Source organism: Povalibacter sp., assembly GCF_036735925.1.
Lineage (GTDB): Bacteria > Pseudomonadota > Gammaproteobacteria > Steroidobacterales > Steroidobacteraceae > Steroidobacter.
This window is the reverse complement of the sequence record NZ_DAINNK010000029.1, coordinates 1-54,524: the sequence shown is the minus strand read 5'-3', so window position 1 is coordinate 54,524 and position 54,524 is coordinate 1. Positions and strand designations below refer to the sequence as shown.

The following is a 54,524-nucleotide window of genomic DNA, read 5'->3' as shown; positions in this document are numbered from 1 at the left end:
GGCCGGCTGAAGCCGGCCCCACAGCAAGAGGCCCCCACCCTAACCCTCCCCCGCTGCGCGGAGGAGGGGATCAGAAGGAGTCAGTGGTGCTTGCGATTCTCCGGAATGTCGACGAAGCGGCTCGCCGGCGGATCGCTCGCCGGGAAGGTGTCCTCCAGCGCTTCGTCGATGGCGGCATCGCTGCGCGCCTTCGGATGCTTCCCCCGCCAGCGATAGGCGATGCCCTTCAATGCCGGCGATAGGATCAGGCCGAGCGCCCCGACCAGTGCGAGGGTTTCGAGCGCATCGAACGCGGAGCGGCGGCGGCGGGACATGAGGAAACTCCAGTTCAGATCTTCGGCGGAACGATCGGGTGCGACGTCGACAGGCCGCCGTCCACCGGAAACGCCTGACCGTTGACATAGGACGCATCGTCCGAGGCCAGGAACAGCGCCATCTGCGCGATCTCCGCGGGAGCGCCGGCCCGGCGCAGGGGATTCAACTGCCCGATCCTGTGATCGGTTCCCCGGGCGCGCGCCTGTTCGAAGATCGGACGAGTCATACCGGTTTCGATGAGGCCGGGACAGATGGCATTGATGCGTACGCCGCTGCCGTGCAGCTGCCACGCCGTGGTCTGCACCAGGCTGATCACGCCGGCCTTGCTGGCGCTGTAGGGCGAGCCGCCCGCGCCTGAGCGCAGTGCCGCCACCGAGGCGGTGCAGATGATCGAACCGCTGCGACGTGGCGCCATGACGCGGGCTGCATGCTTCACTGCGAGGAAGGTGCCGATGAGATTGATCTTCAGGATCTCGGCCCAGTGCTCGGGCGTCTGTTCCTGCAACGGCACGATGCCGCCGCTCACGCCGGCATTCGCAAAGCACACATCGAGCGCACCGAACTCCTTCACCGCCGTATCGATGGCCGATGCCACATTGGTTTCATCCGATGAGTCCTTCACCAGCGCGATGACCTTGCCGCCGGCGTCGCGCACCAGCGCCGCGGTTTCTTCGACGGCGGGCGCACGATCGAGGATGACCAGATTCGCGCCTTCATTCGCAAACAGCAGGGCGCTGGCGCGTCCGATGCCGCTGGCGGCGCCGCTGATCAATGCGGTCTTGCCTTCGAGTCTGTTCATCGCGGTCCTCGCTGTCGTGAAGTTCAGCCGGTGACGTTCGGGTCGGCGCGTTTCGCGATGGCGACGATCGCGTCGACGATCTGATCCTGATATTGCGGCGGCAGGTCGTGACCCATGCCGGGAATGATGCGCAGTTCGGCGCCGGGAATGTTTTCCGCGGTGTCGCGACCGCCGGCCGCGGGCACGAGCGGATCGTCGGTGCCGTGGATCACCATGGTCGGTGTGCGGATGCGACGCAGCTTCTCGCGGCGATCGCCGTTCGCCGTGACCGCTGCAAGCTGGCGGCCGAAACCGGCCGGGTTGTAGTTGCGCTTCACTTCCGTCGTGAGCCGCTCGCGCGCGGCCGCTTCATCGAACGGCGCGCCGGGGCTGCCGATGACGCGCAGGGTGTTGAGACTGTGCTGCAGGTAGGCATCGAGATCGCTCGGATTCGGCGCGCGCGCCATCAACACGGCAGAGGCCGCCGGTGTCGGCGGCGGCAGTGCGGGATTGCCGGTGGTCGACATGATCGACGTCAGCGACAGCACATGCGATGCATGATCCGCTGCGACGAGCTGCGCGATCATGCCGCCCATCGACGCGCCGACGATGTGCGCCTTCTCGATCTGCAATGCGTCCATCAGCCCGACCGTGTCGGCGGCCATGTCGTCCAGCGTGTACGGCACCCGCACCGGCAGTCCTGCCATGCGGGCAGCAACGATCGTCGCGAGTTCCGGCACCGGTGCGCCATCCATCTTGGCCGACAGGCCGATGTCGCGATTGTCGAAGCGGATGACGCGGAAGCCGCGCTCGACCAGCTTGTTGCAGAAGGGCAGCGGCCAGCGCACCAGCTGCGCCCCCAGTCCCATGATGAGCACCACGGCTGGCCGGGACGCGGAGCCGAACGATTCGTACTCGAACGCGAGACCGTTGACGCTGATCTGGGGCACTGGAACGGTTTCCGGGCTGAAGCCGGCGGCGAGTTTGCAGGCGCCACCGTACTGCTGCAACAAAACAAATCTTCAGCGGTTCGCATCCTGTCGCCGGGTTCCGGGCGCGCAGGCGCTGTGGCATTGTGCGCCGTCCCAACAACGCCGTCCGACGATGACACCCGAATCGCTAATCGCCCAGGATTTCGGCCTGATTGCCGATCTGATCCACGCCCACGCAGTACAGCGGCCGCAGCATCCCGCGCTGGTTCGCGACGATACGGTGCTGCGCTACGGCGAACTCGATGCGCTGATGGACCGCATCGCCGCAGCATTGCAGCGCGACGGCGTGCGAGCCGGCGAGTCGATCGCCATTTGCGCAACGGCCAGTGTCGAATACGGCGTCGTGTTCCTCGGTGCGTTGCGCGCAGGCGTGGTGGTCGCGCCCCTGGCGCCGTCGTCCACGCCTGAAAGCCTCGGCATCATGCTGCGGGACTGCGGTGCGAAATCCGTGTTCCTCGATCAGTCCACTGCGGCCGCGATCGATGCGGCGCAGGTGCCCGTTCCCAGGATCAGCCTCGACGGTTCGCCGGCGGGTCAGCCGCTGAGTGCATGGCTCGCGCCGCCCGATGCGAAACCGCAGCCGGTGACGATCGATCCGGCGGCGCCGTTCAACATCATCTATTCATCCGGCACGACCGGCGCGCCGAAAGGCATCGTGCAGGCGCATCGCATGCGCTGGGCGCACGTGCGTCGTGCCGCGGGATCGGGTTACGACACGCAGGCCGTCACGCTCTGTTCGACGCCGCTGTACTCGAACACGACGCTGGTCAGTTTCTTTCCCGCACTCGCCGGCGGCGGCACCGTCGTGCTCATGCCGAAGTTCGATGCGACGAAGTTCCTGCAGCTCGCCCAGAAACATCGCGCGACGCACGCGATGCTCGTACCCGTGCAATACCAGCGCCTCATGGACCTGCCGGACTTCGACCGCTACGACCTGGGCAGCTTCCGCATGAAGTTCTGTACCAGCGCGCCGTTCTCCGCCGCGCTCAAGCGCGACATCCTGCGTCGCTGGCCGGGCGGACTGACCGAGTACTACGGCATGACCGAAGGCGGCGGCACCTGCATTCTCGCCGCACATGAATTTCCCTCGAAGCTGCACACGGTCGGACGTCCGGCGGAAGGTCACGACATCCGCCTGATCGACGAACAGGGCAATGAAGTCGCGGCGGGAGACATCGGCGAAGTCGTCGGCCGCTCGCCGGCGGCCATGATGAATGGCTACTTCAATCAGCCGCAGAAAACGTCCGAGGCCGAGTGGTACGACCGCGACGGCAATCGTTTCATCCGCACCGGCGACGTCGGCCGCTTCGACGCCGAAGGATTTCTGACGCTGATGGACCGCAAGAAGGACATGATCATTTCCGGCGGCTTCAACATCTACCCGTCGGATCTCGAAGCCGTGCTGTTCCAGCACGACGCCGTCAAGGACGCCGCCGTCGTCGGTGTGCCATCGCGGGAATGGGGCGAAACGCCGGTCGCGTTCGTCGAGTTGCAAGCGGGTCGCAGCGATGCACCCGAAGCCATCCGCCAGTGGGTCAATCAGCGCGTCGGCAAGACCCAGCGCCTCAGCGCGTTGGAGATAGTGTCATCGCTGCCGCGCAGCGCCATCGGCAAGGTGCTGAAGCGCGAACTGCGGGATGGGTACGTGGCTTCTTAGAAGAAGAATTTCACACGGAGATCCTCTTCTTCCTGTGGGGCCGGCTTCAGCCGGCCTCCTGTACTCGAAGAGGCCGGCTGAAGCCGGCCCCACAGAAGATCTCCGTGTGAAATTCCTGCTCTTATCCGTACTCCTCCTCCCGCAGCGTGCGCATCGCGCGGTAGTAGTGGAAGGTCGACCACAGGAAGACGAAGACGATGAAGGAAAGGGCGTAGCGCAGGCCGTCGGCCGTCGCCTGGGCTTCGGTGGCGCCGAGGTCGATGAAGTATCCCCTGAAGCTTTCGCTGACGAGGCCCGTGAGCGTCGGACCGATGCCCATGCCGATGAAGTTGAGCACCAGGAACAGCAGGGCGCTGGCGAGGGCGCGTTCGCGCGGGCCGACCAGCTTGTAGGTGCCGGAGATCGACGGCGCGAGATACATGGTGCCGAAGCACACGTAGATGAACAGGCAGATCAGCACCAGCGTGGTGTTGCCCATCATGAAGGCGGCCGCAGCGAAGGGCAGTGCGATCAGGTTGGAGACCGCCGGCACCTTCAGCAGGTAACGCGAATCGTTGTGCTTCTGCGAGAGCTTGTCTGCCCACGTGCCGCCGAAATAGGTGCCGGACAATCCGCCGATGCCGACGATGAAGGCCAGCCAGATGCCCGCTTCGGCGACGGTGAAGCCATGCGAGCGGATCAGGTACGAGTTGTAGAAGGCGCTGACGCCGTAGCTCACGAAGGCGTGCAGGCCCGAAGCCACCGACAGATGCTTGAACGTACGCTTGCCCCACAGCGTCCTGAGCACGGTGAGCATCGGCGGCGGTTCCCTGACCGCGTGCACGCCGCCTTCGGAGAACCCGCGCGGCGGTTCGCGCAGCGTGAGTTTCATGATGACGGCGAGCAGCAGGCCAGGCAGTCCCACCAGCAGGAACGCCGTACGCCAGCCGTATTCCTGCGCGACCACGCCGCCCACGAGCAGGCCGAGAAAGCTGCCGCCGTACACGCCCATCGAATAGATCGACAGCGCCGTGGCGCGGCGTTTGGGTTCGAAGTAATCGCTGATCAGCGAATGCGCGGGCGGACTGCAGCCGGCCTCGCCGATGCCGACGACGATGCGGCACAGGAACAGATGCATGAAATTTTTTGCCAGCGCCGTGGCGGCCGTCGCGGCGCTCCAGATCAGCAGCGATGCGGCGATGATGTTCACGCGATTGCTCTTGTCGGCGAGTCGCGCAATCGGAATGCCGACCGTGGTGTAGAAGGCGGCGAAGGCGAGGCCGCTGAGCAGGCCGAGCTGGGTGTCGGTCAGCGCGAAATCCCGCTTGATGAGTTCCATCAGCGTCGCGAGGATCTGCCGGTCGACGAAGTTGAAGACGTAGACGACGAACAGGAACCAGACGACGTACCGGCGATAGGCTTCGGAGCACTGGAATTCCTGCTCGCCCGCGGCTGCGCGCGTCGCTACGCCATTCGCTTCTGCCGACATTCCCGCTGCCCCTGATTGCAATGACGCAACGCCGCGCAGTTCCAGTGACCGGAACATGGTGTCGTTGCGCGGGCGGGGCATTGTGGCATCGGAGGTCTCGATTGCAATTGCGATCCAGAAATCCTTGCAGTTCGCGAGCGCTGCGCGGCAGGCGGGAAACGTGCGCAAATGCAGTCTGCGACGATCGGCGCAGCGGCGAGCGCTGCGTCTCGTTTGACAATTCTTTACTGTATGAGGTCCGTTGCTAGAATGCCGCGCATGAACGCAAATGCAGTGAATCCCGGTGCCGGCACGGCCGAACTCGCACCGCTCATGAATTCGATCGGCCACGCCGCCGCCGACGCCGCGCGAGAGCTTGCGAATTCATCGACGCAGCAGCGAAACGCTGCATTGCTGGCGACAGCAGCGGCGATCCGCGCGAACCGCACGTCGATTCTCGACGCCAACGCCCAGGATCTGCAGGGTGCGCGCGAACGCAACCTGTCCGCGGCGCTGCTCGACCGGCTGCTGCTCGACGACAAGCGCATCGAGAGCATGGCGCGCGGCGTCGAAGCCATTGCAGCCTTGCCGGATCCGCTCGGCGTCGTGACCGCCGACTGGACGCGTCCCAACGGCATGCGCATCCAGCGCGTGCGCGTGCCGCTCGGCGTCATCGGCATCGTGTACGAGAGTCGTCCCAACGTGACGGCCGATGCCGGCGCCCTGTGTCTCAAGTCGGGCAATGCGGTGATCCTGCGCGGCGGCACCGAAAGCACGCACTCGAATCGCGCCATCCATGCCTGTCTCGTGGCCGGATTGCGCGCCGCCTCGCTTCCCGATGCCGCCGTGCAGCTCGTGCCGACCGCAGATCGCGCCGCCGTCGGCTACATGCTGGGTTCGATGACGGAATTCATCGACGTCATCGTGCCGCGCGGCGGCAAGAGCCTCGTACAGCGTGTGCAGCAGGAAGCGCGCGTGCCGGTGATCGGACATCTCGAAGGGGTGTGCCACGTCTATGTCGATCGCGATGCGGATCCCGGCATGGCGCGGTCCGTCGTCCTGAATGCGAAGTTGCTGCGCACCGGCGTGTGCGGCGCGGCGGAAACGCTGCTGATCGATCGGGCGGCGAGCGGCACGCTGCTCGCGCCGCTCGTCACTGCATTGCTCGATGCGGGTTGCGAAGTGCGCGGCGATGAGACGGTTCGCGCCAGCGACCGCCGGGTCGTCGCGGCGACCGAGGAAGACTGGTACGCCGAATACCTCGACAGCATCATCGCGGCCCGGGTGGTCGACGGCGTCGATGCCGCCGTCGCACACATTGCGAAATACGGTTCGGGGCACACCGAATCGATCATCACCGGCAACGCTGCCACGGCGGAACGCTTCCTCACTCGCGTCGACAGCGCCATCGTGCTTCACAACGCCTCCACGCAGTTCGCCGACGGCGGCGAGTTCGGCATGGGCGCCGAGATCGGCATCTCGACCGACAAATTCCACGCCCGCGGTCCGGTCGGCGTGGAGCAGCTCACGAGCTACAAGTACGTCGTGCGCGGCAGCGGGCAGACGCGCTCGTAAGGTCCTCTTCTTCCTGTGGGTCAGGCTTCAGCCTGACTCTTCTCTTGTCATCTGCAGAAGAAGTCAGGCTGAAGCCTGACCCACAGAAGAAGAGCGGGGCTGCGTCACAACCTCACCGCAGCGACCGCCGATATACTCGCCCCGTCCTTCCTCGCCGAAGTCCGACGTCCATGAACCACCTGACCAGAATCGTTGCGCTGCTGTTCCTGGGAATGACGGTGGCGACCGCTCAGACGGCTGCACCCACTCTCTCGCAGTTGACCGCCGCAATCGACAAGGCGCGCCAGGAGCAGGTCGATGCGCTGGCGCCGCGATCTTTTGCGGCCGCAGTCGAGGCGCGCGATACCGCGGCTCGGGATGCCGAACGCGGTCGCGATCCGCAGCGTATTCGTACGGAGCTGGATCAGGGCTTCACGGCGCTGCAGCGGGCGCAGGCAGCTGCGGTCGCCGCCCGCGAAACGTTGCGGACCGTGATTGCGACCCGCACCGATGCGCTCGGCGCGAATGCCCCGACACTGGCGGCGGAGGAATGGGCCCGCGCCGATGATCGTTTCCGCGAAGCGGCGGCAGCGCTGGAAAAAAACGATCTCAAGAACGCACAACGTTATGCCGCCGAGGCCGACGTGCTGCTGCGCGATGTCGAGATGACGGCGATCCGCAACGGCGTCGTGAATGAGGCGCGCGGTCTCATCGCACAGGCCGACGCGGCCAGAGTCGAAAAGTTCGCGCCGCGCACCATCGCCGCGGCGAAGCGCCATCTGTCGCAGGCGGAGCAGGAGATCAATCGCAATCGCTATGAACCGGGCGTCGCCGTGAATCATGCCGCGCAGGCCAGCTACGAGGCCCGTCATTCCATGTATCTGGCGAAGCTCATCGAGGCGACGCTCGAGAAGAAGGGCGAACAGGCCGGCGTCGAGGAACTGATCCTGTCGTGGGAGGCGCCGCTGCGCGAGATCGCCGCCGCGGTGGACGTTCCGGCGCGTTTCGACAATGGCATGCAGCCCGTCATGCAGGAACTGCGCAAGCAGGCCCAGGAGCAGCAGCGCGAGAACCAGCGCCTGAGCCGCGACCTGCAGGACCGCAACGACCAACTGGCCGCCATGAACACCGAGATGGAAAAGCTCGAAGCCCGTCTGGGCGGCGTCTCCCAGGAACGCATCGCCCTGCAGCGCCGGGTCGATGCGCAGGAGCGGCTGCGCGCCAACGTGGCACGCATCGAGAGTTCCTTCACTGCCGACGAAGCACGCGTCTACCGGCAGGGCGAAGACGTGGTGATCTCGCTCACCGGCATCCGCTTCGCCTCCGGGCGCAGCACCATCGATGCAGCGAACGCGCCGCTGATGAACAAGGTCCGCGACGCGCTGGCGCTGTTCCCCGATTCGACGATGGTCATGGAAGGCCACACCGATGCCAACGGCACCGATTCAGCCAATCTGATCCTGTCGCAGGATCGTGCGGATGCCGTGCGGACCTACCTCGTGAACAACTTCGGCATCAGCGCCGAGAAGATCAGCTCGATCGGCTACGGCGAAACGCGTCCTGTCGCCAGCAACGAAACGGCCGAAGGCCGGGCGCGCAATCGCCGTATCGATCTGATCATTCATGTGCGGTGAAGAGAGGCAAAGAGTAACCGCATAGAACGCATAGAACGCATAGAAGAAAGAGAAAGGAAGTAGCCGCAAAAAGCGCAAAAGGCGCAAAAAAACAGGACTCCACATCCGAATCCTTTGCGCCTTTTGCGCTTTTTGCGGCCAGTTCTTCTGTTTTGCGTTCTATGCGTTCTTTGCGGTTACTCCGGTATTCCTTGCCCGAGCCCTGCCAGGCCGCCGCTCAACGAATAGGCGTGCGGGAAGCCGTGCGAACGCAGGTGTTCGGCGGCGGCTTTGCTGCGGGCGCCACGGGCGCAGATCAGCAGGTATTTCCGTTCGGGGTCGAGCGTACTCGCATCCGCCAGCAGGACAGCGAGCGGAATGTGCCGGGAGGCGGCGGCGATCGGCGCTTCGCGGACTTCGCGCAGTTCGCGCACGTCGATGAGGGCGTAACCGGTTGCGGCTGCGAGGTTCGTCAGCGTCACTTCCAGATCGCGCGCAGGAACGTCGATCTCGCGGGCGTCATGCTGGCAGTCGGCGCGATGTGGGGTCCGCAGCTTGCGCTGTTCCAGGGTCAGCAGATCGATCAGCACCATTTCGTTCCTGAGCTGGCCGGGCAGGTTCAACAGCAGCTTCAGTGCTTCGAGTGCCTGCAGCGTGCCGAGGACGCCCGGTACGGGGCCGAGGACGCCGGCTTCGGCGCAATTGCCTACCAGGCCGTCGCGCGTGGCGTCAGGCCACAGGCAGCGCAGGCAGGCACTGTCCGGTTCGGCGCGATACACCTGCAGCTGGCCTTCGTACTGATACACGCTCGCGAAGATCGCTGGCTTGCGTGCTTTCACCGCGGCGTCGTTGACGAGGAATTTCGTCGCGAAGTTGTCGCTGCACTCGACGACGAGGTCGTACCCGGACAGCAGTTGCAGTGCATTGTGTGCATCGATGCGCGGATGCGTATGAATGTGTACTTCCGGATTCAACGCCTGCAGACGCCGTGCGGCGAGCTGCGCCTTGGGCTGGCCGACATCGCCCAGCGAATACAGCGGCTGGCGATGCAGGTTGCTGGCATCGAGCGTGTCCGACTCGGCGATGCCGAGCGTGCCGACGCCCGCGCCGGCCAGGTAGTTCAATACCGGAACGCCGAGTCCGCCGGCGCCGATGACGAGCACGCGCGCCGCGCGCAGTTTCTGCTGCCCCGTCTCGCCGACTTCGCGCAGGGTGATCTGGCGGGAATAGTCGGGGAGGCTACAGGCTACAGGCTGCAGGCTGCAGGCCAGAGAGGAGGGATGGTGGTGATTGGCGCAGGCATCACTCTGGCCTGTCGCCTGTCGCCTGTCGCCTGTCGTCGCATCCCCATGCTCCGCACACCGCTCGCAATTCACCCACCCCGAATCCCCGCTGACGTAGTGCTCCTTCTTCCAGATCGGCACGCGATGTTTCACTTCGTCGATGATGAAGCGGCAGGCGGCGAAGGCTTCGGCGCGGTGGCGCGAGCTGACGCCGACCCACACCGCCATGTCGCCGATGGCGAGCGAACCGACGCGGTGTACGCAGGCGGCCTTGATGATGCCGAAGCGACGGATGGCCTCTTCCACGATGCGTTCGCCTTCCTTGTTGGCGAGCGCTTCGAATGCTTCGTATTCCAGGCGCGTGACGGCGAGTCCTTCGTTGTGATTGCGCACCCAGCCTTCGAAGGCGGCGTAGCCGCCCGCCGCGGGATCGGCGAGTTCGCGCCGATACGATTCGACATCGAGCGCGCTGTTGCTGAAGCCGAAGGATTTCATCCGCCGGCCACCGGAGGAATGAAGACGATCGTGTCGCCGTCGCGCACGGGTGCGTTCCAGTCGGCGAATTCGGAGTTGATCGCGACTTTCAGCTGTTGCGGCGCCAGCTTGAACGGATGACGCGTCTGCAGCTCGGCGTAGAGTTCGGCGGGTGTTGCCGCTGTCGTGGAGACGGATTCGTCGCTGCGTCCGGCCTGTTCGCGGAACAGCGCGAAATACTGCACGCGAACTGCTTTGCGACTCGCCGGCTCATCGCTTCGAGGGCTGCGCAGCGCTGCGCTCGCCGCAACGAATTCGTCCGCCGTATTCACGTTGTCCAGCGAACGCGGATCGGGCAGGTCGAGCAGCTGCGTGTCGGAATTGATCAGAAACTTGCGCGGGCACTGCTTGCCCGCATCGACATGGGCCTGCAGCGGCTCGCGCGCGGCAGGTTCCCAGATCGCGCACAGCGGCTCGGGCAGGCCGTCGTGACTGCTGCAGTAGGCGGTCGCAAGGCATGACGGATTGCGATGCGCGATCAGATGATCGAGTGTGGCGCGCGTCAGGAACGGCAGGTCGCACGCCACGATCAGCCACGCGGCCTTCGGATGCTGCGCCAGCGCCGCGGAAATGCCGGCGATGGGGCCGGTGCCGGGCCGGCGATCGACGATCTGCGGGAAGTTCGCGCGCGTCGGTTCATCGCGTTGATCGGGGCGCACGGAAACGAACGTGGCTGCACAGACCTGCGACACGAGGTCGTAGGCCCACGCCAGTTGCGACTGTCCGTGATACGCGAGCGCCGCCTTGTCGCGCTGCATGCGCGTGCTGGCGCCGCCAGCGAGAATCAATCCGAACAGCGCGGGCGTGCTCATCCGATGTCGCTCTTGCCGCCGCGCTTCTCGACCAGCCTGGTCTGCACGATGGCGATGTCGTGCGAGAGCGCCTTGCACATGTCGTAGATCGTGAGCGCCGCGATGCTGGCGCCCGTCAATGCTTCCATTTCCACGCCCGTCTTGTGATGGACCGAAACCGTGCAACGCACCAGCGCATCATCGCCGTCCATGTCGATCTGCACCTTGCAGTTCTCGATGCCGAGCGGATGACAGAAGGGAATCAGTTCGTGCGTACGCTTCGCGGCCATCACGCCGGCAATGATCGCCGTCTGAAACACCGGCCCCTTCGCCGTGCTGAATCCCTGCGCCCGCAACGCGTGCGCGACCTCCGCCGGAAACCGCACGCGCGTCTCCGCCGTCGCCGTGCGTTTCGTGACGGTCTTGTCGCCGACGTCGACCATGGTCGGGAGGTTGGCGGAGTCGATGTGGGAGAAGGGAGGCATGAGGAAAGGCTACAGGCTACAGGCTACAGGCTACAGCCGGAGAATACCGCGGTAGATGGTGGTGAGGCATCCGGCCAGTCGCCTGTAGCCTGTAGCCAGCAGCCATCGGCGGCGTCAGCCGCCGATGTAGTACATCTCGATCTTCCGCAACGCATGCTCCCGGCTGCTCAGCGTCGCGCGCTGTTCGCTGTAGCGGTCGCCGCGTTGCCGCCAGGTATCGAAGATCAGCGTGCGCAGTTCGTCGTCGCTGGCGCCGGAGCGCAGGGGGGCGCGCAGATCCGTGCCGTGCGTCGCGAACAGGCAGGTGTAGAGCACGCCTTCCGAAGACAGGCGGGCGCGGGTGCAGGCGCCGCAGAAGGGATGGGTGACCGAGGAGATGAAACCGATCTCGCCGGCGCCGTCGTCGAATGCATAGCGTTCCGCCACTTCGCCGCGATAGTTTTCTTCGACGGGATGCAGCGGCCAGCGCGCGCTGATGCGTTCGAGCAGTTCGCGCGACGGCACGACGCGATCGAGGCTCCAGTGATTGCGGTTGCCGACATCCATGTATTCGATGAAGCGCACGATGACCGGCGTGCCGCGGAAGCGTTCGACCAGGTCGAGCGCGGTGTGATCATTGAGTCCGCGCTCGACCACGGCATTGATCTTGATCGGCGCGAGTCCGGCGTCGAGCGCCGCCTGGATGCCTTCGAGCACGCGATCGCGTTCGGCGAATCCGCCGCTCATCTGCCTGAAGATGTCGGGATCGAGCGAATCGAGGCTCACGGTGATGCGCTGCAGGCCGTTGGCCTTCAGCTGCGCTGCATGCTGTGCGAGCAGCACGGCGTTGGTGGTGAGCGCAACGTCCTGGACGCCTTCGATCGCCGTGAGTTCGCCGACGAGTTCCGGCAGGTTCGGCCGCAGCAGCGGCTCGCCGCCGGTGAGGCGCACTTTCCTGACGCCCAGTTCCACGAACACCCGCGTGAGGCGCGCGATCTCTTCGAACGACAGACGCTCGCTGGATTTCAGGAAGCGATAGTGCTCGTGGAAGGTTTCCTTCGGCATGCAGTACGGGCAACGGAAGTTGCACCGGTCCATCACCGAAATGCGCAGGTCGTGCAGCGGCCGGCCCAGCGTGTCGCGAGGGCGGGGAGTGACGGGCATGTTGACGATCTGCGCCATGCTGCGGCTACCAGCGGTAGAACGGGACGACCGTGCCCGGCGGCACGAGCGTCGGCCCGGGCGGCAATTCGACGAATCCGTCGGTGCCGATCAGGGAAGTGAAATCTCCCGAGCCCTTCGTCGGACGCGGCCTGGCCAGCCTCTGGGCGGCGGTTTCGGGGACGCACTGCACCGGCAGAAAGAAAGCCAGCGGCGGTTTCACGTTGACGGCTTCCGCCAGGGCGATGCGCTCCGCGGCATTCTGCGACGCGCCCATGGCTGCTGCCAACCCCGGCAGCACGTAGCGGCTCAGGCATACGAGCGTGGAGACAGGGTTTCCCGGCAGCGCGTATACGGTTCGCCCCTGCGTCGAGGGTGTCGTGCCGACACCGAACCACATGGGTTTGCCGGGTCGCTGTGCGATCTTGTGGAAGACCACGCCGATGCCGAGTTCCGTCAGCACCTGCGGCACGAAATCGAATTTGCCCATCGAGACGCCGCCGCTCAGGATCAGCACGTCGTGCGTGTCGAGATGCAGGCGCAGGCGCTGGCGCAGCGTGTCGAGATCGTCCGGCAGATGATCCTGCGCCACGTGGCCGTAGCCGCGTCGTTGCAGCGAGGCGAGCACGCCGTAGGCATTGGAGCGATAGATCTGCCAGTCCTGCACGGGTTCGCCCGGCTCGATCAGTTCATCGCCGGTCGAGATCACCACGATGCGCGGCGAGCGGCTCACCAGCGCGCGCGACAGTCCCGAGGAGGCGATCACTGCGACCTCCGGCGGGCCGAGCCGCGTGCCCGGCTGCAGCAGGGGTTCGCCGGCGCGACAGTCGAGGCCGCGCGAATGAACGTTCATGCCCGGCGTCGCGACGACGTCGTCGGCGAGCGTGGCCACGCCATCGTCAATGGAAATCCGCTCGACCGGTACGACGCAGTCGCAGCCGGTGGGCGCCACCGCTCCGGTCATCACTTCGAAACAGGCCTCGCCGTCGGCGAGCGCCTGCCCCGGCGCGCCGGCCGCCTGCGTGCCGGCGATGCGGAACGATCGACGCCCCGCCGCGCTGGCGAAAGCGATGCCGTCCATGGTGACGCGGTCGAACGGCGGCTGATCGCGCGATGCGACGATCGGCTCGCGCAGCACCTGGCCGATCAGGTGCGTGAGCGGCACCGATTCCGGTTCGAGCGGCGTGACATGGCGGGCGATCGCGGCGACGGCGTCGGCGGGTGAAAGCATGAGCCGATTGTGGCAGATCGACTCGCGCAAACGAAAACGCCCGGCGAGGGCCTGTGGGGCCGGCTTTAGCCGGCTCTTGATCTTGCAGGTCAGGCTTCAGCCTGGCGATTCCGAGGCCGGCTGAAGCCGGCCCCACAGTAAGAAGAAGCGAAGATCAGCCGCGTGCCTTGAACACACGCACCTGCTCGTTGAACTCCTTCGCCTTGGACTGCAGTTCCTCGACCGCTGCGTTCAGCTTCTTGGACTGCATGGTCTTGACCTGCATGAGCTGCGCCGTGCCCACCGCCTTCGTCTTGGTCTCTTCGTCCAGACAGGCGCCGAACGCCTTCACCTCGGCGTCGTAGGTCTTGAATGCCGTCATGGCGGCGACCATCTCGGCTTCGCTCGCGGTTTTGCCGTCGGGGATCGACGCCGGGGCCTTGGGGTACACGCAATCGGCATGCGCCGAGAGTGACAGGCTCGCGAAGGCCAGAATCGCAAGGCAATGGGTCTTGGTCAGCGTCATCGCTCAGATCTCCGATAGAGGTTCAATGAAAATCGTCAGGCCGCGAATCACGCGGCGCCTGCACAGGTCATCGGCACCGATGGGGAGGGCTTGATGCGCGTGCAGGTGCGGCTTTGTGCAACTGCGACATGAGTCGCAGGGTGCGCGGACTGCAGTGCGGCCGGTATCAGCCGCGTGCCTTGAAGATGCGAACCTGTTCGTTGAACTGCTTGGCCTTTGCCTGCAGTTCGTCGACGGCGGCGTTCAGTTTCTTGGTCTTCATGGTCTTGAGCTGCATCAGCTGGGCGCTGCCGGACCGGCCATTCACTTCCTCTTCGAGGCAGTTGCCGAAGGCCTGCACTTCCTCGTTGTAGGTCTTGAAGGCCGTCATGGCGGCGAGCATTTCCTGCTCCGTGGCCGTCTTGCCGTCGGGAATGGTGGCCGGGGCCTTCGGGAATGCGCATTCGGCCTGCGCCGAGGCGGCGAAGCCGGCGAGGGCGGCGGTGAACACAATCGCGGCGATCAGGTTCTTCATCTCTCCATCTCCGTGCGACACAGGGTTACCCGCGGAACGGGGCCGATCGAATCCCTGAATCGGCCCGCGCGGCGCAGGACTTGAGAGATGCGGCGGCGCGTTCTTCACATAACCGAGGCCGCCTTCCCCGATTCGTGACCTGCGCCACGATCCCGACGCCGTAAATGCAAAACGCCCGGCGCTCGCAATCGAGCGGCCGGGCGTTTTGTGTGCTCGTTCCCGCGTGTGCGGGAGAAGATCAGCTCTTCTTGCTGCGTGCCTTGTAGACCTTCACCTGCTCGTTGAAGCGCGAGGCATGGGCTTCCAGTTCTTCCACGGCGGCGTTGTGACGCTTGGCCTGGATGGCCTTGATCTGTGCGATCTGGTCGGCCGGGGCCTCGGCACCGGCGGCGTCGATGCGTGCCTGCATTTCCATGTCGAGGCAGCTCAGGTACGCGGTGACCTGGTTGTTGTATTCCTTCACGGCCTTCATGCCGTCGATCATTTCCTGCTCGGTGGCGGTGGCGCCATCGGGGATGGAGGCGGGCGCCTTGGGGTACAGGCATTCCGCGTTGGCCAAGCCGGTGCTCAGCAAGCCCACCAGCGTGAGGCTGGCCAGAAACTGGATCTTCATTACATACCCCTCGTGTCTTTATCTCGGCCCGATCCGGCCGCGGAATGGTGAATCGGCACGCAATATAAGGCGTCGCGGTCCGGCTTGGCTACGCCGGAACCGGGTTCATCCGGCACGACGCCGGGTTCATTGCGCAAAGTTAAGTGCGCACGCCTCTATACTGCGGCGCGCCCGTAGCTCCAGCCGCGGATATTCGCTGACGGAACATCACCGATAGTCGCCTGCCGATGACAGCTGCCGAACTCGACGCCATCCGCCTGAGCCTGTCCGTTGCGCTGCGCAGCGTCCTGTTCGGTCTGCCGCTGGCCGTGCTGGTCGCGTGGATCCTGGCGCGGCGCCGCGCGGGCGGCCGCATCTTGCTCGATGCCTTCGTGCATCTGCCGCTGGTGCTGCCGCCCGTCGTCGTCGGCTATCTGCTGCTGCTGCTGTTCGGCACGCGCGGGCCGATCGGCGGCTGGCTGGATCGCACGTTCGGCGTGCAGCTGATCTTCACCAGCACGGGCGCAGCACTGGCGACGGCGGTCATGACGTTTCCGCTGATGGTGCGGGCCATCCGCATTTCGCTCGAAGGCATCGATGCCGGGCTCGAAGAGGCCGCGCGCACGCTCGGCGCCGGCGCCTGGGACCGGTTCTGCAGCATCACCCTGCCGCTGATGCTGCCGGGCATTCTCGCCGGCGCCGTCACCGCATTCGCTGCGGGCCTGGGCGAGTTCGGCGCGGTGATCACGTTCGTGTCGAACATTCCCGGCGAAACGCGCACCTTGCCGCTCGCGCTCTACACGGCATTGCAGACACCGGGCGGCGATGCGCTGGCCGCGCGACTCGCGACCATTTCCTTCACGCTCGGCATCGCCGGGCTCATTGCGGCCGAACTCATCGCGCGACGCCTGCGCCGGATGCTGGGGCGATGACGTGAAGATCGCCGCCCGGCTGCATCGCAGTGAATTCACGCTCGACGTCGCCGTCGACGTTCCCGCCGCCGGCACCGTCGCGCTGTTCGGCCGCTCCGGCTGCGGCAAGACGACGCTCGCCAACATCATCGCGGGCCTGCTGCAGCCGGAATCCGCCGTCATCGAGATCGGCGGCGTCACGCTGGAAAACACGCAAACGCGGACGCGCGTGCCGGTCGAACGGCGCCGCATCGGCTATGTCTTCCAGGATGCGCGCCTGTTTCCCCACTTCAGCGTGCTCGGCAATCTGCGCTATGGCGAACGCCGCGCGCCGGCCGCGCAGCGCGCGATCACGTTCGATCACGTCGTCGACCTGCTGGGGCTGACGCACCTGCTGCAGCGTCGACCGCGCGAGCTGTCCGGCGGCGAACGCCAGCGCGTCGCGCTGGGTCGCGCATTGCTGTCGCAGCCGCGCCTGCTGCTGCTCGACGAACCGCTGGCCTCGCTCGATGCCGCGCGCCGCGAAGAGGTGCTGCCGTATCTGGAAAAACTGCGCGATGAACTGTCGATCCCCATCATTTTCGTCAGTCACCAGTTCGACGAAGTGCTGCGCCTGGCAACGCACGTGGTGCTCATGAACGATGGCCGCATCGTCGCGCAGGGCGCCGTCGAAGCGATGAGCCTGCATCCGGAACTGCGCGCCATCGTCGGCGCCGAAGCCGTCGGCTCCGTCGTCAGCGGTTCCATCGTCGCCGCCGATCCGCACACCGGACTGGCTGCCGTGCAGGTCGGCGAAGGCGTTCTCAACGTCACCTTGCGCGACGCCCACCCCGGCACGCAGGTCCGCGTGCAGGTCCTGGCCCGCGACGTCATCCTCGCAACCTACCGCCCCGAAGGCCTGAGCGTCCGCAACATCCTCGCCGGCCGCATTACCGCGATCGTCCCCGACGACGTCGACGCCGACCTCGTCAGTGTCGACGTCGGCGGCTCCATCGTCCTCTCGCGTGTCACCCGCGCGGCACTGCAATCCCTCTCGCTGCAAGTGGGTATGCAGGTGTGGGTGCTGGTGAAGGCGGTGTCGATCCGCGGGCATGCGTTTCTGGCGCCGCGTGGGGGATGAAGAGAATGGCCGCAAAAAGGCGCAAAACTCACAGAAAATAGAACTGGTATTCAGTCCCGCGGGTCTACGCTGTGCGGAAGAGTGCACGGGGATCATGGAAGATGGATGACATCAGAAAGCTGTGTGATGCAGTTCGCGAGACGGCGTTCGCTGTGCACACGTACTTCAGGCACGGACATCTGGAGAAAGTCTATGAGAATGCGCTGGCTCACCGCCTGCGTGTTGCAGGAATGCAAGTGACGCAGCAGCAGCCACTGTCCGTGTTCGACAAGGACGGAACCAACGTCGGGCAGTATTTCGCCGACATCGTCATCGAAGAATTCCTCATCGTCGAGATCAAGGCGGTCGGTTCGCTATGTGCAGAGCATCAGGCTCAGTTGCTGGGCTACCTGCGTTCAGCCCGTGTTGAGCATGGCCTGCTCATCAACTTCGGTTCGCGAAAATTCCAGATTCGAAAGTACGTGCTATCTGCAGTCGATGCCGGCCCAACAATTCTCGATCCCCTGTGAGTTTTGTGTTCCTTGCGCTTTTTTTGCGGCCATTCTCCGACTCCTATCTTATCGGCAACTCCTTCGACTTCTGCACCGTCCGCAGCGCGAAGCTCGAATGCACGCGTGCGACGCCCGGTAGTCGCGTGAGGTACTTGCTGTGCAGGCGTTCGAAGTCGGCGGTGTCGGCGACGACGACACGCACGACGTAGTCGTAGTCGCCGGTCATGAGATAGCACTCCATCACCTCGGGAATCTTGCGCACGGCTTCTTCGAACTTGCGCAGGTCGACTTCGTCCTGGCGATCGAGCGTGATGTTCACGAACACGTTCACCGGACAGCCGGCGCGTTGCTGGTTGATGCGCGCGGTGTAGCCCTCGATCAGGCCGGACTCTTCCAGCGCGCGCACGCGGCGCAGGCAGGCGGATTCGGAAAGATTCACGCGCTCGGCGAGCTGGCTGTTGGCGATGCGGCCATCGATCTGCAGGGCCTGCAGGATTGCGCGGTCGAAACGGTCCAGTGACATGCGCAAGAATCCTTCGTGAACTTCGAAAATGTTCGCAGAGTCTGCCAGAAACCGCTGTATACAGGCCATATTGTGCAAGTTCCCCGCTTGCCCGGCGCCTACTGTGGCTGTGTCAACACTCACCGCGAGGTCTGCATGCGTATCGGCGTCCCGAGGGAAATCAAAAACCATGAGTACCGCGTCGGCCTGGTCCCGGCCGGCGTGCGCGAACTCACCGAAGCGGGGCATGAGGTTCTTGTTCAAAGTGCGGCGGGAGCCGGGATCGGATTCGACGACGCGGCCTATCGAACAGCCGGCGCGCGCATCGTCCCGCAGGCAGCAGAGGTGTTTGCCGCGGCCGATCTGATCGTGAAGGTCAAGGAACCGCAGCTGGCGGAGTGCCGGATGCTGCGTCGTGGCCAGACGTTGTTTACGTATCTGCATCTCGCCGCCGACGCGGCACAGGCGAAAGCATTGATGGCTTCGGGCGCGACGGCCATCGCCTACGAAACCGTCACTTCGCCGGACGGCTCGCTGCCGCTGCTCACGCCGATGAGCGAAGTCGCGGGGCGCATGTCGGTGCAGGTCGGCGCCGTGTCGCTGCAGAAGGCGAACGGCGGCTACGGCGTATTGCTCGGCGGCGTGCCGGGAGTTGCGCCGGCGAAAGTCGTGATTCTCGGCGGCGGCGTGTCAGGCACGTGCGCTGCCGAAATGGCCGTGGGCCTGCGGGCCGACGTGACCATCGTCGACAAATCTCTGAAGCGGTTGCGCGCGCTCGATGCGCAGTTCGGCGGCTCGCTCAAGACAGTCGCCTCGACATCGGAAAGCATCGAATCGCTGGTCACGCCGGCCGATCTCGTGATCGGTGCGGTGCTCGTCGCGGGTGCCGCGGCGCCCAAGCTCGTGACGCATGCAATGGTGAAGAAAATGAAGCCCGGCGCCGTGATGGTCGACATCTCCATCGACCAGGGCGGCTGCTTCGAAACCAGTCGCCCGACCACGCACGCCGAACCGACCTTCGTCGTCGACGGCGTCGTGCACTACTGCGTCACCAACATGCCCGGCGCCGTGCCGCGCACGTCGACGTTCGCGCTGACCAACGCAACCCTGCCGTACGTGAAGGCGCTGGCCGCTCACGGAACGCCGAAGGCGCTCGCCCTCGACGCGCACCTGGCTCACGGCCTGAACGTCTTCGACGGCGCGATCACGCACGAAGCCGTCGCCCGCGATCTCTGCCTGCCGTTCCGGCCCTATCACGGTGCGCAGGCGCACGCTGCATGAATTGATCGATTCCGTTCGCGCTGTTCGAATCCCCCTGACTGGCCCGCTTCTTAGCGGGCTTTTTTTTGGGGGAGGGTCGGATGGGAGGATGTGCTCCGCCTGTGGGGCCGGCTTTAGCCGGCCTGAGAACTGTCAGGCTAAAGCCTGACCTACAGAAGAAGCGGCTCTCGTTCCTCTCCAGGGTTTGAATTGCCGCGAGCCACCCGCATACTCGCGCGATGCTCGATCGCATCACGCCCATCAACAAAACCCTGATCCTGATCAACGTCATCGTGTTCGGCCTGCAGTATCTGGCCGGCCACCTGGTGAACGTTCAGTTCGCACTATGGCCGCCGCAGATCGAGCGCATGGGCGGTCCGCCGTTCCAGGTCTGGCAGCTGCTGACCTATGGCTTCATGCACGGCAGCTTCATGCATCTGTTCTTCAACATGTTCGCGCTCTTCATGTTCGGTTCGGACGTCGAGCGGCTGTTCGGCTCGAAGCGCTATCTCACGTACTACCTCGTCTGCGTGATCGGCGCCGCGCTCATGCATCTGATCGTGGTGCGTATCGCCAACCTGCCGCCGGCTCCCGTCGTCGGTGCATCGGGCGCCGTGTTCGGCATCCTGCTGGCGTTCGGCATGGCGTGGCCGAATCGCAAATTGATTCTGCTGCCCATTCCCATTCCGATGCCCGCGTGGCTGTTCGTCACGCTCTACGGCCTGCTCGAGCTCTACCTCGGCATCACGCAGACAGCACAGGGCGTTGCACACTTCGCTCATCTGGGCGGCATGGCGACCGGCTTCGTCCTGATTCGTTACTGGCGGGCGCAGGCGCGGCGGCGGAGTTGAGAGGAAGAAATAGCCGCAAAAGGCGCAAAAAAGAGTTGATTCCATTTTGTGCTTTTTGCGCCTTTTGCGGCCATTCCTCCTCTTAAGGATTCGTCCCGCGCAGCTCGACCACCCGCCGACGCATCACCTCCAGCTCCGCCTCCTCCGGTGCGATCGGCTCGCCCACGCGCAGGGTGATGCGCGCCCAGAAGCGGCGGGGCCAGCGGTTCCAGACGGGGCCGTATTGGCGAGAGAACATGGAATGCCACAGACCGCTGAGTGACATCGGGATCACGGGCACGGGCGTTTCTTCGAGGATGCGCAGCATGCCGGGGCGGAAGGGGCCGATCTCGCCGTCGGCGGTCAGGCGGCCTTCGGGGAAGATGCACACCAGGTTGCCGGCGCGCAGTTCCTGGGCGACGAGCTGGAAGGCGCGTTCGTAGCATTCGGGATCTTCCTTCTGCGGCGCCACCGGAATGGCCTTCATGCCGCGGAAGATCGTGCTCAGCACCGGAATCCTGAAGATGGCGTTCTCCATGATGAACCGTACGGGGCGGCGTGAGGCGGCGGCGATGACGATGGCGTCGACGAAGCCAACGTGGTTGCAGATCAGCAGGGCAGGGCCTTCCTCGGGAATGTTCTTCAGGCCTTCCGTCTTCAGCCGGTACATGAAGTGCACCAGCAGCCACGCGAGGAAGCGCAGCAGGAATTCCGGCACCAGCGTGTAGATGTAGATCGCGACGAAGGCGTTGAGGAGGCCGGTGGCCAGCAGCAGTTGCGGAATGGTCATGCCGGCTTCGAGTGCTGCCGCGCCGAACAGCGCCGCGACCACCATGAACGCGGCGTTGAGGATGCTGTTGGCGCCGATGACGCGCGAAATGACTTCGCGTCGCGAGCGCTGCTGGACCAGCGCGTTCAGCGGCACGATGAAGAAGCCGCCGAAGACGCCGATCAATCCCAGGTCGAGCAGCACGCGCCATATGCCGGGCTGTGTGAGGAAGGCGCTTGGCGCCAGCAGCTGCGGGCCGAGCGCTGCAGGCGCGGCAAAGTAGAGATCGACCGCGAACAGCGTGAGGCCGATCGAGCCGAACGGCACCAGGCCGATTTCCACCTTGTGACCGGACAGGCGCTCGCACAGCAGCGAGCCGATGCCGACGCCGGCCGAGAACACGACCAGCAGCACCGTGACGACTTCCTCGTTGCCGCCGAGGATGTCCTTGGAATACAGCGGTAGCTGCGCCAGCACCAGCGCGCCGTAGAACCAGAACCAGGAGATGCCGAGGATCGACAGGAACACCGTGCGCGATTCGCGTGCGGCCTGGATGTTGTCCCACGCGGACGTCCACGGACGCCAGTCGATGCGCAGGCTGGCATCGGCCGGCTTGAGTTTCGGAATCGCCAGGCTGGCGGCAAAGCCTGCCACTGCGATGGCGATCAGCGCGGTCGAGATCACATCGATGTCGCCGTGACTCGCGAGGATGCCGGCGAACAGCGTGCCGAGCAGGATCGCGAGGAATGTCCCCATCTGGATGAGCGCGTTGCCGCCGACCAGTTCGCTCTCTTCCAGCACCTCGGGCAGCAGGCCGTACTTCGCCGGTGCAAAGAACGTCGAGTGCGCGCCCATCATGAACAGCGCGCCGAGCAGGATGCCGATGTGCTGTTTCGCGAAGCCGACCGCGGCCGTCGCCATGATGAGAATCTCGAACGCCTTGACCGCCTTCAGTACCACCGTCTTGTCGTAACGCGTGGCGAGCTGCCCGGCGATGCCGGAGAACAGCACGAACGGCAGGATGAACAGGCCGCCGGCGAGATTGGTCAGCAGTTGCGGTTCGAGGGTCGTGTACGTCGCGGCCTGATACGTCGCCAGGATGAGCAACACGTTCTTGTAGACGTTGTCGTTGAACGTACCGAATGCCTGCGCCCCGAAGAACGGCAGGAAGCGGCGTTGCGCGAAGAGTCGGAACTGGCTCGGCTGCTGGGCGGGATTCATGCGCATCCTGTTGCGGGCATTGTTGGTATTCTGGCCGTCGCGCCGATCTTGCCATTGCTGCCGGGTCGTCGTCGCCTGCTCAACCATTCAAGGCCCTGCATGCCCGCAAACGCACACCCGCCACGCATCATCGGCATCGGCGGCACGACCAAACCGGGCTCGTCGACCGAGCGCACGCTGACGGCCACGCTGCAGGCGGCCGAAAGGTTGGGGGCGCAGACGATGCTGTTTGCCGGTCCCGTGCTGGCGCAGCTACCGCTGTACTCGCCGGAAGATGCGCAGCGCTCCGAACTGCAGCGCCAGTTCGTCGAAGCCGTGCGTCACGCCGATGGTCTGATCCTGGCGACGCCGGCCTATCACGCCGGCATTTCCGGATTGCTCAAGAACGCCATCGATCTGCTGGAAGATCTGCGCGGCGACGTGCGGCCGTACCTGCACGATCGCGCCGTCGGCTGCATCGTCACGGCGCATGGCTGGCAGGGCGCAGGCACGACGCTCACGTCGGTGCGCACCATCGTTCACGCCCTGCGCGGCTGGCCGACACCGCTCGGCATCACGCTGAATACGGCGGAACGGCTCTTCGACGACGAGGGCGACTGTCTCGACGAAAGGGTGCAGGTGCAGTTCGCGATGCTGGCGGCGCAGGTGGTCGGCTTCGCCAACCGCATGCGTCACTGATTCGCTGCGGGCGCGCGCAATGCGTTGTGTGCTTCGACCGGCGTGAGGTCGCGATCGCCGGCATCGTGGGCGATCGCGCACAGCAGCGCGAGCCCCGGCGCAGCCTGGCCCTTCGTGATCGTGGCGGACCACTTCAGTTTGTGATGTTCGAACGTGGCCTTCAGTGCCTCGGCTGCCGTGCGTATGGCTTTGCCTGCGTCCGGGCGGGCGGATTTCAGATCGTCGACCGTCTGCGCCGCCGCTTGCGTTACTCGTGTGGCCCAGGCCTGCACGATCGCGTTGTCGCCGCCGGTCTCGCCGATCAGCTTCAGGGCCGTCTGTTCCGGGCGCACGGTGCGGCCCGGCTGTGATTGATCGAGCCATCCGGCGAGCGCTTCGGTGTGACGCTGCAGCGCCTTGAGCGCATTGCGCAGTTCGCGCCGCTGCTCGCTGCCTTCGAGTTCGCGTTCGCGACGATAGAGCGCCGCGATGCCGGCGGCGTGAGCGACGAATTCGTCCGAGTCGCAGATTGCGCGCGCGACACGTTCCAGGGCCTTGCCGGCCTTTCTGCGTTTCATGAATCCGGGAAACTCCAGCGGGAAGATCGGCCGCGAGTTTGCCGGGGGCGCGGCGGGTTCTCAAGAACGCCGCGGATTCTCGCTCTTCCTGTGGGTCAGGCTTTAGCCTGACTTCCGAAAAGGCCGGCTGAAGCCGGCCCCACAGTCAGAGCGATGCAGCTCCGCCTGTAGGTCAGGCTTTAGCCTGACTCTGAGAGGCCGGCTGAAGCCCCATGGCACCGACTCAAGCGATCGGCCCATACCTTCCGCTCTCTATCTTCTCTTCTCCAACTGCATTCAACACGCCACCACTGTAGTGAGCCACCGATCAGAGAAGACCCCCTCCCTGGCTCTCCCCCGCTGCGCGGAGGAGGGAAAGAACAAAACGGACTTGCGCTTAAGTCGCGCACGACGCGCACGCCGATGCTGCGATCTTCACCGCTCACCCGCGCCCGCGTCTCGCAGACAGGTGCGTGATCGAGCGTTGCGCCACCGGCGGCGCATGCTGGCGCACCAGCGTGCTCTTGCCGAACAGCGACTCGACCAGATCGACCGCCAGCTCTGCCGTGCGATTGCGTATGTCGAGCGCCGGGTTGAGTTCCATGATGTCGAGCGACGCCATGCGGCCGGTGTCGGCAATCATTTCCATGCACAACTGCGCTTCGCGATACGACGGACCGCCGGGCACCGTCGTGCCGACGCCGGGGGCGATCTCCGGATCGAGGAAGTCGACGTCGAAGCTCACGTGCAGGTGCGTGTCGTCGTCGAGATCGGCCAGCGCCATTTCCATGGTCTGGCGCACGCCGACTTCGTCGATGAAGCGCATGTCGAACACTTCGAGCCGCTGCTCGTGCAGGAAACGCTTCTCGCCGGCATCGACGCTGCGGATGCCGATCTGCCGGATCGCCGACGGCTCCATCGCCGGTACCGTGCCGCCGATGCGGATCAGCTCGGGCGGGCAGAAGCCACACAGGCACGCGACCGGCATGCCGTGGAGATTGCCGCTGGGCGAGAGTTCGCGGGTGTTGAAATCCGAGTGCGCATCGAGCCACAGCACGCGCAGCGTGCGGCCGGTGTCGCGACAGTGACGCGCCGCGGCGCTGAGGGTGCCGATGCCGAGACAGTGATCGCCGCCGAGCAGGATGGGCAGGCGCCCGCCGGCCAGTTCGGCATGCACGGCGTCGTGCACGAGCTGATTCCATGCGACGACTTCGCGCAGATGACGATAGCCCTCGACCGGCGGCAGCCAGGGATTGCCGGGCCCCGCGAGATTGCCGCGATCGATCACCTTGAGACCGCGGCTCGTGAGCGCCTGGAGCAGGCCGGCGACGCGCAGCGCTTCCGGTCCCATCGATGCGCCGCGATGACCGGCGCCGACGTCGGTCGGTGCGCCGATCAGCGTGACTTCGCGTCGCGCGTTCACGCGACGGCCTCCTCGGCACGGCGGGTCTTTGCCGGCGCCTCGCGCAGCGTGCAGAACAGATCCTTGGGATCGGCCAGATCCGGCACCAGATCGAGCTGCGGCTGCGTGCCGCGCTGCGCGTGATGCAGGCGCTGCAGGTAGCGCAGCGCCGAGAAGTCTTCGATGGCGAAGCCCACCGAGTCGAAGATCGTCACTTCGCGTTCGCTGTCGCGACCGCTCGCATTACCCGCGACCACGTCGGCGAACTCGATGACGGGGAACGTCGGCTCCATCTGCTGGATCTCGCCTTCGATGCGCGACTGCGGCTCATACTCGACGACGATGCGTGCATCCGGCCGTCGCAGGATGTCGGCATGCAGTTCGGTCTTGCCCGGGCAATCGCCGCCCACGCCATTGATGTGCATGCCGGGTTCGATCATGTCCGGCGTCAGGATCGTGGCATTGCGCTTGTCGGCCGTGACGGTGGTGACGATGTCCGCGCTGCGCACGGCGTCGGCAGTGTTCTGGCAGATCACGATGCGCAGTCCATCGAGCGACAACGCCGACAGGTTGCGGACCAGCTTGTCGGTGGCGCGTGGATCCGTGTCGTACAGACGCAGTTCGCGGATGCCGAGCATGTGATGGAAGGCGATGGCCTGGAACTCGCTCTGCGCGCCATTGCCGATGAGTGCCATGGCCCGGTTGTTGCGACGGGCCATCCAGCGCGCAGCGAGCGCCGACATGGCGGCGGTGCGCAACGCGGTCGTGTAGGTGAGTTCGGCCAGCAGCAGCGGATAGCCCGTCGCGACATCTGCCATCACGCCGAAAGCCGTCACCGTAAGCAGGCCGCGTGCGGTGTTCTTCGGATGGCCGTTTACATACTTGAATGAATACAGCCGGCCATCGCTCGCCGGCATCAGTTCGATCACGCCGATGTCCGAGTGCGTCGCATGACGCGGCGATTTGTCGAACGCCGGCCAGCGCCGGTAATCCGATTCGATCTCCGTCGCCAGCTCTTCGATGAAGCGCGCCACGCCGGTCCGGCGGACCAGTTCGTGAACGCGTTCGATGCCGATGTAATCGACCACTGCCTGTCTCCCGGAACTCTCGTATGCGCCGCCGGGCCTAGTTTTTCGTCAGGCAGGGCCAGTTAGAAGCCAGAGAACTGGTCAGGAAGCTCGATGTATTGGGCGAAACGTCAGGCATTCATGGCATTCTGCCCAAGCCGGTCCGAGGGGGAACAGCCGTGGACAACGTCGACCGCCAGTTGATCAGCCTGCTGCGCGAGAACGCGCGCACACCCGTCGCCACCCTGGCGAAGAAGCTCAAGGTAGCGCGCGGCACGGTTCAGAACCGCCTGAGCAAACTCGAAGCCGACGGCACGATCGTCGGCTACACCGTGCGCCTGCGACCGCAGATCGAGTCGCACCACATCCGCGCCTTCATGACCGTCGCCGTCGACGGCAACCGCACCGAACAGGTGTTGCGCGCCCTGCGCGGCCATCCCAACGTCGTCGCCCTGCACACGACCAACGGCCGCTGGGACCTCGTCGCCGAACTGCGCACCGACAACCTCGAAGAATTCGACCGCGTCCTGCGCCAGATCGGCCTGCTCGACGGGATCGCGAATACGGAGACGAGTTTGTTGTTGTCGACGCAGAAGCTTTGAGATTCGGAAAGGAGAATGGCCGCAAAAAAGGCGCAGAGGGTCGAAAAAAAGTATCCGAGGAGAAATCTCTTTTCTGACCTTGAGATCTTTGCGCCTTTTTGCGGCCATTCTTCCTTCCTACTCCGGCTTCTCCAGCTCGAACCCCTCATCGAGCCAGCCGGTGATGCCGCCGATCATGAGCTTCACCGGGCGGCCGAGCTTTGCGAGGCGGATGGCGCCGCGGTGGGCGCCGTTGCAGTGCGGGCCGGCGCAGTAGACGACGAAGGTCGTGTCCTGCGGATACGACGCCAGTGTCGATTCGATGATCTTCCGATGCGGCATGCTGAGTGCGCCGGGTACGTGGCCGCGTTCGTAGAGTTCGTGGCTGCGTACGTCGAACAGCACGAAGTCCTGCCTGCCGGAGTTCATGGCGTCGTGCACGTCCCAGCAGTCGGTTTCGAAGCGCAGTGCCGATTGGAAATGGGCGAGGGCGCTGGCGCTGTCGGCGGCAGGGATCTGGGTGACGGAAGAAAGCATGGCAACTCCTGTGTTTCCGATCCCCTCCTCCGCGCAGCGGGGGAGGGTCAGGGTGGGGGCTCTTACTGTGGGGCCGGCTTTAGCCGGCCTCTTTTCAGAAGTCAGGCTGAAGCCTGACCTACAGAAACCCCCTGTCCCCGCTTCGCGGAGGAAGGGACGCAATATCGAACGGTGTGCGCATCGTAAGCGCGGCGGCCCGTCGTCCGCTCCTGGCGCAATCGCCATCCTCCGGTAACATCGCGCCATGAAGCGCAAAGCGGAAAAGTCGCCCCTCGTGGTCGCGGTCGCCTACGACCAGCTCTGTACCTTCGAGTTCGGCTGCGTCGTCGAGATGTTCGCGCTGCAGCGGCCGGAACTCGGCGTGCCGTGGTACCGGTTCGCCGTGTGTTCCGCGGAACGACGCACCTTGCGTGCGGCTGGCGGGATCACCGTCGCTGCGCCGTATTCGCTCAGGATCCTCGAACAGGCGCACACCATCATCGTGCCCGGCTGGCGCGACGCGGACGAACCGCCGCCGCCGGATCTCGTGAAGCGCATTCGTGCCGCCCACGATCGCGGCGCGCGCATCTGTTCCATCTGCTCCGGTGTCTTCGTGCTCGCCGCGGCCGGCATCCTCGACGGCCGGACGGTGACGACACACTGGCGCTACGCACAGCGATTGCAGCAGCGTTACCCGACGCTGCGCGTCGAACCCAATGCGTTGTACGTCGATGAAGGTCAGGTCGTGACGTCGGCCGGCTCAGCCGCGGGACTCGACATGCTCGTGCACCTGGTTCGCCGCGATCACGGACCGAAGGTTGCCAACCTGGTCGCGCAGCGCCTGGTGATTCCACCGCATCGCGACGGCGACCAGGCGCAGTACGTGCCGCGGCCGGTGGCGCGCGAAGACGAAGGCCGGCTCGCGCGATTGCTCGACTGGGTGCGCCAGCACCTGGATGCGCCGCACTCGGTGGCATCGCTGTCGAAGCGGGCCAGCATGAGTCCGCGGACGCTGCTGCGTCATTTCAGGAACATCACCGGCCTGGCGCCGGGCGAATGGCTGCTGCGCGAACGGGTGGCCCTGGCGCGCGACATGCTGGAGTCGGGCCGCGTGCCGATCGGCGAAGTCGCGGACCGCGCCGGCTTCGGTTCGGCGGAATCGTTCCGTCGGCATTTCCGTCTGCAGGTGGGTGCGTCGCCGGCGGCGTACCGGCAGCGGTTTATGCAACGGTAGAGAGAGAAGAGCCGCACTTCCCACTCAGGGCACGCACGCTGGCCAGCGTCACGACAAGCCGTCTACCATCGCGCGCATGACCACTACGCTCGACACGACTCCCGCCGCCGACGGCTTTCGCATGCCGGCCGAATTCGAACCGCATTCCGGCTGCTGGATGCTCTGGCCGGAACGGCCGTCCAACTGGCGCCTGGGCGCAAAGCCCGCGCAGCAGGCCTTCGCCGCCGTGGCCACGGCGATTGCGGTGAGCGAGCCAGTCACCGTCGGCGTATCGCGTGCGCAGTTCATCCAGGCGCGCTCGATGCTTCCCGATGCGATCCGCGTCGTCGAGATGTCCACCGACGACGCCTGGATGCGCGACGTCGGCCCCACGTTCGTCGTCAACAAGCGCGGCGACGTCCGTGGCGTGGACTGGACTTTCAACGCCTGGGGCGGACTGAACGGCGGTCTGTATTTCCCGTGGGATCAGGATGATCTGGTAGCGCGCAAGGTGGTGGAGATCGAAGGTCGCGATCGCTACCGCGCGCCGCTGATCCTGGAAGGCGGGGCGATCCACGTCGACGGCGAAGGCACGCTGCTGACGACGGAAGAGTGCCTGCTCAATCCCAATCGCAATCCGCATCTCGACAAGGGCCAGATCGAGATCCTGCTGCACGAATATCTCGGCGTGACCAGCGTCATCTGGCTGAGCAAGGGCGTCGTCGACGATGAAACCGACGGTCACGTCGACAACCTGTGCTGCTTCGTGCGGCCGGGCGAAGTGGCGCTGACCTGGACCGACAACAAGCGCGATCCGCAGTATCGCGTCTCGATGGACGCGTTCGAGCGGCTGAGCGGGGCGCGCGATGCGCAGGGGCGCAAGCTGAAGATCCACAAGATCCACCAGCCGGGTCCGCTGTTCCGCAGCCGCGAAGAATCCGCAGGCATCGACGTGGTCGACGGCGGCGCTCCGCGACGCGTGCACGAACGGCTCGCGGCCTCCTACGTGAACTTCTATATCGGCAATTCCGTGATCGTCATGCCGCTGCTCGATCCGAAGCGTGACAAGCAGGCCGCGCGGCAGCTGCAGAAGCTGTTCCCGGAGCGCCGGCTGATCGGCGTGCAATCGCGGGAAATCCTGCTGGGCGGCGGCAACATTCACTGCATTACTCAGCAGGTGCCGCGCGGCAAGAAACGCTGATTCCCTCCTCCGCGCAGCGGGGGAGGGTTAGGGTGGGGGCATCAACGCAAGCGGCGCTGCCTGACTTGAGGCCCCCATCCTGTCCTTCCCCCGCTGCGCGGAGGAAGGGACGCTCGATTCGACTTCATCTCAATCATCTGGCGCCTAATGCAGTGCCATTGAGCCACTGGCACGGGAGATTCGCATGCCTCGCAAAGCCCGACTCTTCGGCGCACGCCGCATGAGCAAGGAACAGTACGAGAAGGTGCTGCCGCCGCTGCGGGATGCGCTGCTGGCGGCGCAGAAGCGGCTGACCGACGAAAAGTCCTGCGCGCTCGCGGTGATCGTGACGGGCGTACCGACCGCAGGGCGCAGCGAAATCGTCAATGAGTTCCTCGAATGGCTCGATCCCAAGCGCATCCGCGTGCATGCGCTGGAGAAACTGCGGCAGACCGCGCGCGGCTGGCCGGCGATGTGGCGCTACTGGAATGCGCTGCCGGCGCGCGGCGAGATGGCGTTCTTCTTCATGGGCTGGTACGAGGATCTGACCCAGCTTGCGCTGCGCGGACCCGCCAGGGAGCGACGCCACTACACGCGGATCGCCGAGCGCATTCGCCAGTTCGAATCCATGCTGCTGCGCGACCGCGTGAGGATTCTCAAGATCCACCTTACCGTCGGTGAGAAGGTGCAGAAGGAACGCATCCACAAACTGCGCGCCGACAAACTCACGCGCTGGCGCGTGACTCGCGAGGAACGGTGGCTGGCACGTCATCACGACAAGGTCGCGAAAGTCGCGCGGGGAACCATCGCGGCCACCAGCCGGCCGGGCGCCGAATGGCACCTGGTCGACGGCACCGATCCGCAGAGCCGTGTGTTTGCCGCGGGCCGGCTGTTGCTGGATACGCTCGAGAACGGCTTCGCTGCGCGTACGCCGTCGACGAAGGTGGCGAAGCACAGCATGCATCGACATGGCCGGATCGACTTCTCGAGCAGCCATCCGGGCGAGCGGCTGGATGACGACCACTACGACGAGGAACTCGAGCGGTTGCGCGGCCGGTTCGCGCTGCTGACGCGTCGCGGCCGCTTCCGCAAGCACGGCGCGGTGCTGGCGTTCGAGGGCGTGGATGCAGCGGGCAAGGGCGGCGCGATCCGCCGTCTCACCAGTGCGCTCGATGCGCGGCAGTACAACGTCGTGCCGGTGTCGGCACCGACGCCGGAAGAGTCGTCGTATCCCTATCTGTGGCGTTTCTGGCGTCACATACCCCAGCGCGGCGAGATCGCGATCTTCGACCGCTCGTGGTATGGGCGCGTGCTCGTGGAGCGCGTGCGCGGTTTTGCGTCAGTGCCCGACTGGCAGCGCGCCTACGACGAGATCAACGAATTCGAGCGGCAGCTCGCCGAACACGGACTCGTCGTCCACAAGTTCTGGCTGCAGGTCGGCAAGGAAGAACAGCTGAAGCGCTTCCACGAACGCGACCGCGATCCCCTGAAGCGCTACAAGGTCGATCCGGAAGACTGGAAGAACCGCCGTTTCTACGACGACTACCAGCAGGCCGCGCGCGAGATGATCCAGCGCACCGGCACCGACGATGGGCCGTGGACGATCGTCGAGGCGGACGACAAGAAATATGCGCGGCTGAAGGTGTTGAGGACGGTGTGCGAGGCGATCGAGCGGAAGCTGGAGTAGCCGAGGTCGACCTCTTCTGTAGGTCAGGCTTCAGCCTGACTTCTTCGGAGTCAGGCTGAAGCCTGACCTACAGGAAGATTTCCCGGTCGCCTACCGTCGCAGTCCCAGCACGAACACCACATCCGGCGACGTCTCCACCGCGATGTCCTCGCTCACGCCGAAGTCGATCTGCCAGCCGCTCGCGAATTTCCAGGCGCCGCCCACCGTCAGGATGAGCGCATCGCCGAGGTAGTCGAGTCCCGTGTCATCGAAGGCCGCGGTGTGCGCATCGAACTGCAGCTTGAGCGCCAGGCCGCGCCACACGTTCACGTCGATGCCGGCGAGCCCGCTCCATACGACACTGCGCTGCAGTTGCGGCAGCAGGTCGCCTTCGCCGAGATATGTCGCTGCGAGCTGACCGAACGCGGACCAGCGCTCGCCGAAGCGTCGTTCCGCGGCGAGCGCGAGCGTGGCATCCATCGCGCCGCTGCCGGTGAGATCGTCCGCATCGCCGGTCGGCAGCTTGAGGCTGGCCCAGGCAGCGACATGGGTGTCTGCAGTGGCGAGCCACTGGTAGCCGATGTTCGCCGAAAGATCGCCGAGGCCGGCGACCGATGAACCGAAATCCAGCAATGCCACGCCATCGCGTTCATACGCGATCCGGAACTGATCGCGCGGCAGGTTCGGCCGCTCGCCTTCCGGAAGTCCGAAGAAGTCGTGCCAGCTGTCGATGAAACTGTCGAGACTGCCGGCGCCGGTGTAGCGATACGGCAGTTGCAGCTGCACGGTCCAGCGATCGCTCAAGGCGCGGCCGAGTGTCAGGCGCAGTTCGCGCGTTTCGGCGTCGACGAGCAGATCTTCGTCGTCGGCTTGCTGGAGCAGCGCGGAACTGCCCCAGTTGAAATCGGCTGCCATCGTCCAAGTGTCTGCGGACTCGAGACGCGATGGCAGCGGATGAGGAATGCCGAAGCCGGCGAGCAGCGGGTTCTGGTCGCGGGTGGGGAAGGGATCGGCGGAGGCTGGCGGACTCGTCATGAGCAGCGCCATGCCAAGCAGCCCCCACCCTAACCCTCCCCCGCAAGCGGAGGAGGGGATCGGAAAGAGGCGGTTCGTTTCTTCCCCTCCTCCGCTTGCGGGGAGGAGGCTGTGCCGGAATCCCCCAGCGAGGGGAGAGGGCAGGGTGGGGGTGCTCCGGCGCGCTCTCAGAACCACACCGAAATGAACGCCTGAATGACGTTCGCGCCGAACGAGTAGAACGGTTCGGCGCCGGCAGCGCGGAAGTTCGGATCGTCGGTCGGCAGCATCGAATAGCGCGCGTCCCGATAATCGTCGTAGTCGAACTGCATGCGGTCGTACGACAGGTTCAGCGTGCCCTTCTTGATGAACTTCCAGCTGCTGCTCAGGAACTCGTACGAGGCGCTGAGATGGAAGGTCTGGCTCGCGAAGGTCGACAGTTCCTTGTCGCGGCCCATGAAGTTCTGCTGATCGACGCGATCGAAAATGTCGGCGTAGAAATCCGCGTTGCCCTGGCTGTAGTAGCGGATGCTGGCTTCGAAGGTCCAGGGCGTGCCCTTGAGCGGATGCATGTAGCCGACTTCGAACGTGTTGGCGTCGATGCCCCAGGTATCCGTGAAGTAGCGATAGCCGCCGAACGCGGCCGCCCGCCACGGCAGGAAGTAGCGCGCGTTGAGCGAGGCCGCGTTGCTGGTGCGCGTGTGCGGATAGATTTCGGTCGCGAGACGGAAGTGCAGGTCGTCTTCCGGATCGTAGTAGCGGAACGAGCGATACGGATTGTTGAGGTAGCCTTCGTCCGTGATCACTTCCAGTCCCAGCGCCAGGATCATGTTGCGCGTGAGGATCTGCGACACGCCGACGCGATAGCTCCAGCGATCGACGTCCTCCTTGAAATTCGGATCGACGATGCGGCGATCCGGGTTGTCGGGATCGCTGATGGTGCGGCCGACGGTGTCGTCGCCCTTCGAGAATCCCATGCTGATCGTGGTCAGGTCGCCGAACAGGTCCTGGCTGATGTTGAAGCTGGTCGTGCTGGCCTGGTAGTCGTTCTCGTCGCTGTTCGTGTAGCTGAGGCTGTACGTCGTCTTGCCGCGCAGGTAGTCGAAGCCGAAGCTGTACTGGTTGCGCTCTTCCTTGTATTCGCTCGCGCCGCTGACTTCGACGTCGATCGAGGCGCTGGTCACCATGTCCATGTAGTAGTTGGCGTTGACCGAATACTTCTCGGCCATGGTCTTGCGCACCAGCAGCGACGGGCCGTGAATGGTGACGCCGCCGCCTTCATAGCGGTGATAGAGCAGGTCGGCGCGGTCTTCGGGAAGAACGCCTGCGAACGCCGGCAAGGCCAGCGCGGCGAGCAGCAACAGAATAAAAGCGTGAGGCCTGCGCATCAGTTGCATCCGCAGCCGCCGCCGGCGCCGCCGAGGGCGCCGCGCGCGCCTTCGCGCGCTTCGTAGACGTGATCCATGTAGGAAGTCGAAACCGGATTCAGATCGAACGACATGATCGGGTCGGCGAGGTTCTGGCGTTCGTAGGGTTTGACCCAGGGTTCGATGTTGCCGCAGGCGGAGAGGGCGATTGCGAGACCGACAGGCCACAGGCGACGGGCGACAGCCAGAAAGCCGGACCGAATCTTGTTCTGGCCGTAGCCTGTCGCCCGTAGCCTGTCGCCCATCTCTCTCACTCCTTCAACAGCGCGCGAATCTGGTTGAGATATTCGCTCTCATCGCCCGGCTTGTAGCCGCGATGCAGATACCGCACGTTGCCCTTGCGATCGATGAACACGGTGCTCGGCATCGCATTCACGTCGTAGAGCTTGCTGACCTTGTTTTCCTTGTCGAACAGCACCGGGAACGTCACCGGCGTCTGCGCCAGCCACTTTTCCGCATCGGCCGTATTCGCTTCGACGTTCACGCCGAGCATGGTGAAGCCGAGCGCACTGTAACGCTTGTGCATCTGGTCGAGCAGCGGCATTTCCTGCCGGCACGGACCGCACCAGCTCGCCCAGAAATTCAGCATCACGACCTGGCCCTTGAGCTTGTCGAGCGACACGATGTCGCCGCTTCGCGACGGCAATGTGAACGCTGGTGCCAGCGCCGAGCTCGCGCCGACGAGAGAGGACACGGCCAGCGTCGCGGCCAGCGCGGTTGCGCGCAGGCAGGTAGTCAACTTGGAAGAACGCATGGATTCAAGACCTCGTCAGTCAGACAGTCCCAGCGCTCATCCTCTCTCAGAAGAAGATCGACAAACCGAGATGCGCTTCCAGATTATTGACGATCTTTTTCTCGCCCAGCAGGTCGGTGTCGTACACGTAGTCGCGCACGTCGAAGTGCACCGCCATCCAGTCGTTGGGCAGGATTCTGTAACCGAATCCGCCGCTGACCGTGAATAAGTCGTCGCCTGCAAACCGTGTGCTGCCAATGCCTGCCACCAGATAGAACGCGGTGTTGTATGCGCGATTCTTGCCGATGAAAACTTCGCCTGGCAAAGCGTTCCATCCTGCCGACAGTGCGTAGTAGGTGTAGTCGCGTTCGGAGTCGGTGAGCAGTTCGGCGGCGCCCGACAGCGTTTCGTAACTGGTCTTGCCGGCGCGCGACTGGCCGATCGTCGCTTCGAGGAAGAAATCTTCGGTGAGGTGATAGGCGAGGCGTGCGCCGTACACCGGATTGCTCTCGAAGTCCTCGATGCTGAGGATGCCGCCGTAGACGCCGATCTCGAAATCCTCGGTGTCGATCTGCGGACGCTTGATTTCGCGCCGCTCGACCTGCGGATCGATGATGGGCTGTTCGCGCGATTCGCCGGTCGGCACTTCGGCAGCGGCGACGGCTTCGGGCGCAGCATCGCGGCCGCGACCGAACCAGGCGCAGCCCGGAAGAACGCTCGCCAGCAGCAGCGTCAGAAAAAGAAGGCGAAGCCGATGTACTTCCATTCGTCCACTTCCTCGTTATCGTCGCGGCTCGTGAAAATGATGTCCTTGCGGTATTCGGTGCGCAGCATGAAACGCCGCGTCAGGTAGAACTGCACACCGCCGCCGACATAGCCGATCTGGTCGGTGCGGTCTTCCGCTTCGACCAGCGTCGACTTGGGTTCGATATGAATGACGCCCGTGCCGAGCGTGAAGTAAGGAGACGCACGCCATTCGGGCACGAATACGTGCATCAGGCCGAGCGTCGCGCTGTAGGCCGCCGAGTATTCGCCGGGCATGTGATTGAGCGTGAGTTCGATCGACAGGTTGTCGCTGAACGCATAGCCGCCGAAGGCCGAAACAAGGCTCGCGCCGCTGAAGTCGCCCGCCATCACGCCCGCCTGCCAGCGGCGGCTCATGTAGTTCTCGCGTGCGGGTTCATCCAGATCGAGCGGCTCACCCGTGGGTTCGAGCGTCGCGAGCATCTGCTCGCGCGGCGCCCAGCCTTCGACGCCGCGGCTGGTGCGGACCATGAACCAGTCGGTGCGGCGCTTGACGATCTCGACTTCCTGGCCGCGCTCGGCCACGTGGAACACGGGATAGCCGCGTCCCGGACCCGTATGCAGTTCGATGTACGGATCGGCGATCAGGATCTTCGGAAGGTTCTCGTCTGCCTGCGCGAGCGCTGCAAGGAACAGGACCGGAAGAATGAGCAGGCGCAACAGGCGGGGCATCAATCCTCCGGTGCCGCAAACGGATCGTTGTAGTACTGGGCGCCGATGTCGAGCCATTCGGAAATCAGCTTCAGTTCCGCGGGGTTGAGCCGGCCGGCATGATTACCGTTGGGATTATTGGCGTCAAACTTCTGGAAGAATCGCGATGCGTTCGCACCATTGAAGCTCATGGTGATGGGTGCCTGCTGGAACGCGACGCAGACGACGGTGCCGTCGTCGTTGACCACTTCCTGGATGCAGATGTCCTCAGGCTGTCCCATCGCATTCAACCGTTGGGCTCTGTGAGCGAACAGCAGCTGTCGATACGCGTTGAGATGATCGGGCTCGATCTCGGACAGCCCGTCTGTCAGATTGAGATCTCCAGCAGGAATGCGGGCCGCATTCGCAGCATCGACCGTCGAGTGGCAGGACGTGCACGTGTTATCGGCCATCACGGCATCTGGATCCGACGGATCCAGGTTCGGATCGAGTACGCGCCGATCGACGCTCCACAGTGGATGAATGTGTGTCGGATAGTGAATCGTGCTGCGGCACTTGCCATTCCAATTTCGGACACACTCCAGGCTGGTGGGTAGTGTGGTTCGCAGGGTGGTCGGGTCCGGGCTGCTGCCGCAGACGTGACGACGCGTGATGTCACTCGGGTCCACGCCCGGTGGCCGCGCCGGATCGATGGCTACGTCGGTGGCTCCGCTTGCATAGCATGCCTCGATCCGATTCGCGGGCAGCGTCGGCAGCCAGACATCGTTCAGGATCAGATTGAGCGTGGGCTCGCAGGCGCCATCGCACATGATGCGGCCGCGTGTCTGGGCCATCGTTTCCCCGACGAGCGGTAAGAGTGCCGGGTTCGTATTCGGATAGATGTTGGTCGTCGCAGCACCCGTGTTGACTGCGGCGGTCAATGCGCCTCGCCCGTGCGCGCGTGCGGGGTTCGTCGCATTTACCGTCGTCGAATGGCAGCCGTTGCACTGCAACGTTTCGCCAATCTGCACTTGCAGCCAGTTCGAATGCAGCTGACCCAGCTCGCCCGCTACTCGCCGGCCATTGCCGTCGAGCACGCTGATGACGAATGGAACGTTTGCCGGCAGCTTGACCAGCACCGAGCCATCGGGCTCGACCGGCGCATAGCCGAGGATGTCGCGCATGCCGAAGCGGCGGCCGCCGCGTCCGAATGCCGTATTCGCGATCTCGCGAACATCCTCGTCGGGTTGCGAGACGACCTTTTCCAGTCGCAGGAAGCGCGGGATACGTGGCGCCGCAGGGTTGCGTGCAGCGACGATGCCGCCGGGCGCACGATCAATCCCGTCGAGATCGTACACGCTGCGGATGTGCAGCACGCCGACAGCTTCGTCGCGCAGTGCCTGGGGATAGTCCACGCCGGCGATGCGGTCGAGAAGTACCTGCGGCTGCGTATTGCGTGCTGCCGCGGCGACGACTTCGGTGTAGATGAAGCCTTCCTCGGGGGTGACGATGGGCCGTTGGGTATTATTGCGCACGTCATAGATGTAGATGCCGTACAGCGGCGGCGCCTCGACCAGTGTCGGATCATTGGGGCTGTAGCGGTTCAGGCGCTCGGACGTACACGGCACCACCCGGCCATCTTCGATGAGGCGACACTGCGACCAACTCACCAGCAATCGGTTGGAGCCGTCGAACAGCGGCGATGCGGAGCGGAAGCGTCCACCGGGCGAAGGGCCTGGGACGGTGCGCACATCGGTGGGCAGCGCGCGTGACTGCGCGTTGCACGACTGCGGCGACGCCGGCGTGATCGACGTACTCGGCACCGTGTCGTTGCAATCGACGAAATTACTGGTGTCGATCAGGACGAGATCGCCACCTTCGGCCGTGCCATCGAACGGGCGCACCAGCACGAGCGTGCGTCCGTCCTGCATCGGGCGTGGATGTAAGAACTGAATGCTCGTCGTACCGCCGGTGATCGGGTTCGGCGAGCCGGTTGCATGGCTGTGTGCGCCGTACAGCAATTCCAGGCCCGTGCCGTCCGGATTGATCCTATAGAGATCCATCTGGCTGCCGGCGATGGCCTGTTCCCAGCGCGTGAAGACGATCTGTCCATTCGCCAGCACAGCGGGATCGAGATCGTGGCTCTGATTGAACGACAACTGGCGAATGCCGCTGCCGTCTTCATTCATGACGTGAAGATTGAATGCGGGTCGATTGTCAGTCGTACCTTCGACTTGAGCGGGGTACTGTGGCTTGTTCTCATCGAGCAGGACCGCCTTGGCTTCGCGCTGACGGGTCGACGAGAACACGATCCGATAGTCGATGCCGGGCAGGTAGTGCGGCATGATGTCGTGGCCGTCGTTTTCGACGTTGTCCGATGCAATCACGCGGCGCAGCGTGCTGGTTTCTACGTCGTATTCCCAGATATTCCAGCTCGGCAGCAGTTCTTCCGGATCGACATCGTCGAGGTCCATGCCGTCTTCGGCGACCCGCATCGAGAACACGACCCGCTTGCCGTCGAAGCTCACTTCCACGTCGCGGAGGTCCGCCCGGCCATCGCCGGTGACCGACGAGGTGAGATTGATCTCGGCAGAAGAGGGTGAAGCGCTCGCTCTCATGTACAGGTCTGCGCCCGGTTCGAAGCGGCGCAGTTCCCGCGCGTCCGTGACCACGGCGGCATCGGATGCGGGGACGGGTCGTTTCACATAGAAGATGGGGAAGTCGACCGTGGCTGCATCCCCGCTTTGCCCGCTGCCGATCGTCACGTCGGTGCCGCCGGTGCCATCGCCGCTGCATGCGCCGAGCGTCGTGATCGCGCTGCACGCGAGCATGAACGCAATCACGCGTCGCATCTTGGCGCTGAAGATCGCAGTCCCGGCCTGCGCCTGAAAGCTCATTGAGCGTACTCCGGATCAGTGTGCATCGATCGATGCTACGTAACGTTTGTTGGTCTTGAATCCTGCACGGGCACCGGAGCTTCGCGCGTACTGCGAGCGTTCCTCACTGCACGCCTATCTTCGACTCGACATATTGCGTCAACCGTTAAGCGAGTCACAGATGTGATCGCGGTGGACCCTGAATCGGAGGTATGCGTGCGTTGCAAGCGCGAATTGCGTGACCATGATCACATTCGAACTCGCATCGCACACGTTGAATGCATCCGGAATGCGGCGACGAGACTACATGCGCGCGCGAAGTAGTCGGTACTGTCTCTGAAGCCCGACGTCTTGCGATTGAGACAGTTACTGGCTGATTTCCTGATGGCTATAGTCCGCCCGCGATTGTCGGAGGATGGCCGACCGCGCTGGGGTAAAACTGCGGCAGCGAAGCCGAAACCGCGACCTGGCATTTCCCGCTCACTCAACAATTTCATGGGTCTGGCATGAGCAACACGACACGTATCTGGGATTCGCGGCAGCGTGCGCTGCGCAGACGGTCCGTAGCATGTGTCATGGCAACTGCGTGTGCGGTGGTCGCGCTCGTCGGTGGAAGTGTCGCCGAGGCCGGCACGCGCGAACAGGCGAAGCGCATGTTCGACCGTTTGACCGGCACTGCGCCCACGCCCGATCAACTCGAATCGCTCACCGCACAGCTGGACGGTGGCAGCAGCCGCGAAGCCGTGGCATTCGGCATCATCGATCCTGCCAATGCGACCTCAAGCGGCTTCTATCGCGTCGTTCTCAAGAACTTTGCGACACCGTGGACCAACCGTGATCAAACCGCGTTCGCGCCGCTCAACGACTACACGGCGACCGTGATCGGCATGGTTCGAGACAACAAGGATTTTCGTGGTGTGCTGTCTGACGACATCGTGTATGTCGGTGCCGGCGTGACGCCCGCATACTCGTTGTCGAGCAATGCTCACTACGAGGCACTCGAGAGATCGAACGCTGATTTGCGGCTGAGTACGGTTCTGCAGGAGCGAACGCAATCATCGTTGAACGGCACGCTGCCGCCGAGTGCGACGGCAGGCATCATCACCTCGCGTGCCGCCGCGGAAGCATTTTTCATCGACGGCACCAACCGCGCGATGTTCCGCTTCACGCTGCTCAATCATCTGTGTCGCGATCTCGAACAGGTCCACGACGTGACGCGGCCTCCCGATCGCATCCGTCAGGACATCGCTCGCAGCCCCGGCGGCGACAGCAGCGTGTATCTGAACAACTGCATCGGCTGCCACAACGGCATGGACCCGCTTGCGCAGGCCTTTGCGTACTACGACTTCGACGAGAACCAAGGTCGTCTGGTCTACACGCCCAACGTCGTGCAGCCGAAGTACCTGATCAATTCGGACAACTTCAAGCCGGGTTACGTGACGACGAACGACAGCTGGGAGAATCGCTGGCGCCTGCCGGGGCCGAACACACTGCTTGGATGGTCGCCGTCCCTTCCTGGGAGCGGTGCCGGCGCCAAATCGCTTGGTGAAGAGTTGGCGCACAGTGAGGCATTTGCGCAATGCCAGGTCGAGAAGGTTTTTCGCACGATCTGTTTCCGGTCGCCGAGCAATGCTGATGATCACGACAATGTCGTCTCGATTGCGACGAGCTTCAGGAACGAAAACGGTGGCAACCTGAGACGCGTGTTCGCCCAGGTGGCGGCGCACTGTGCCGGGGAATGAGGAGCGAGCGATGATGCGCGTCATGAGCTTTCGTGTGCTTCGAATCACGCTGGCCACGCTGTCTGCAGCGTTCATCGTCGGTTGTAGCGGCGGTGCCGATACCGTGGAGAACTCTCCCACGGGAGGCACGGCGGCGCCGAGCAGCTACAGTGGCCCGCAGCCGACCAATGCCGATATTCAGGCATTTCGTGTCGAATTCTGGGAGAACGTTCGCGCCACGAACCGCTGCGGCTCCTGTCATGCCGCGCAACAGACCCCGACATTTGCGCGCTCCGATGATGTCAATGCGGCGTATCAGCAGATGGAGGGGCTCGTCAATCGAACGACGCCGTCGCAGTCATCGCTCGTGCTCAAGGTCGGTGGTGGTCATAACTGCTGGCTGCCGGATGCGGGCGCATGTGCCAGCATTCTGACGCGCTGGATCACGGCGTGGGTTGGTGCGAGCGATGCCGCGGGTCGCCAGATCCAACTGTTGCCGCCGACGCCCAAGGATCCCGGCGAGACGCGGCGCTTTCCCACTACCGCGCCAGGCGAATTCACCGCGCTGTGGACTTTGCTGCGCACCACGGGTGAATGCGCGGGATGCCATCGCTCGAATTCGCCGACGGCGCAGTCGCCGTACTTCGCCTCCGACAACCAGGCCGAGGCGTATCTCGCGGCGATGCCGAAGATCAATCTGGACAACCCGGCCGCCTCGCGTTTCGTCGTGCGCCTGCGCAACGAGTCGCACAACTGCTGGTCGGCGAGCTGCGCCAACGATGCGCAGGCGGTACAGAACGCGATCACCGCGATGGCGGCCGCGATTCCAGTCACCCGGATCGATCCGGCACTGGTGGTGAGCAAGGCGCTCACGCTGTTTGACGGCACGGTCGCGAGCGGCGGCAATCGCTACGAGAACAACCTGATTGCCCTGTATGAATTCCAGACGGGCAGCGGCGCGACGGCCTATGACACCAGCGGCGTCAGTCCTGCGGCGGATCTGCAATTCTCCGGCGACGTCAGTTGGGTCGGAGGATGGGGCATCAATATCAAGGCTGTCATGAACGGCGGCTCCAAGGCGCAGGCTTCGACGACGGCGAGCCGCAAGTTCCAGGAGATGATCGGCGCGACCGGCGAGTACTCCATCGAAGCCTGGGTTGCGCCAGGCAATGTCACGCAGGAAGAAGCCCGCATCGTCAGCTATTCCGGCAGCAATACGACCCGCAATTTCACGATGGGTCAGACGATGTACAACTACGAGTTCTTCAATCGCAGCACCGCGACCAACAACAACGGAGGACCGTTGCTGACGACAGACCCGGACGATGAGCGGCTGCAATCTTCCTTGCAGCATGTCGTCATGACGTTCGATCCGGTGAATGGCCGGCGGATCTACGTCAACGGCGAATTCACCGGCGATCTGGATTCGGCTGGTGGTGGCACGCTCGGCGAATGGGACAACAGTTTCGCCTTCGCGCTCGGCAATGAGGTCAGCTCCGATCCGGATCATCAATGGACGGGCGTGATCCGGCTGGCGGCCGTTCACAAGCGCGCGCTCACTCTGGCGCAGATCCGGCAGAACTTCGAGGCAGGCGTCGGTCAGAAGTTCTTCCTGCTGTTCGGTGTCGGGCATCTGATCGACATGCCGCAGTCGTACGTCATGTTTGAAGTGACGCAGTACGATTCGTCAGGCTATCTGTTCACCAATCCGAAATTCATCAGCCTCGACCCCGCGGCGAGACCGGGCAGCATCGCGCTGCAGGGCATGCGCATCGGCCTGAACGGCGCGGAACCGATCGTGGGGCAGGCGTATCGCCTGCTTGATGTCGCGATCAGCGATACGAACTACTCGGCGGAAACCGGCCAGGCGCTGTCGAGCGTCGGCACCATCATTCCGGTCGAGCAGGGACCGGCCTCCGATGAATTTTTCCTGTGCTTCGATCGGCTAGGTAGCCGCACCAACGTGTGCTCGCAATTCGCGGCTGCCGTGCTGCGCCCGGTGCCGCTCACGTCGCGGCCCGCGGATATCGGCGTGCGCACCTTCGATCAGATCAACGCGACGATGGCGTCGGTCACGGGGGTGAGTCCGAATACCGCATCCGTGAGAACGACGTTCGACAACGTGCGTGCCTCGCTGCCGGCGACGCCATCCATCGAAGCGTTCCTGTCGTCGCATCAGACATCGATCGCCCAGCTTGCGCTGGTGTACTGCAGCGCGCTGGTCGATGACGCGAACGCGCGCCAGGACTTCTTTGGAAGCAACCTCAGTGGACTGCAGTTGCCAGCGGCTCGGGACACCATCATCGCTCCGATCGTGGCGAAGGCCATCGGCGCGGCGCAGACGCAGCCGTCGCCCGAAACCACCGACGAACTCAGATCGCTGGTGGGGCAGTTGTGTCCGACGAATTGCAGCGGTGCGCGCAGTCTGGCAGTGACCAAGGCAGTTTGCGGTGCGGCGCTTGGCAGTGCCGCCATGTTGGTTCAATAAGGGCAAGGCGTATGTTCATCATCAAGAGCCGTCGTAAGCGCGCGCTGGAAGTCGGTGAGCCGATCCGGCATGAATCGCACCGCAAGCCGGTGACGCGCCGGGACTTTCTCGCGCAAGGCTTCATTACCGGCGCGGCTACGGTGTTTGTGCCGGGCATGGTGCGCGCCGAGTTGTCGCCCGACATCGCCGCCATGAAAGCAGCCAGCGATTGCAACATCGCGCCGGGCAATCAAAAAATTCCGTTCATCTGTTTCGACCTGGCCGGTGGCGCGAATATCGCCGGCTCGAATGTGCTGGTTGGGCAGGCGGGCGGCCAGATGGATTTCCTGAGCACCCAGGGATACTCGAAGCTCGGTCTGCCGGGCGACATGCTGCCGTCGAACCCGGCGTTCGTGAATGAGGCGTTCGGTCTACGCTTCCATTCCGACAGCGCTTTCCTGCGCGGCATGCTCGAGATGACCTCGGTGACAACGCAGGCCGGCGTCAATGGCGCGGTGATCGCCGCGCGCTCGGAGAACGACACAGGCAACAATCCTCACAACCCGATGTACGGCATCGCCAGGGCGGCGCCGGACGGCCTCGGGGCGAAAGGTGAACTGCTGACGCTGATCGGCTCCCAGAACTCGGAGTCCGGTGGGAATTCGATGGCGCCGACGATGATGATCGATCCGTCGCTGCGACCGACGAAGATTGACCGCCGCAGCGATGTGGTCGGCTTGGTCGATACCGGCGAACTCGGCACGATTCTGGGCAATCAGAGCGACACCATCCGGGTGCTCGAGTCAATGACGCGCATCAGCCGCGACAAGCTGCTGCGCGTGCATACAGAGTTGCCATTCGATCAGGACGAAGCGACGCGCCGCCGCGCCAAATGCGCGTATGTAAAGACGGTGGACACGATCAATACCTTTGGCAATCCGGCGGCGCTGGATCCGGGCGCCGACCCGGATATTACGGCGATCTTCGGCGCGAATTTCGGTGGCAACGGCGAATTCCAGAAGACCGCATCGGTCATGAAGCTGGTCGTCCAAGGCAATGCGGGCGCTGGCACGATCAGTATGGGAGGGTTCGACTACCACACCGGCGATCGGGCTACGGGCGAGCGGCGCGACTTGCTCGCGGGCCGCTGTATCGGCGCGGTGTTGGAGTTCGCGGCACGCAAGCAGCAGCCCGTGATGATCTATGTTTTCAGCGACGGCTCATTGTCTTCCAATGGGCGCGTCGACAACTCTCAGGATGGGGGTGGCAAGGGAGAGTGGACAGGCGATAACCAGGCAACTGCGGCTTCGTTCTTCCTGGTCTACAACCCGCCGCGGCTGGGTGGCCGGCCTGCCTTGATCGGCGAGGGCACAACCGCAGCAGCTCGCCATCAACAGCTCGGCGTGTTCAGCGCGAACGGCGATGTTGTGAACAGCAGCAGCCCGGCGGCGAACAACGTCAACCTGCTAGTGCAAACGGTGCTGCTCAACTACATGGCACTGCACGGCGAATCCGGGGCGTTCAACACTCAGTTCGGTAATGCGCTGGGCGCGGATGGGGCACTCGATGCGATGACAGCATTCCAGCCGATCGTCAGTGGTACGGTGCCTCCGTCGCCCGTGGCATAGTGGTGCAAGAAGGCGTTGGCAATACACGATCCTCGCGTTGTTCACGAGTGATCGCGAACGGCAACGGCGGCTACACGCCGATCTGATTCCATTTCTGCGAGGAGTGGGTGGTGGACACCAAAGGCCCGGGTTCGTCCGTGCCTTTCTTTGGCCGGCAGGTCAGCCGGTCGTTTGTGCTGACGAACGGACAAGTTCTTCGATCGACGCTGCGATTCCGATCGCCACCGTGACGATCAGCGGCTGACCGTCTCCACGTTCAGCCCCAGCTTCGCGGACCGGCGCAGCAGTTTGCGGTCCATCGTCAGGAAAGTCGTGTCCTCTGCCTGCATCAGATGCAGGGCGTCGGCGAAGGCCAGGCCCGCGCGGTGATGCTGGAGTGCGATACGTACGCACTCGGCTTCGACCAGTTCGATCCGTTCAGACAGTGCAGTTTGCGTTGAGGCCCCCACCCTAACCCTCCCCCGCTTCGCGGAGGAGGGGATCAGATCAGAGGCGATCGACGGCCCGGCAGATCAGCCGGCCGTTTGTGTTGACGAGCGTATCGCTTCCTGCAGCGTTTCCGCCGTCAGCAATCGTTCGCCGATCGCATCGAGCTCTTCGATCGACGCTGCGGCGATTCCGCTGCGCACGTCTTCCGGCAGAGAGCCGAAGCGGAGCGTCAGCAGCCGGGTGACCATTGCGGCGCGACCCTGGGCGTTGCCTTGAGTAATCCCCTCCGCCACGTAGCGCCGGGCAAAGTCGCTGCGGTACTCGTATTTCGCTGGATCCATGGTCTGCAACGCCCGGCGGGCGGCCTCACTGAGGGAGCTGAGAACGAGGTCAAAATACAGCCGCGAGCGGTCCTCGTCGAGCCCGACGCTGGCCAGGTGGGCTGCCACGGCGATCTGTGCGGACTTGGCGGAATCGGCGTCCTGTCCGTGCGCCATGGCGGAAAGCACGGCGAGTTCGGGATCCTCGCGTGCCTTGTTCTCGTGGGTGATCTCGGGCCCGCCTGAGGGCCGCAGTCCCAGTGGCGCGAACAGGCTGGCCCCGCCGAGTTCGATGGGCCTGGATGCCCAACGAGCGACCGCTTCATCGGCGGTGACGACCAGCAGACACACCGGGCACTTCAATCGCGCCCGCAGGTTCGTCACGTACACCGGCCAGACGAACTGCTTGCGCTCGTCCGGCGACAGTTGCACCTCGACGATGATGCCCATCACCGGTTTGCCATCGAGCAGCAGGACAACCAGGTCCGCCCGGTACTCGGTGGGCTGGATATCGGTCAGGTCCGCCGAATCGATCCGCGCTTCGGTATACGCCGGCAGTTCCACCTGCAGCGCATCGCGCAGCAGCTCCGGCGCGAGCGTGGGACGGTTGCGGAACAGCAGCAGAAGCGCTTCATGCAGATGCGAAGGCATGCACGGAGGCTAGGACGAAGGCGCGCTTCGTCGGCGACGAATAAGTGCGTGTCTGCGGAATTATTCGAAGGATCGTGCCTGGTCGCCGCCTCACCGCAACCGCTCTTCCATCAGATCGATCTCCCGCACCAGCTTGCGCGAGCATTCGTCCGAAATGGCGTGATGACGCGCCATCGCGAAGATGGTTTCGCGTTCGGCGTTGAGACCGGCCAGTCGCAGCTGGCCTTCGAGCGAATCGCCGCGGCGCAGGCGCGATGCGTTTTCCTCCACGCCGGTGAGGCCTTCGATGCGCCGCCGGTAGAAATCCATGACGCGGGTGGCGGCGTCGGCATACAGGTCCGCATCGGGCTGTCCTTCCGCCAGGTCGTGGAGCGCCTGTTCGATCGACTGGATCGCAGCCTGCGCGGCGGCCACGCGCGCCTGATCTTCGCTCTGCTTCTCATGCGAATCGGGAGGGATCTCCAGACCGGCGAGCAGTCTCGGCAATGCGATGCTCGCGGCCACCAGCGACAGGATGATCACGCCGGCGGCGAGGAAGATGGCGAGATCGCGCGCAGGGAAGGCTTCGCCGCCGGGCAGCGCCAGCGGCAACGTGAGTACGCCCGCCAGCGTGATGGCGCCGCGCGCGCCGGCGAGGGACATGGCAGCGACGGTCCGCCACGTCGGCGCCGGACGCGGATCGAGTCCGCGACGGCGCGCGGCGAAGGCCGAGAGCGACATCGAAACCCATACCCATGCGAAGCGCAGGCAGGCGAGACCCAGGTTGATGGCGAGCACGTAGACGGCGAGCCACCAGGGATTCTCGTGATTGGACTCCTGCACGGTGGTGACGGCGTTCTCGAAGATGCCGGGCAGCTGTTCGCCGAGCAGCACGAACATCACGCCGTTGAGCGCGAACTGCATCGTGTCCCACACGGCGGTGCGCTGCACTCGTGTGCTGGCAAGCGCGCGACCCGACAGTTCCGCGTAGCTCATGGTGATGCCGGCGGCGACGGCGGCGAGGATGCCCGAGCAGCCGAGATGTTCGGCAACCTGGTAGGCGGCGAAAGGAATGAGCAGGCTGATCAACACCTGCGAGCCGGGATTTTCGCCGTAGTGCCGGCTGATCAGGTTCTTGAGCCAGGAGATGGCCCAGGTCACGCCGACACCCGCGGCAACGCCGCCCAGCGCCACCCACACCAGCGTCAAGGCAGCGTTGGAGAGCGAGAACGTGCCCGTCACCGCCGCCGCAACCGCGAAGCGGAAGCACACCAGGCCCGACGCGTCGTTGAGCAGCGATTCGCCTTCGAGCACGTGCATGACGCGCTTGGGAACGGGGATGCGCTCGGTGATGGCCGAGACCGCGACCGGGTCGGTCGGCGACACGATCGCTGCGAGCGCAAAGGCCACCGCGAACGGCATCGCCGGAATCATCCAGTGAATCAGCAGGCCCATGCCGACGACGGTGAGGATCACCAGTCCCAGCGCCAGTTCCAGGATCATGTCCTTGTCGCGGAACAGTCCTTCCTTGGGAATGCGCCAGCCATCGAGAAACAGCAGCGGCGGCAGGAACAGCAGGAAGAACACCTCCGGATCGAGGCGCACCTGATGCTCGGACAGCGCAGTGATCGCCGCGCCCAGTGCGATCTGCACCAGCGGCGTGGGAATCGGCAGCGGCAGCAACCGCACCAGCACGCCGCTGACGACGACGGCGACGAGCATGGCGAGAACGATTTCGATGGCGCCCATCGGCAGTAGTGCTTATCCGGAACTGGGCTGGCCGGCTGAAGCCGGCCTCACAGGCAGAGGGGGCCGAGGCCGGCCCCCGCGAGAGTTCAGTTCACTCCGTCCGGTAGTTCACTTCCACGAACACCGTGCGATCCCTTCCCGGGAAATAACGGTAGTTGCCGAAGGCGTAGTCGGCGCGATCCGCGTAATCCTCGTCGGTGAGATTGTTGACGCGCACGATGCCGGTCCAGTGGGCGGTGGCGTTCCAGGCGAGGCGCAGGTTCAGCAGGTCATGGCCTTCGTATTCGTGGGCGTTGGCGGCATCGACGTAGTAGCGGCCGACGCCGACCCATTCCAGTTCGGCGCCCAGCGAATCGAGCGGACGCCAGTCGATGCGGGCGGTATTCACGTGGCGCGGTGCGGTGTCGACGTCGCGGCCGGCGACGATGGTTTCGCCCTGTTCGACCGAGCGGTTGAAGTCGTACGTGTGTTCCGCGTACGTGCCGGCCAGCGCGAGCCGCAGCGAGTCGACGATCGCCCAGCTGAATTCGTATTCGACGCCGCGGTGCTTGGTACGGCCGTCGCTGACGTTGAAGGCATTGGCGTCGCGGAAGATGACGTTGTCCTTGGTCATGTCGAATGCCGCGAGCGAGTAGCGCAGCGACGCGAACTGGCCGCGCGCGCCGATCTCGATGCTGTCGAGTTCTTCCGCATCGAGGTCGGCAATCGATTGCTGGCGCTGCAGGCGATACAGCTCGCTGGTGTCCGGCGCGCGGTAGCCGTGTGTCGCGGTGGCATAGATCGCATGCGAGTCGTTGATGGAATAGGTGAGGCCGATCTTGCCGGTCGGACTCGTGAAGTCGTCGCTGCGATCGGCAGGGCGGCTGTAGAGACAGCCCGTGCCGGGGCAGGGCGTGCCATCGTCGCGCGTGTTGCCCGCGATCATGCGGTTGTCATAGTCGTAGTCGACATACTCGACCCGCACGCCCGCACTGAATTTCCAGCGTTGCGCGAACGGCTGATCGAGTTGCGCATAGATCGCGGCCACCGAGCTGTCGACGGTGTAGTCGTAGTGCTTGCCGGCGGGACGAATGTCGTTGGCGGCCGGCGTGCCGTCGGTCGCCGGGCCGTCCTGGGTTTCTTTCAGGAAGCCTTCGGCGAATTCGAGATCGATGCCGGCGAGGATGCTGGTGTTGGTGAAGGCATCGATGTGCAGCGACGACAGCAGGCCGATGGAGTCCTGGCCGTTTTCTTCGGTCGGCTTGCCGACCAGGAAGTGCTGCAGGAAATCCATGCGCGAGTGACGCACGTACGGACGCAGGTCGAGCTGCAGCGTGTCGCTGAGCTGGCGCTGGTACTGACCGGTCAGTCGCACCGCGTAGGCATCGCGATAGGCCTCGGGGTTCGGGTTGGATTTCTTGATCGATTCATCCTTGTAGGCGTCCTCGCCCTGGATGAAGCCCGCCGTCTCCTGGTTGAGATTGGTGGCGGCGAGACTCAGCCCCATCAGCGCGTCGTCGCCGCGATGGATGAGCTGCGCATTCAGTTTCTGTTCTTCCAGTCCCGAATCGTCGCGCCAGCCGCCATCGTGAGACGCGAGACCGACGACACCGACGTCGGTGCTCGTGCCGGTGTGCCCGAAGGCGAACTTGCCGCGATAGAACTCGTCGGGTCCGCTCTCGAGACCGAGGCCCACGGAAGGAAGCTGCGCCGGCGTTGCCTGCAGCACGTTGATCGCGCCGTGCATCGCACCGGAACCGTAGACGACGCCGGCGGGACCGCGCAGCACTTCGATCGACTGCGCTTCCTCGGTGTTCACCTCGAAGAGTTCATTGACGTTGCAGAAGCCGACCGGGCGGATCGGCACGCTGTTCTCCAGGAACAGGAAGACGCCGCACGAGCCCGGGCCGGACAGCACGGGCGAGCGGATCGCCGTCAGGCTTTCCTCGCCGCTGTTGCGCTGGATCATGGTGCCCGCCGCGCGGTTCATGATCTCCGCGTGATGGGTCGAGCCGACCATCGCGACGTCGCGGTCGCTCACGATCGAAATGCTGCCGGCGAAATCGCGCAGCTGTTCGGCGCGCCTTGTTGCGGTCACGACGACTTCGTCGATCTGTTCGGCGGCGGAAGCGTTGGAAAGAAAGAAGATCTCCACGGGGGACACGGGGAGCACGGGGCAGAGCAGCGTCAGCGCCACGGCGGACTTCAGGATGTCGGTCATGAGTAGTAGCTTGCGGGTCCAGGAATACGGGAGGGCGTATCTTCGTCGGACGGGTGGTCAATGTCTGCAGAATTTTTGTCTGTTCCTCCTGTGGGCTGAGTGTAGGTCAGGCTTCAGCCTGACTTCTTCGACAGGCCGGCTGAAGCCGGCCCCACAGGAAGAGGAAGAAGGCCGCGCCGCTACTTCTGCGGCAGCGCAAACGCCACGACGTAATCCCCGCGCGTCGTGTCCAGCCCGCCGTGTCCGCCGGCAGCGATGACGACGAACTGGCGTCCGTTCATCTCGTAGGTCATCGGCGTGGCCTGACCACCGGCGGGCAGTCGGCCTTTCCAGAGTTCCTGACCGGTTTCGAGGTCGAAAGCACGCAGATAGTTGTCGGTGGCGGCGCCGATGAAGGCCAGGCCGCCGGCCGTTGCGATCGGCCCGCCCATGTTGGGCATGCCGAGCGTTGCCGACGGCACGAACCACGGCGTCTTGTCGCGCGTGGAGCCGAGCATCACCTGCCAGCGGATGGTGTTGCGCCGGAGATCGACCGCCGCCAGCGTTCCCCACGGCGGCGGCGTGCAGGGCAATCCCAGCGGCGACATCAACGCCTCGCGTCGCATGCCGTACGCCGTGCCGGCCTGGCGCGCGAACTCGGAATCGGGCCACTGGCCCGATTTGCGTGCGGTGTCGAAGTCGTCGCGCGGCACCAGCGTCACCACCATCGGCACGTTGATGACGGCTGCGAGGACGAGCTGTCGTTCGCTGTCGAAGGCGAGACTGCCCCAGTTCACGCCGCCGGCGTAACCCGGTGACATGATCGTGCCGCGCAGGCTCGGCGGCGTAAAAATGCCTTCGGAGCGATGGTTCTCGATGAGCTCGCGGCAGCGTCCGCGGTCATAGAACGTCAGTCCCCAGGCGTCCTGCGGTGTCACCGCCGCGTGCGAGACGAGCGCCGGCGTTGCGGGAAAAGGCTGCGTTGGCGACGCCGCCTCGCCCGGCACATCGCTGGCCGGAACGGCGCGCTCGACGATCTCGAACACGGGCTCGCCGGTTTCGCGATCGAACACGAACAGCATGCCGGTCTTGGTGGCCTGGATCACTGCGGCGATGGACTTGCCCTCGCGTTCGATGTCGACCAGCAGTGGCTGCGCAGCGAGGTCGTAATCCCACAGATCGTGATGCACGAGCTGGCGGTGCCAGACGAGCTGGCCGGTGCTGGCGCGCAGTGCGACCAGCGAATTCGCGTAGCGGTTGTCGCCCGCGCGTTCGCCGCCGAAGAAATCGGGACTCGCCGAGCCGGTCGGAATGAACACCAGGTCGCGGCCCGCATCGACGGAAAAGATCGACCACGCATTCGCTGCGCCCGTCCGCTGCGCAGCGGAGGCCGTCCAGCCGCGCGTCGCGAGATCATTCGCTTCGGCGATGGGGATCGGATCCCACGACCACCGCAGCGCGCCGGTGCGTGCATCGAACGCGCGCACGACGCCGCGCTCCAGTTCGACGCCGCGGTTGTCGCCGATGGCCGAGCCCGTGATGACGAGGTCGCGATAGATCGCGGGCGGCGAGGTTACGAGATAGTCGCCGCGCTCGACGAGGCGCACGCCCGCGCCCAGATCGACGACGCCATCGACGCCGAAGCCGGCGCACGGACGGCCGCTGGCGCCGTCGACTGCGATCAGTCGCGCATCCAGCGTGCCGATGAAGATCCGCGTCGCGCAGGGCGCGGTGGATTCGAGCTGGGTATCGACCCACCACGACACACCGCGCGAAGTGGCTTCGGAGTAGTGCAGGTCGCGCGGAATCTTCGGGTCGTAACGCCAGCGTTCGCGTCCCGTGGCCGGATCGAGCGCGATGACGATGTTGGTCGGCGTGCTGAGATAGAGAGAGCCGTTGGCGAGGATCGGCGTGGCTTCGAACGACAGCTTGTCGGCGCGCGCGAAACCGGCGCCGAGTTCGCCGCTGCGGTAGGTCCAGGCGATCTGCAACTGGTCGACGTTGCGGCGGTCGATCTGCTTCAGATCCGCATAACGGCTGCCGCCGGCATCGCCGCCATAGAAGCGCCAGTCGGCGTCGTCATCGACGAGCTGCCGGTGCGGTGGTGCCGCCAGCGTCGGCAGGGCCAGTAGAGCGAGCAGCGCAATGCGGCGGGCGTGCGACATGTGAAGCAGCCTAAACCACTTTCTTCTGCCGGGGCCGGCTCTCTTACTGTAGGTCAGGCTTCAGCCTGACCCTCCGGGATGGCCGGCTGAAGCCGGCCCCACAGGCGGATGCCTACGCTACTATCGCCCGGGATTTCCGCTGCGCGCCACGAACCGCCCATGCAACGACCGATCGCATCGACTCTCCGCGCACTGACGCTCTGCCTGCTCGCCTGCACGTCCACCGCGACATTCGCCGCCGAAACGGCGCGTCCGCGGATCGGGCTGGTGCTGAGCGGCGGCGGCGCCCGCGGCGCGGCCCATGTGGGCGTTCTCAAGGTGCTCGACGAGATGCGTGTGCCCGTGGACGCGATTGCGGGAACGAGCATGGGCGCGGTCGTCGGCGGGCTCTATGCCTCGGGCATGTCCGCCCGCGAAATCGAAACGCTGATGAATTCGGTGAACTGGCAGGACGCGTTCCTGGACCGGCCGCCGCGTGCGGAGCTGGGGTTCCGTCGCAAGCAGGACGACCGGAATTTCCTGGTGCGCTATTCGCTGGGCGTGCGCGAGGATGGCTTCGTCCTCCCCCAGGGACTGGTGCAGGGCCAGAAGCTCGAACAGGTGCTGCGCAACGCCGCGCTGCCCGTGGCCGAAGTGCAGGACTTCGATCGCCTGCCCATTCCCTTCCGCGCGATCGCCACCGATCTGGAAACGGGCGAAGCCGTGCTGATGAAGTCCGGCGATCTGGTCACGGCCTTGCGCGCGAGCATGTCGGCCCCCGGCGTCTTCGCGCCGGCGCAGCGCGAAGGTCGATTGCTCGTCGATGGCGGGTTGGTGCAGAACCTGCCGATCGACATCGCGCGCGACATGGGTGTCGACGTGCTGATCGTGGTGGACGTGAGCTTTCCGCTGTATTCGCGCGATCAGCTCGCATCGCCCATCGAAGTGACGAACCAGGCCTTCGCCATCATGATCCGCTCGCGCACGCTCGAAGAGCGTCGCAAGCTCACGGAGCGCGACATCGTCATCGATCCGCCGCTGGGCAAGCTGACGTCGACTGACTTCACCCGCATGACGCAAACACTGCGCGCGGGCGAACAGGCCGCGCAGGCGGCAAGCAATCGGCTGAGCGCGCTGGCGCTGGACGAGGCGCACTACCGCGAATACCTGGCCGGCCGCAATCCGCGGGCGACGCAGCGGCCGACGATCGAATTCGTGCACGCCGACTCGCGTTCGCAGGACTACGCGCGACTGGTCGATGCGACGATGAGCGATGTCGTCGGCAAGCCGCTCGATCCGGCGACGATGCAGCAGCAGCTGTCGTCGCTGTATGCGCTCGACCTGTTCGAGTCGATCGACTATTCGCTGGTGGAAGAGAACGGCGCCACGGGTCTGGAGATGAGCCTGCGCCGCAAGAGCTGGGGGCCGAATTACGCGCGCTTCGGACTCAATCTCGAAGACGACTTCGAAGGCAACAGCCGCTACAACGCGGCGATGCGTTTCATCATGACCGAGCTCAATGCGCTCGGCGCCGAATGGCTGACGGACCTGCAGATCGGCGAGAACCCGCGCGTGTTCACCGAGTTCTACCAGCCGCTGTCGCTGGCGAGCCGCTACTTCGTCGCGCCGCAGATCGAGTTCGAGGAACGCAGCGTCTATGCGCTGCAGGGCGATCGCCGCTTCGCCGAGTACCGGGTGCGCTCGCTGCAGGGCGCGCTCGACGTGGGACGCGAGCTGTCGAACTGGGGCGAGTTCCGCTTCGGCGTGCGCCGCGGCGAAGGTCGTTCGCACGTGCTCATCGGCGATCCGATGCTGCCCGGCGATGAATTCAATCGCGGCGGCATGTTCGCGCGCTTCTCGTACGACAAGCTCGACAGCATTTTCTTTCCGCGGCGCGGCCAGCAGTTCACGTTCGAATGGCGCGGCGAGCGTTCCGGCTTCGGCGCCGATCAGGAATTCGATGCCTTCGTCACGAACTGGCTGATCGCGCGTTCCATCGACCGCAACACCTTCATTTTCTGGACCGACATCGGCACCACGATCGACGACCTGACGCGTCCGGAGGATTTCTTCTCGCTCGGCGGTTTCTGGAATCTGTCCGGGCTGCCGCCCGGTTATCTGTCCGGCCCGCACTACGGCATCGCGCGGTTCATCTACTACCGCAAGATCGGTCGCGGCGGTTCGGGCGTCCTCGACCTGCCGGCGTACATCGGCGTCTCGGCGGAGGCGGGCAATACCTGGCTGCGGCGCGACGACATCAGCACCGGCGATCTGCGCAAGGATGGAAGCCTGTTCTTCGGCGTGGATACGCCGCTGGGGCCGGTCTATCTGGCCGCCGGTTTCGATGAAGGCGGCGACAAGCAGTTCTATCTGTTTCTCGGCCGATCGTTCTGAGGACT

At 64.7% G+C, this 54,524-nt stretch carries 47 protein-coding genes; 17 read left to right on the top strand and 30 right to left on the bottom strand.

Annotated features, from left to right (window positions below; translation table 11 throughout):
- Window positions 1-80: 80 nt before the first annotated feature.
- From V7D81_RS10960 to V7D81_RS10950, 3 genes are read right to left on the bottom strand one after another with little or no spacing between them, the layout of a single operon-like run.
- Window positions 81-314, bottom strand: coding sequence for a hypothetical protein (locus V7D81_RS10960; protein WP_324316553.1), 234 nt, complete (start codon window positions 312-314; stop codon window positions 81-83).
- A gap of 14 nt (window positions 315-328) precedes the next feature.
- The gene (locus tag V7D81_RS10955) at window positions 329-1,114 is read right to left on the bottom strand and encodes an SDR family NAD(P)-dependent oxidoreductase (RefSeq protein WP_324316552.1); all 786 of its coding nucleotides are present in this window, start codon (window positions 1,112-1,114) and stop codon (window positions 329-331) included.
- Between the two features lie 23 nt (window positions 1,115-1,137).
- Entirely contained in the window at window positions 1,138-2,043 is a 906-nt protein-coding gene (locus V7D81_RS10950; protein ID WP_324316551.1) for an alpha/beta fold hydrolase, read from the bottom strand.
- A 154-nt stretch (window positions 2,044-2,197) separates the two neighbouring features.
- On the opposite strand from V7D81_RS10950, the gene V7D81_RS10945 reads away from it, so the two are divergent.
- A complete protein-coding gene (locus V7D81_RS10945) occupies window positions 2,198-3,742 on the top strand; it encodes a class I adenylate-forming enzyme family protein (protein WP_324316550.1) in 1,545 nt (514 codons plus the stop codon).
- A gap of 121 nt (window positions 3,743-3,863) precedes the next feature.
- On the opposite strand, the gene V7D81_RS10940 is transcribed toward V7D81_RS10945, so the two are convergent.
- Window positions 3,864-5,210, bottom strand: a complete 1,347-nt coding sequence (locus V7D81_RS10940) for a spinster family MFS transporter (protein WP_324316549.1) — start codon at window positions 5,208-5,210, stop codon at window positions 3,864-3,866.
- A 258-nt stretch (window positions 5,211-5,468) separates the two neighbouring features.
- Here V7D81_RS10940 and V7D81_RS10935 point away from each other — a divergent pair, with 258 nt between their 5' ends.
- Together V7D81_RS10935 and V7D81_RS10930 are read left to right on the top strand one after the other, a co-directional pair.
- The gene (locus tag V7D81_RS10935) at window positions 5,469-6,764 is read left to right on the top strand and encodes a glutamate-5-semialdehyde dehydrogenase (protein ID WP_349257645.1); all 1,296 of its coding nucleotides are present in this window, start codon (window positions 5,469-5,471) and stop codon (window positions 6,762-6,764) included.
- A gap of 170 nt (window positions 6,765-6,934) precedes the next feature.
- Entirely contained in the window at window positions 6,935-8,377 is a 1,443-nt protein-coding gene (locus tag V7D81_RS10930; RefSeq protein ID WP_324316548.1) for an OmpA family protein, read from the top strand.
- Window positions 8,378-8,553: 176 nt separating this feature from the next.
- Here V7D81_RS10930 and V7D81_RS10925 read toward each other — a convergent pair whose 3' ends face one another.
- The 8 genes from V7D81_RS10925 to V7D81_RS10890 form a co-directional block, all read right to left on the bottom strand.
- On the bottom strand, window positions 8,554-10,134 hold the full coding sequence (locus tag V7D81_RS10925; protein WP_324316546.1) for a ThiF family adenylyltransferase: 1,581 nt from the start codon (window positions 10,132-10,134) through the stop codon (window positions 8,554-8,556).
- Complete coding sequence (locus V7D81_RS10920; protein WP_324316544.1) at window positions 10,131-10,985, bottom strand: NTP transferase domain-containing protein; 855 nt, start codon at window positions 10,983-10,985, stop codon at window positions 10,131-10,133. Before V7D81_RS10920 ends, V7D81_RS10925 begins: the two co-directional genes overlap by 4 nt.
- Window positions 10,982-11,449 carry a cyclic pyranopterin monophosphate synthase MoaC gene (gene moaC / locus V7D81_RS10915; RefSeq protein WP_324316542.1) on the bottom strand — a complete coding sequence of 156 codons (468 nt, stop codon included), beginning with the start codon at window positions 11,447-11,449 and terminating at the stop codon, window positions 10,982-10,984. The genes V7D81_RS10920 and moaC overlap by 4 nt, the downstream gene beginning before the upstream one ends.
- A 114-nt stretch (window positions 11,450-11,563) precedes the next feature.
- Complete coding sequence (moaA, locus tag V7D81_RS10910; RefSeq protein ID WP_324316540.1) at window positions 11,564-12,610, bottom strand: GTP 3',8-cyclase MoaA; 1,047 nt, start codon at window positions 12,608-12,610, stop codon at window positions 11,564-11,566.
- A gap of 7 nt (window positions 12,611-12,617) precedes the next feature.
- On the bottom strand, window positions 12,618-13,820 hold the full coding sequence (locus V7D81_RS10905; protein WP_324316538.1) for a molybdopterin molybdotransferase MoeA: 1,203 nt from the start codon (window positions 13,818-13,820) through the stop codon (window positions 12,618-12,620).
- 154 nt (window positions 13,821-13,974) lie between these two features.
- Window positions 13,975-14,325, bottom strand: coding sequence for a hypothetical protein (locus V7D81_RS10900; protein ID WP_324316536.1), 351 nt, complete (start codon window positions 14,323-14,325; stop codon window positions 13,975-13,977).
- 166 nt (window positions 14,326-14,491) lie between these two features.
- The gene (locus V7D81_RS10895; RefSeq protein ID WP_324316534.1) at window positions 14,492-14,839 is read right to left on the bottom strand and encodes a hypothetical protein; all 348 of its coding nucleotides are present in this window, start codon (window positions 14,837-14,839) and stop codon (window positions 14,492-14,494) included.
- Between the two features lie 238 nt (window positions 14,840-15,077).
- Entirely contained in the window at window positions 15,078-15,452 is a 375-nt protein-coding gene (locus V7D81_RS10890; protein ID WP_324316532.1) for a hypothetical protein, read from the bottom strand.
- A 227-nt stretch (window positions 15,453-15,679) separates the two neighbouring features.
- On the opposite strand from V7D81_RS10890, the gene modB reads away from it, so the two are divergent.
- The 3 genes from modB (at window position 15,680) to V7D81_RS10875 (ending at window position 17,971) form a co-directional block, all read left to right on the top strand.
- A complete protein-coding gene (gene modB, locus V7D81_RS10885; RefSeq protein ID WP_324316530.1) occupies window positions 15,680-16,363 on the top strand; it encodes a molybdate ABC transporter permease subunit in 684 nt (227 codons plus the stop codon).
- A 1-nt stretch (window position 16,364) separates the two neighbouring features.
- Complete coding sequence (modC, locus tag V7D81_RS10880) at window positions 16,365-17,462, top strand: molybdenum ABC transporter ATP-binding protein (RefSeq protein ID WP_324316528.1); 1,098 nt, start codon at window positions 16,365-16,367, stop codon at window positions 17,460-17,462.
- Window positions 17,463-17,533: 71 nt separating this feature from the next.
- Window positions 17,534-17,971, top strand: a complete 438-nt coding sequence (locus V7D81_RS10875) for a GxxExxY protein (protein ID WP_324316526.1) — start codon at window positions 17,534-17,536, stop codon at window positions 17,969-17,971.
- A gap of 43 nt (window positions 17,972-18,014) precedes the next feature.
- Here the strand turns inward: V7D81_RS10875 and V7D81_RS10870 are convergent, their stop codons facing one another.
- Window positions 18,015-18,476 (bottom strand): Lrp/AsnC family transcriptional regulator, encoded by a 462-nt coding sequence (locus V7D81_RS10870; protein ID WP_324316524.1) that lies wholly within the window; start codon window positions 18,474-18,476, stop codon window positions 18,015-18,017.
- A gap of 135 nt (window positions 18,477-18,611) precedes the next feature.
- Here V7D81_RS10870 and ald point away from each other — a divergent pair, with 135 nt between their 5' ends.
- Window positions 18,612-19,736 (top strand): alanine dehydrogenase, encoded by a 1,125-nt coding sequence (gene ald, locus V7D81_RS10865; protein WP_324316522.1) that lies wholly within the window; start codon window positions 18,612-18,614, stop codon window positions 19,734-19,736.
- A 218-nt stretch (window positions 19,737-19,954) separates the two neighbouring features.
- Window positions 19,955-20,566 (top strand): rhomboid family intramembrane serine protease, encoded by a 612-nt coding sequence (locus V7D81_RS10860; protein ID WP_324316520.1) that lies wholly within the window; start codon window positions 19,955-19,957, stop codon window positions 20,564-20,566.
- Between the two features lie 82 nt (window positions 20,567-20,648).
- On the opposite strand, the gene V7D81_RS10855 is transcribed toward V7D81_RS10860, so the two are convergent.
- Window positions 20,649-22,535 carry an MFS transporter gene (locus V7D81_RS10855; protein WP_324316518.1) on the bottom strand — a complete coding sequence of 629 codons (1,887 nt, stop codon included), beginning with the start codon at window positions 22,533-22,535 and terminating at the stop codon, window positions 20,649-20,651.
- 99 nt (window positions 22,536-22,634) lie between these two features.
- Here V7D81_RS10855 and V7D81_RS10850 point away from each other — a divergent pair, with 99 nt between their 5' ends.
- Window positions 22,635-23,213 carry an NADPH-dependent FMN reductase gene (locus V7D81_RS10850; RefSeq protein ID WP_324316516.1) on the top strand — a complete coding sequence of 193 codons (579 nt, stop codon included), beginning with the start codon at window positions 22,635-22,637 and terminating at the stop codon, window positions 23,211-23,213.
- On the opposite strand, the gene V7D81_RS10845 is transcribed toward V7D81_RS10850, so the two are convergent.
- The 3 genes from V7D81_RS10845 to V7D81_RS10835 all read right to left on the bottom strand — a co-directional run bounded on the left by V7D81_RS10845 (window position 23,207) and on the right by V7D81_RS10835 (window position 26,239).
- Window positions 23,207-23,770 (bottom strand): hypothetical protein, encoded by a 564-nt coding sequence (locus tag V7D81_RS10845; protein ID WP_324316514.1) that lies wholly within the window; start codon window positions 23,768-23,770, stop codon window positions 23,207-23,209. The two genes, V7D81_RS10850 and V7D81_RS10845, sit on opposite strands and share 7 nt — an antisense overlap.
- 421 nt (window positions 23,771-24,191) lie before the next feature.
- Window positions 24,192-25,172: an arginase gene (gene rocF / locus V7D81_RS10840; protein ID WP_324316512.1), complete on the bottom strand. Its 981-nt coding sequence runs from the start codon at window positions 25,170-25,172 to the stop codon at window positions 24,192-24,194.
- Entirely contained in the window at window positions 25,169-26,239 is a 1,071-nt protein-coding gene (locus V7D81_RS10835) for an ornithine cyclodeaminase (protein ID WP_324316510.1), read from the bottom strand. The genes rocF and V7D81_RS10835 overlap by 4 nt, the downstream gene beginning before the upstream one ends.
- A 158-nt stretch (window positions 26,240-26,397) precedes the next feature.
- Between V7D81_RS10835 and V7D81_RS10830 the strand changes: the two genes are divergently transcribed.
- The gene (locus V7D81_RS10830) at window positions 26,398-26,820 is read left to right on the top strand and encodes an Lrp/AsnC family transcriptional regulator (RefSeq protein ID WP_324316508.1); all 423 of its coding nucleotides are present in this window, start codon (window positions 26,398-26,400) and stop codon (window positions 26,818-26,820) included.
- Window positions 26,821-26,937: 117 nt separating this feature from the next.
- On the opposite strand, the gene V7D81_RS10825 is transcribed toward V7D81_RS10830, so the two are convergent.
- The gene (locus V7D81_RS10825; RefSeq protein ID WP_324316506.1) at window positions 26,938-27,336 is read right to left on the bottom strand and encodes a rhodanese-like domain-containing protein; all 399 of its coding nucleotides are present in this window, start codon (window positions 27,334-27,336) and stop codon (window positions 26,938-26,940) included.
- A 244-nt stretch (window positions 27,337-27,580) separates the two neighbouring features.
- On the opposite strand from V7D81_RS10825, the gene ftrA reads away from it, so the two are divergent.
- The 3 genes from ftrA to V7D81_RS10810 all read left to right on the top strand — a co-directional run bounded on the left by ftrA (window position 27,581) and on the right by V7D81_RS10810 (window position 31,395).
- Window positions 27,581-28,549 (top strand): transcriptional regulator FtrA, encoded by a 969-nt coding sequence (gene ftrA / locus V7D81_RS10820; RefSeq protein ID WP_324316504.1) that lies wholly within the window; start codon window positions 27,581-27,583, stop codon window positions 28,547-28,549.
- A 76-nt stretch (window positions 28,550-28,625) separates the two neighbouring features.
- A complete protein-coding gene (gene aguA, locus V7D81_RS10815) occupies window positions 28,626-29,729 on the top strand; it encodes an agmatine deiminase (protein ID WP_324316502.1) in 1,104 nt (367 codons plus the stop codon).
- Window positions 29,730-29,913: 184 nt separating this feature from the next.
- Window positions 29,914-31,395 (top strand): hypothetical protein, encoded by a 1,482-nt coding sequence (locus V7D81_RS10810; protein ID WP_324316500.1) that lies wholly within the window; start codon window positions 29,914-29,916, stop codon window positions 31,393-31,395.
- Window positions 31,396-31,485: 90 nt separating this feature from the next.
- Here V7D81_RS10810 and V7D81_RS10805 read toward each other — a convergent pair whose 3' ends face one another.
- From V7D81_RS10805 to V7D81_RS10775, 7 genes are all read right to left on the bottom strand, one after another.
- Window positions 31,486-32,409: a DUF3187 family protein gene (locus tag V7D81_RS10805; protein WP_324316498.1), complete on the bottom strand. Its 924-nt coding sequence runs from the start codon at window positions 32,407-32,409 to the stop codon at window positions 31,486-31,488.
- A 167-nt stretch (window positions 32,410-32,576) separates the two neighbouring features.
- Window positions 32,577-33,776, bottom strand: coding sequence for a DUF3570 domain-containing protein (locus V7D81_RS10800; RefSeq protein WP_324316496.1), 1,200 nt, complete (start codon window positions 33,774-33,776; stop codon window positions 32,577-32,579).
- A complete protein-coding gene (locus V7D81_RS10795) occupies window positions 33,776-33,985 on the bottom strand; it encodes a DUF4266 domain-containing protein (protein ID WP_349257646.1) in 210 nt (69 codons plus the stop codon). Before V7D81_RS10795 ends, V7D81_RS10800 begins: the two co-directional genes overlap by 1 nt.
- An 80-nt stretch (window positions 33,986-34,065) precedes the next feature.
- The gene (locus V7D81_RS10790; RefSeq protein WP_324316492.1) at window positions 34,066-34,569 is read right to left on the bottom strand and encodes a TlpA family protein disulfide reductase; all 504 of its coding nucleotides are present in this window, start codon (window positions 34,567-34,569) and stop codon (window positions 34,066-34,068) included.
- 46 nt (window positions 34,570-34,615) lie between these two features.
- Window positions 34,616-35,314: an outer membrane beta-barrel domain-containing protein gene (locus V7D81_RS10785; RefSeq protein ID WP_324316491.1), complete on the bottom strand. Its 699-nt coding sequence runs from the start codon at window positions 35,312-35,314 to the stop codon at window positions 34,616-34,618.
- The gene (locus V7D81_RS10780; protein ID WP_324316489.1) at window positions 35,281-36,024 is read right to left on the bottom strand and encodes an outer membrane beta-barrel protein; all 744 of its coding nucleotides are present in this window, start codon (window positions 36,022-36,024) and stop codon (window positions 35,281-35,283) included. Before V7D81_RS10780 ends, V7D81_RS10785 begins: the two co-directional genes overlap by 34 nt.
- Window positions 36,024-38,879 (bottom strand): hypothetical protein, encoded by a 2,856-nt coding sequence (locus V7D81_RS10775; protein ID WP_324316487.1) that lies wholly within the window; start codon window positions 38,877-38,879, stop codon window positions 36,024-36,026. The genes V7D81_RS10780 and V7D81_RS10775 overlap by 1 nt, the downstream gene beginning before the upstream one ends.
- 554 nt (window positions 38,880-39,433) lie before the next feature.
- Between V7D81_RS10775 and V7D81_RS10770 the strand changes: the two genes are divergently transcribed.
- Genes V7D81_RS10770 through V7D81_RS10760 form a run of 3 tightly spaced genes read left to right on the top strand, consistent with a single transcriptional unit; the run spans window position 39,434 to window position 44,674 of the window.
- Window positions 39,434-40,600, top strand: coding sequence for a hypothetical protein (locus V7D81_RS10770; protein WP_324316485.1), 1,167 nt, complete (start codon window positions 39,434-39,436; stop codon window positions 40,598-40,600).
- 13 nt (window positions 40,601-40,613) lie between these two features.
- Window positions 40,614-43,067 (top strand): LamG domain-containing protein, encoded by a 2,454-nt coding sequence (locus V7D81_RS10765; protein ID WP_324316483.1) that lies wholly within the window; start codon window positions 40,614-40,616, stop codon window positions 43,065-43,067.
- A gap of 11 nt (window positions 43,068-43,078) precedes the next feature.
- Window positions 43,079-44,674, top strand: coding sequence for a hypothetical protein (locus V7D81_RS10760; protein WP_324316481.1), 1,596 nt, complete (start codon window positions 43,079-43,081; stop codon window positions 44,672-44,674).
- Window positions 44,675-44,907: 233 nt separating this feature from the next.
- Here V7D81_RS10760 and V7D81_RS10755 read toward each other — a convergent pair whose 3' ends face one another.
- From V7D81_RS10755 to V7D81_RS10735, 5 genes are all read right to left on the bottom strand, one after another.
- Complete coding sequence (locus V7D81_RS10755; protein WP_324316479.1) at window positions 44,908-45,123, bottom strand: hypothetical protein; 216 nt, start codon at window positions 45,121-45,123, stop codon at window positions 44,908-44,910.
- Window positions 45,124-45,186: 63 nt separating this feature from the next.
- Complete coding sequence (locus V7D81_RS10750; protein WP_324316478.1) at window positions 45,187-46,074, bottom strand: DUF4351 domain-containing protein; 888 nt, start codon at window positions 46,072-46,074, stop codon at window positions 45,187-45,189.
- A 90-nt stretch (window positions 46,075-46,164) separates the two neighbouring features.
- Window positions 46,165-47,802 (bottom strand): Na+/H+ antiporter, encoded by a 1,638-nt coding sequence (locus V7D81_RS10745; protein WP_324316477.1) that lies wholly within the window; start codon window positions 47,800-47,802, stop codon window positions 46,165-46,167.
- Window positions 47,803-47,893: 91 nt separating this feature from the next.
- Window positions 47,894-50,002: a TonB-dependent receptor gene (locus V7D81_RS10740; RefSeq protein WP_324316475.1), complete on the bottom strand. Its 2,109-nt coding sequence runs from the start codon at window positions 50,000-50,002 to the stop codon at window positions 47,894-47,896.
- A gap of 179 nt (window positions 50,003-50,181) precedes the next feature.
- Window positions 50,182-52,146 (bottom strand): pyrroloquinoline quinone-dependent dehydrogenase, encoded by a 1,965-nt coding sequence (locus V7D81_RS10735; protein WP_324316473.1) that lies wholly within the window; start codon window positions 52,144-52,146, stop codon window positions 50,182-50,184.
- A gap of 159 nt (window positions 52,147-52,305) precedes the next feature.
- Here V7D81_RS10735 and V7D81_RS10730 point away from each other — a divergent pair, with 159 nt between their 5' ends.
- On the top strand, window positions 52,306-54,519 hold the full coding sequence (locus tag V7D81_RS10730; RefSeq protein ID WP_324316472.1) for a patatin-like phospholipase family protein: 2,214 nt from the start codon (window positions 52,306-52,308) through the stop codon (window positions 54,517-54,519).
- Window positions 54,520-54,524 lie beyond the last annotated feature (5 nt).

Bases quoted from the DNA above. Each gene is read 5' to 3' on its own strand.
- V7D81_RS10850 (WP_324316516.1), top strand. From the start codon at position 22,635: ATGCCCGCAAACGCACACCCGCCACGCATCATCGGCATCGGCGGCACG.
- ald (WP_324316522.1), top strand. From the start codon at position 18,612: ATGCGTATCGGCGTCCCGAGGGAAATCAAAAACCATGAGTACCGCGTC.
- V7D81_RS10730 (WP_324316472.1), top strand. From the start codon at position 52,306: ATGCAACGACCGATCGCATCGACTCTCCGCGCACTGACGCTCTGCCTG.
- V7D81_RS10930 (WP_324316548.1), top strand. From the start codon at position 6,935: ATGAACCACCTGACCAGAATCGTTGCGCTGCTGTTCCTGGGAATGACG.
- V7D81_RS10810 (WP_324316500.1), top strand. From the start codon at position 29,914: ATGCCTCGCAAAGCCCGACTCTTCGGCGCACGCCGCATGAGCAAGGAA.
- V7D81_RS10760 (WP_324316481.1), top strand. From the start codon at position 43,079: ATGTTCATCATCAAGAGCCGTCGTAAGCGCGCGCTGGAAGTCGGTGAG.
- V7D81_RS10855 (WP_324316518.1), bottom strand. From the start codon at position 22,535: ATGAATCCCGCCCAGCAGCCGAGCCAGTTCCGACTCTTCGCGCAACGC.
- V7D81_RS10940 (WP_324316549.1), bottom strand. From the start codon at position 5,210: ATGTCGGCAGAAGCGAATGGCGTAGCGACGCGCGCAGCCGCGGGCGAG.
- V7D81_RS10805 (WP_324316498.1), bottom strand. From the start codon at position 32,409: ATGACGAGTCCGCCAGCCTCCGCCGATCCCTTCCCCACCCGCGACCAG.
- V7D81_RS10945 (WP_324316550.1), top strand. From the start codon at position 2,198: ATGACACCCGAATCGCTAATCGCCCAGGATTTCGGCCTGATTGCCGAT.
- V7D81_RS10860 (WP_324316520.1), top strand. From the start codon at position 19,955: ATGCTCGATCGCATCACGCCCATCAACAAAACCCTGATCCTGATCAAC.
- V7D81_RS10920 (WP_324316544.1), bottom strand. From the start codon at position 10,985: ATGAGCACGCCCGCGCTGTTCGGATTGATTCTCGCTGGCGGCGCCAGC.
- V7D81_RS10960 (WP_324316553.1), bottom strand. From the start codon at position 314: ATGTCCCGCCGCCGCCGCTCCGCGTTCGATGCGCTCGAAACCCTCGCA.
- V7D81_RS10790 (WP_324316492.1), bottom strand. From the start codon at position 34,569: ATGCGTTCTTCCAAGTTGACTACCTGCCTGCGCGCAACCGCGCTGGCC.
- ftrA (WP_324316504.1), top strand. From the start codon at position 27,581: ATGAAGCGCAAAGCGGAAAAGTCGCCCCTCGTGGTCGCGGTCGCCTAC.
- modB (WP_324316530.1), top strand. From the start codon at position 15,680: ATGACAGCTGCCGAACTCGACGCCATCCGCCTGAGCCTGTCCGTTGCG.
- V7D81_RS10745 (WP_324316477.1), bottom strand. From the start codon at position 47,802: ATGGGCGCCATCGAAATCGTTCTCGCCATGCTCGTCGCCGTCGTCGTC.
- V7D81_RS10775 (WP_324316487.1), bottom strand. From the start codon at position 38,879: ATGAGCTTTCAGGCGCAGGCCGGGACTGCGATCTTCAGCGCCAAGATG.
- V7D81_RS10780 (WP_324316489.1), bottom strand. From the start codon at position 36,024: ATGCCCCGCCTGTTGCGCCTGCTCATTCTTCCGGTCCTGTTCCTTGCA.
- V7D81_RS10925 (WP_324316546.1), bottom strand. From the start codon at position 10,134: ATGAAATCCTTCGGCTTCAGCAACAGCGCGCTCGATGTCGAATCGTAT.
- V7D81_RS10935 (WP_349257645.1), top strand. From the start codon at position 5,469: ATGAACGCAAATGCAGTGAATCCCGGTGCCGGCACGGCCGAACTCGCA.
- V7D81_RS10895 (WP_324316534.1), bottom strand. From the start codon at position 14,839: ATGAAGAACCTGATCGCCGCGATTGTGTTCACCGCCGCCCTCGCCGGC.
- V7D81_RS10890 (WP_324316532.1), bottom strand. From the start codon at position 15,452: ATGAAGATCCAGTTTCTGGCCAGCCTCACGCTGGTGGGCTTGCTGAGC.
- V7D81_RS10800 (WP_324316496.1), bottom strand. From the start codon at position 33,776: ATGCGCAGGCCTCACGCTTTTATTCTGTTGCTGCTCGCCGCGCTGGCC.
- V7D81_RS10750 (WP_324316478.1), bottom strand. From the start codon at position 46,074: ATGCCTTCGCATCTGCATGAAGCGCTTCTGCTGCTGTTCCGCAACCGT.
- V7D81_RS10735 (WP_324316473.1), bottom strand. From the start codon at position 52,146: ATGTCGCACGCCCGCCGCATTGCGCTGCTCGCTCTACTGGCCCTGCCG.
- moaC (WP_324316542.1), bottom strand. From the start codon at position 11,449: ATGCCTCCCTTCTCCCACATCGACTCCGCCAACCTCCCGACCATGGTC.
- V7D81_RS10770 (WP_324316485.1), top strand. From the start codon at position 39,434: ATGGCAACTGCGTGTGCGGTGGTCGCGCTCGTCGGTGGAAGTGTCGCC.
- V7D81_RS10845 (WP_324316514.1), bottom strand. From the start codon at position 23,770: ATGAAACGCAGAAAGGCCGGCAAGGCCCTGGAACGTGTCGCGCGCGCA.
- V7D81_RS10740 (WP_324316475.1), bottom strand. From the start codon at position 50,002: ATGACCGACATCCTGAAGTCCGCCGTGGCGCTGACGCTGCTCTGCCCC.
- V7D81_RS10870 (WP_324316524.1), bottom strand. From the start codon at position 18,476: ATGTCACTGGACCGTTTCGACCGCGCAATCCTGCAGGCCCTGCAGATC.
- V7D81_RS10900 (WP_324316536.1), bottom strand. From the start codon at position 14,325: ATGACGCTGACCAAGACCCATTGCCTTGCGATTCTGGCCTTCGCGAGC.
- V7D81_RS10905 (WP_324316538.1), bottom strand. From the start codon at position 13,820: ATGCTTTCACCCGCCGACGCCGTCGCCGCGATCGCCCGCCATGTCACG.
- V7D81_RS10765 (WP_324316483.1), top strand. From the start codon at position 40,614: ATGCGCGTCATGAGCTTTCGTGTGCTTCGAATCACGCTGGCCACGCTG.
- aguA (WP_324316502.1), top strand. From the start codon at position 28,626: ATGACCACTACGCTCGACACGACTCCCGCCGCCGACGGCTTTCGCATG.
- V7D81_RS10785 (WP_324316491.1), bottom strand. From the start codon at position 35,314: ATGGAAGTACATCGGCTTCGCCTTCTTTTTCTGACGCTGCTGCTGGCG.
- V7D81_RS10825 (WP_324316506.1), bottom strand. From the start codon at position 27,336: ATGCTTTCTTCCGTCACCCAGATCCCTGCCGCCGACAGCGCCAGCGCC.
- V7D81_RS10955 (WP_324316552.1), bottom strand. From the start codon at position 1,114: ATGAACAGACTCGAAGGCAAGACCGCATTGATCAGCGGCGCCGCCAGC.
- moaA (WP_324316540.1), bottom strand. From the start codon at position 12,610: ATGGCGCAGATCGTCAACATGCCCGTCACTCCCCGCCCTCGCGACACG.